The following is a 57671-nucleotide window of genomic DNA, read 5'->3' on the forward strand; positions in this document are numbered from 1 at the left end:
CGCTGCACGAAGAAGAACTGGCCGGGATCCGAGCTTCTGACGTTCTGCTTGCAAAGGATAAAGACTGCCTGAACTGGATCTGCAAGTACCGCGAGCCAGCCCCAGAAGGTCAGGCTGGCGCACGTGGCGAGCGTCGCAGCAGACGCAGACGGGCCTGATAGATTTATCACTGGAAACAGCATCTGATAACCACATACAATAAAGGCCCCGCAATATGCGGGGCCTTTATAAATTTGATCACATCAAAGTTGAAATCACTTTCACCTTACTTTTGAGCCGTAATACGTCCGGAAACAGTTCCCTCAACCGGGCTGTTCGCCGTGATATAGTCAGCAAGGGCATCTTCCAGACTTGGGCCAAAATCATAGGCATCGATAGCGTGCTTTGCCAAAACGCTATAGCCATCACCACCGTTACGAACATAGTTATTCGTTACCATGCTATAGATTTTGTTCTCATCAAGAGCGACAAAACCGTCTTTTTCGTTGCCGACCTCAACAGAGACAACACGCGATCCCGGCTCGGCCTTTGGATCCCAAGTATAACGTGCCCCGGCAAGCTGTGGGAAACGACCAGCACCTTCTTCAACTTTTGACAGACCGTTTTCAAGCGCTTCGATAAAGTGCGCACCTTTTAGTTTGAAAGTCGCAATTGAGTTCTGGAACGGAAGAACTGTCAGCACTTCGCCCATGGTCACTGGCCCCGCATCGATAGAAGCGCGAACACCGCCACCATTCTGAAGCGCAATCACAGCATCGCCACCTGTAGAATTCACACGGGCAAGCATTGCATCAGCAACCATATTGCCCATGGCACATTCACCAGAACGACATACAGAACGTGAACCATCAATGGTACTAGAGGCTGATCCCACTTCACGCTTTTGAATTTCAGCCAATGGCTTGTTCAATTCCGCAACACGTGCCTTGATCTTTGCATCTTCGGGATAGGACTGATCCAACAGAACGGTATCCCCGCTCCAGCTCTTTAGATTGCCTTCATCATCAAATGTCAGGTTCAGCTCACCCATAAACTTGGAATAGGCATAGGCCTGAACAATCGGAACCTGCTTGCCGTCCGGAGCCGTTTCAACAACAGGGTAAGGGCCTTCGGCACGATCATTGGAATTTGAAAGCAGAGTATGACTATGACCACCAACAATTACATCAACACCGGTCAACTGTTTGGCAACCTCTTTATCACGCGGCACACCCAGGTGACTTAGCAAGATAATTTTGTTAACGCCCTGTGCCTGCATCTGATCAACGATTGGCTGAACGGCATTTACAGTATCAAAGAATGTAATGCTATCGCCCGGGCTTGACGTTTCATCCGTATCCTCGGCCAGAGCGCCGATAACACCGATTTTTTCGCCACCACGTTCCAAAACGATAGAGGTACCGTACTTACCACGAAGCGCTGATCCGGGTGCCGCAATGGTATTGGCACCAACGATAGGAAAGTTAGCTTTTTCAATAAACTGCAAAAAGACTTCGGGTCCATCATCAAATTCATGATTACCAATGGTCATGACATCAAAGCCGGTCATGTTCATCAGCTCAACAGCCGCCTGGCCTTTATAATTTGTATAAAACAATGACCCTTGGAACTGATCCCCGGCATCCAGAACCAATACATTACCGCCTTTTGCTTCCAGAGCGGCCCGGCGATCGTTCAATGCCTTTGAAACACGCGCAAAACCGCCAAAACATTTACCTTCGGCAAGGTCTTCGTCGCCACAGGTAGAATCATACTTGTTCACCGGCAAAATACGTGAATGTAAATCATTAATATGCAAAATGTTTAAGGAATAATCAGCCTGCACAGGTGCTGTCATCAAACATAACCCGGTTGCAATGGCTGCCACTCCGGAGAGGTGCTTTAACATCATGAACTCCCAAAAAGTTATTCTTGTTATAAGCGAGAAAGAGTAAAAGTCTTTTCAGGAACAGTCCACTGATAATTGAGAAAAAACAGTAGGAACCCAGCCTTACAAACCTTTTACAAGATCATAGGCCCGCAGAAATTTATTCAATCAAACTTTGAAACAATTCCAACTTTCCATTTGCAGACCGTTCCAGTTTTTTGTGTGAAACCACCCGCACTGTTCCAGAAAAAGGCAAAGACTTCTTGGCCCACATGGAAAGTGCTTTGGTCTGATCATCGGTTAGCTCTTCTTCCAAGGCGACATTCAGGGTTAATTCATCCAATGAAACCTGAACGATCTGGTATTCGCGAACAGGGGCAATCGTCAACATCTCGCCATAGGCCTTCGCCGATAAAGCAATCCAGCGATGTTCACCATCGGGCTGTCGCAACCTGTTTCTTTCCCGCCCCAGGATTGATTTCAGAACAGGCAAACCACGCCCACAGGAACAAGGCGTCCCCATGACACCGAAATCCCCAACAGCATAACGAATAAGCGGCATGGCAAAGTTATGCAAAGGCGTCACAACAATTTTCCCCGGTACACCAACAGGACAGGCGCGTCCATCTTCATCAACGACTTCCAGATAAACCCCTTCACTTTGAATATGATAATGATCATTCTCGGGACACTGTAACCCTAGATACCCAAGTTCACGCGTAGAATAAAGATCCGTAATCCTTACTCCAAAGGCCTGATCAACAAGATGACGCACTTTATCTGTCAGAACCTCTGAAATCGTTTCAATCTGTTTCAGGTTTTTCGGGCGTATTCCCTGTTGCAAACAATATTCGGCCAACCTTTGGATAACGCTTGGATAGGTAATCAGGAAATCCGGTTCATTTCGTAAAAGCCATTCGGCTTGTTCTTCGAGTTTTGCATTGATGTTAAGTCCAGCAATGGGCCCTGTTTCAATTAAGGCATCTTTGCCTTTTAATGCCCCCCATCCCTTACCCAAAGTTCCGGGGTATTCGGCAACACCTGTTTTGGCAATGCGAATATGTCCCAGTTTCCACGACGGATCCCTGCCGTGCCAAATGTGATCTCGGGTCGTAAAGGCACGCCAGAATACTCGACTTAACTGTGTGTTTTTGACTGCTATCGGCTGGCCTGTTGATCCAGATGTGTATTGAGTATTGATCTTACCGTGACTTTTTGGGGGATACTTCGAGAGAAGGTCACTTCCTTCCCCAGTGATATTACCCCGCTCAAGAACAGGAAGAGTATGCCAGGAATGTTGTAATTCCTGTGGTGTTCTTGGAACGGGAAAGTCTTTGTAATAGGGAACCGATTTAATGGCGTATTTAACAAGTTGAAAAAGCTGCGCAAACTGTGCTTTCTCTATTTTCTCTGCATCCCACCATTGACTGTTTTCCATTTGGGTCAGGGCTACAGTAATGGCCATGTTCATCGAATTTCCCAGCTTTGGGAATTCCAAATGAGGCACGGCACTGGTTATTTGATATGCATCCAGCCAGTTAAAATTCGGCAAATCCGCCCCCGACAACGCTCAAATATGATCAGAACAAGAAATTAAATCCGATTATGATTGGAGAATATCATACAGCAAAATGCATTTCAGGCATACAAGCATTCAAAAACACTGCTTTTCTGGCTACTTACTTTCCGAAATTATTTTGTTTTTAAGGAGCGAAATTATTTTTTGATGGTTCTTTGCTTTGGGGTACACCCTAGGACGAGACAAGATTAAAGGAAAACATGGCGACAGACAAAAACGACGCTAAACAAAAAAAACAGGCCATCCGAATTTCGAATGACCTGTTCTGAAAATATCTGATCTTTAAACAACTTTGCCCGAAAACAAACAACAGAATCAGGATATGCTTACCAAACAACATTATTTAATGGCATCAACCACAGCATGGGTCCAAGCGCCTTCTGGCTTTTTGGTAATCACAGGATCTGATCCACCGCTCAAAAGAGTATCAACAGTGCGTTCATAATCAGCAGGATCAAGTTTACCATCAGAACCAGCCGTCAGCTTGTTGATTTCGCCCATCATGCGGACCTGATGCTTTTCAGTCTGTGCACCAGTTGCATCATTTTCCAAAACAATTTCAGCTGCTTCTTGCGGGTTTTCACGTGCATAGTCCCAGCCTTTCATGCTGGCCGCAACAAATCGAGCCATTTTGTCAACAAAAGCAGGGTCTTTCAGATTTTCTTCAAGCACATAAAGACCATCTTCCTGTGTTGCGACACCCTGTTCTTCATACTTGAAAACGACCAGTTCTGATTCAGGAATTCCCGCATCAATAATCTGCCAATATTCATTATAAGTCATTGTCGAAACACAATCAGCCTGCTTTTGCAGAAGTGGATCAACGTTGAAACCCTGCTTTAAAACGGAAACACCTTCAGCCCCACCACTGGTCGGTATTTGCAGTTTAGACATCCAGCTCAGGAAGGGATATTCATTTCCGAAGAACCATACGCCAAGTGTCCTGCCCTTGAAATCATCAGGGGATGTAATGCCTGTTTCCTTGCGGCATGTCAGCATCATCCCCGATGTTTTAAAAGGTTGCGCGATATTAACCAATGGCACGCCCTTTTCGCGGGAAGCAAGCGCAGATGGCATCCAATCAACAATCACGTCTGCCCCGCCACCGGCGATAACCTGTGGTGGTGCAATATCAGGACCGCCTGGCTTGATATTTACATCCAGATCAGCTTCGTCATAGAAACCCTTGTCCTTGGCAACATAATAGCCCGCGAACTGTGCTTGTGTTACCCATTTAAGCTGTAAGTTCACAGTATCAGCAGCCTGTGCGACACCGCCAGCAACCCCAAAAGCCAACGCTGCAGCACCCAATAACAGTTTATTCATTATTATCTCCCTGTTGTGGTTCCATCTTAAAACAGAGTTAATCCGACGAATTAACGACTGCTTCGAAAAGATGGATGCCAAAATGTACATGCCCGTTCGATAACGACCATGATTCCATAAAAAGCAGTACCGGCAATCGCAGCTACTGCAATCTCAGCCCAGACCATATCGACGTTCATACGGCCCACTTCGGTTGAAATACGAAACCCCATACCAACAATCGGTGTACCGAAAAATTCGGCAACAATGGCCCCAATCATGGCAAGGGTAGAGTTAATTTTCAAGGCATTGAAAATAAATGGCAATGCCGACGGCAGACGAAGCTTGATCAAACTTTGCCAATAGCTCGCCGCATAGGTTTTCATCATATCCTTTTCAATGGACGAGGTAATGGATAACCCAGCCACCGTATTCACCAGCATTGGAAAAAAAGTCATGATGATGACAACAGCGGCCTTGGAATGCCAATCAAAGCCGAACCACATAACCATTATCGGGGCCACCCCGATAATCGGCAGAGCACTAACCAGATTTCCAATCGGCAGTAACCCGCGTTGTAAAAAAGGACTTCGGTCAATCAGAATGGCAGTTATAAATGCACTTCCACACCCAAGAACATATCCAATTAGAACAGCCTTCAGGAATGTTTGTTGGAAATCAGCCCAAAGGATATCAGTCGATGCCACAAACCGTGCCCCAATCATACTTGGAGGAGGCAAAAGCACCGTCGGTATTTCTAACCCGCGAACAACGAGTTCCCAAAGCAAGAGTAACCAAACACCAAATAATACAGGAACAACAATACTGTAGAAGCGCTTTGTGGCGGGTGTATTTGATTTCTTTGCCGAAAGCTGATCAACCAAAATCCAGGCCATCAACCATGCAGATACCACCAGACACCAGAAACCAGCTGTCAGATGTTGATCGGCAATATCAAGGCGGGCCAATAGCATCCATGCCCCGGCATGGGGCAGGATCACGAGCACCAGATCAGCAATCCACCCACTTAACCGATTGAGAATAATTGCGACCGACGCCAAAATGGAAACTAAAGCAAATGCCCCAAGACCACTGTCAGACCACAGTGAAACGGCTTCATTGTTAATCTCTGCCAAAGGTAAGATAACAGCCAGAAGTGAGAATAATGTGCTCAGAATGGCAAGTGATTGTCTGAAGCTAATCATTGTGCCATCCCCATCTTCTTTAGAACAATTTTATTGGATATACCAACCAGAGAAACCAGCCCGGCAGCCAACAAGGCCGCCGCAATCAATGCCGACCAGATTTGCACTGTTTGACCGTAATAGGACCCGGCAAGCAATCTTGCCCCTAACCCTTCGACGGCACCTGTGGGTAGCTCCCCAACGATCGCGCCAACCAAACTGGTCGCGATGGCAACTTTCATGCCTGTAAAGAGATACGGTACCGATGACGGCCAGCGCAGTTTCCAGAAAAGATCCCAGTTTGATGCGTTGTAGGTCCGCATCAGGTCGAGATGAATAACCTCTGGCGAACGCAAACCCTTAACAATTCCGACAGTAATGGGAAAGAAGCTGAGATAGGTCGCAATAAAAGCTTTGGGTAAAATTCCCTGAATTCCGATCGCATTCAGAACCACAATAATCATCGGGGCAATTGCCAGAATTGGTATGGTTTGGGATGAAATAATCCACGGCATCAGGCTTTTGTCCAAGCTGCGATTATGGACAATGCCTACAGCGAGTAAAATTCCCAGAACCGTCCCGATAACAAAACCCAGCAAAGTTGTCGAAAGCGTTATCCAGCTGTGGTAAACAAGTGACCGTTTCGATGTAATTTTCTTTAGAACTGTCGTCTTGTACAATTCTACCAACACCTGATGCGGCGCGGGCAGAACAGGGCGTTCTTGTTCCAGCGTATCACTGATAAGCTGGCTTGTTGTCCATTCAATATTATTCCGTTTGTATATTTCTTCCTGAAAAGGGCTGTTCAACATAACAGCAGAAAAATACCAAATAGCGATGATTGCCATGACAATCACCATTACAGGGCCTGTTTTCCCGGACATTAACCGAGACCAAAGTCCCTGCCCCCTGACGACGCCAGGAGAAATCAGAGCATCAGTCGTCATAGCTATGCCCTTCCTTCAGACCTTCACGTACGCGATGGGCAATTTCCAGAAATTCCGGTGTTTCGCGAATATCCAACCCGCGATCCCGAGGTAAATCACAATCAATTACATCGTAAATACGCCCGGGTCTTGGGGACATAACCACAATTTTCGAGGAAAGAAACACAGCTTCGGGTATAGAGTGTGTCACAAACAAAACTGTTTTGTCCGTTTTATCCCACAGACGCAAAAGCTGTTCATTCAAATGGTCACGGACAATTTCATCCAAAGCACCAAATGGTTCGTCCATTAACAGAAGTTCCGGATCAAAAGAAAGTGCACGTGCGATGGAAGCCCGCTGTTGCATGCCCCCGGAAAGTTGCCACGGATATTTCTTATCAAACCCGGCAAGATTGACGAGCTCCAGATTACGGGAAATCCGGTCCTGTCTTTCAGATTTAGGAATTCCCATTACTTCCAATGGCAGAGATATATTACCCGCAATGGTTCGCCAAGGGTACAGTGCCGGAGCTTGAAATACATATCCATAATCCCGGTTTAATCTGGCTTCACGCGCACTGACACCATTCACCAAAAGCTCACCACCCGTGGGCTGTTCCAGATCTGCGACCGCCCTGAGCAAGGTCGTTTTACCGCATCCGGAAGGCCCGATAAAAGATACAAAATCACCCTGATTGATGGTGAGATCAATATCAGACAGTGCATGAACAGGCCCGTCATTTGTCTCAAAAGTAAGCGACAATCCATTGATATTTATGACAGAATTCACACCCTGATCTTGTTGGATTGGAACTGTTTCAGCATTTATAGTCTCTGGGTTCATACTGTTTGTATCCATCTTTTTTGCCTGTTCGGCCGTCTCTTGTTTTGAACGTCCGCCGGCGCCAGTTGCATTGCCAGTTGTATTTGTGGCAGTCGATTGCAGCATGGCATAACTCCCTGTTTATAGAACTCTGTCTTTAGTGACAGTTATCGTTCTTGTTTTGAAGTGGCACAAAATTGGATTGTGCCACTCCTTTTTTCTTGCTGAAATCAATTCAGCTTGTACTTTTCACGCATAAAACAGCGGGCAAATCTATACGCCAGCAGGCATATTTTCAGCTTTGCGTTCTACTTTACGCGGTGCGGTGATTTCTTTCCACTTGGAAAGTGCTTTATTGACAGCCGGATATGAATCCCGCGCAACAAACTCACCATGCCCAGGCTCTGCCTTAACAGTGCTTTCTTCGACAGAAACCTTGCCCCGCGTCAGTGTAAAGCGAGGCAATCCCGTAACTTCCTTGCCTTCAAACACATTGTATTCAATGACAGACTGCTGGCTCTTTGCCGTAATTGTTTTTGAACGGTTCGGATCCCAAACCACCAAATCAGCATCCGCACCAACCATGACGGCACCCTTTTTAGGATACATATTCAAAATCTTGGCGATGTTTGTTGATGTTACAGCCACAAATTCATTCATGGTCAGACGTCCGGTACGAACGCCATGGGTCCACAGCATCGGCATCCGGTCTTCCAGCCCACCTGTACCGTTAGGAATTTTTGTAAAATCACCAATGCCAAAACGTTTTTGTTCAGCCGTAAAGGCACAGTGATCTGTCGCAACAACCTGAAGTGAACCAGATTGCAGACCAGCCCAGAGGCTGTCCTGATGCTGTTTGTTGCGGAAAGGCGGGGACATTACCCGTTGCGCAGAATGATCCCAATCGGGGTGCGCATATTCGCTATCATCCAAGGTCAGATGTTGAATAAGCGGTTCCCCAAAAACACGCATTCCCTTTTGACGTGCGCGGCGAATGGCTTCATGCGCCTGCTCACAGGACGTATGGACAATATAAAGCGGTACACCCGCCATATCGGCAATCATGATGGCACGGTTAGCGGCTTCGCCCTCGACCTCTGGCGGTCTGGAGTAGGAATGAGCTTCGGGGCCATTGTTTCCTTCGGCAAGTAATCGTTGTTGAAGGGTCGCAACGACGTCTCCGTTTTCCGCATGAACCAAGGGCATTGCCCCCAAAGCAGAACAACGCTGAAAAGATGCAAACATCTCATCATCATCAACCATCAAGGCCCCTTTATAGGCCATAAAGTGCTTGAAAGTATTGATCCCGCGGCCAACAACCTCTTCCATTTCATTGAAGACCTGTTCACCCCACCATGTTACCGCCATGTGGTATGAATAGTCTGCACAGGCAGCACCTGATTTCTGTTGCCAGATGGCCAGTGCTTCCATGAGGGACTGTCCCGGCGCAGGCAGACAGAAATCAACCACCATGGTTGTCCCCCCGGCCAAGCCAGCCCGCGTACCGCTTTCGAAATTGTCTGCAGAATGCGTTCCCATGAAGGGCATTTCAAGATGAACGTGAGGGTCAATCCCACCTGGCATGATGTAACACCCCGTGGCATCCAGGGTTTCATTGCCCGAGAGGTTTTGTCCGATTTCGGTGATTTTCCCACCTTCGACCAAAACATCTGCTTCGTAAGATAAATCTGCGGTAACAACAGTACCGCCTTTGATAACTGTGCTCATGATTTCACCCTTTCTTTATTCTACGATTTCAGCGGTTTCGACGACAGCATGGAATAAAACATCAGCCCCTGCACCTGCCCATTCAGGCGAAATTTCTTCGTCTTCATTATGGCTAAGCCCGTCAACACATGGACACATAACCATGGCCGTTGGTGCAACGCGATTGATCCAACAGGCATCATGTCCGGCACCGGACACAATATCACGGTGGGAATAGCCAAGGCGTACCGCAGCATTACGAACAGCAGAGACACAACCCTCGTCAAAGGTAACGGGGTCAAAGGCACCAGCCTGTTCAATTTCCATTGTCAGGCCGATTTCTTCAACAATCTCGCGCCCTTCAAATCGCAGAGCCTGTTCCATTGCAGTGATCACATCCTTGTTCGGATGTCGGAAATCAATGGTAAAGACCGCTTTACCCGGGATGATATTACGTGAATTTGGATAGATATCCATATGTCCAACAGCCCCCACCGCATGCGGGGCATATCGCAAGGCAATATCGTTCACCAATTCGGTAATACGTGCCGCGCCCAGACCCGCATTTACACGCTTTGGCATCGGTGTTGAACCTGTATGGCTCTCCTTACCCGTTAGCGTTACCTGTAACCAGTTCAAACCCTGACCATGGGTCACGACACCAATATCGACATTCTCGTCTTCAAGGATTGGTCCCTGCTCAATGTGGAGTTCAAACATTGCGTGGAGCTTTCTCTGCCCCACAGGTTCATCCCCGACAAAGCCAATGCGTTTTAGTTCATCGCCAAATTTCAACCCTTCGGCATCTTCGCGGTCATAAGCCCAGTCCTGGGTATGAACCCCGGCAAAAACGCCGGATGCCAACATCGCAGGGGCAAAACGCGTCCCCTCTTCGTTGGTCCAGTTCACAACCTCAATCGCTCGCTTGGTCTTGATGCCCATATCATTCAGGGTACGAACAATCTCAAGTCCTGCAAGAACCCCGAGAACACCGTCATACTTTCCACCCGTCGGCTGTGTGTCCAGGTGAGAGCCGACCATCACAGGTAACAAACTCGGGTCCGTTCCTTCATGACGGGCAAACATATTCCCCATGCTGTCAATACCGACGGTCATGCCTGCCTCTTCACACCAACGTCTAAACAGGTGGCGTCCCTCGGCATCTTCATCGGTTAGGGTCTGGCGATTATTTCCTCCGCGAACACCGGGACCAATCTTTGCCATCTCCATCAATGAATCCCATAATCTGGGGGAATTGATATGCATATTATCGGCTGGTTTGCTCATGATAAGCTCCCTGAAAAAATATTTTCTTTTAATTCGTTGTCTCTATTGAAAAAGGCACCGGAACCAAGCTGTTCGCCGTTCCCGATGCCTTTTATCTTAATCCATATTCGGGAAGGTAAAGACCGCGCCTTCCTTGATGCCTGCGGGCCAACGCGTCGTCACCGTTTTCAACCTGGTATAGAAACGTACACCTTCGGGGCCATAGATTGAATGATCCCCAAAAAGAGACCGCTTCCATCCACCAAAGGAATGATAGGCAACCGGCACAGGAATTGGCACATTCACACCAACCATGCCGACCTCGATATCATCGGCAAATGACCGGGCCGCATCCCCGTCACGAGTGAAGATTGCCGTGCCATTTCCATATTCATGTTTGTTAATTAAATCAACAGCATGATCGTAATCTTTGGCGCGGAGGACGGATAGAACCGGGCCGAAAATTTCTTCTTTGTAGATCGTCATATCATCGGTGACACGGTCAAAAAGTGTCCCGCCGACAAAGTACCCCTCTTCATAACCCTGTAGCTTGAAATCACGCCCATCAACGACAAGATCAGCCCCCTGTGCTACGCCTTGATCAATATAGCCAAGAACCTTTTCCTGATGCGCTTTGGTAATGACTGGCCCCATATCCGCATCGGCATCTGTACTTGGGCCAATGCGCATGCTTTCAACCCGGGGCTTGAGAATTTCAACCAGCTTGTCAGCCGTCTCGTCACCAACAGGAACAGCAACCGAAATCGCCATACAGCGTTCCCCTGCAGAACCGTATCCGGCCCCCATCAAAGCATCAGCGGCTTTATCCATATCCGCATCCGGCATAATGATCATATGGTTTTTGGCACCACCAAGGGCCTGAACACGTTTGCCTTTTGCTGTTCCACGAGAATAAACATATTCCGCAATCGGTGTTGACCCGACAAAAGATATTGCCTTCACATCCGGATGATCCAAAAGCGTATCAACGGCTTCTTTATCACCATGAACAACGTTCAACACACCATCGGGGAAACCTGCTTTTTTAAAGAGATCCCATACCAGCATCGGGGCAGACGGGTCACGCTCTGACGGTTTGAGAACAAAGGTATTCCCCGCAGCAATTGCGATTGGATACATCCAAAGCGGCACCATCGCAGGGAAATTAAAAGGCGTAATACCAGCAACAACCCCCAAAGGTTGTCGATCTGAATAGCTATCCACCTGAGGGCCAACATTACGGCTGAACTCGCCTTTTAGAAGCTGTGGAATACCACAAGCAAATTCAACAACCTCGATACCACGCGCCACTTCACCCAAGGCATCATCATGCGTTTTGCCGTGTTCACGGCTAATCTCGCGCGCGATGTCATCCGCATGCGCATCCAGTAATTCCTTGAAACGGAACATATAACGAGCACGTTTTAGCGGCGGCGTTGCGCCCCACTCTTTTGCAACGGCTTTGGCAGAAGCAACCGCCTGGTTGACTTCATCAACCGTCGAAAGAGGAAGCTCTGCAATTTGTTCGCCCGTCGCCGGGTTAAAAACCTGAGAACTTCGCGTACTGGAAGAAAGGCGTCTTTCGCCCGCAATGGCATTACTGATCCGTTCCATTTTCACCACCCATAAATTAATCAAGCGCTAAAACGCTTTTACATTTCAATTTATCGCATCCTGTTTGCACATACATTTCGCAAACAGAAAGCAACCTATGACGAATGGCCGTAGGACAACGGGGGTGAAGGAAAAGATAATGTTTTACGCCAACAACAGATATCTGTTGTTGCGTCATAAAAAGGTAAGCAGCCAAAACAACATAAATCGTTACTCTATACTTTCACGGTTTTTGTTGTTTAGATTTAAAAGATAACTCAACGAACAAGATATCTTTGGCATGAAGTTCGATCAGATCAGTTGTTGCCACCTATTTTACGCATGTACCTATACTCCCTGTACTACCGGTGTCTTAAGTCCCCGGCCTTGTTTTTATTTTGGCAGTTGTTTAACCTGCCTTGATAATTATTTACTTTATGGTCAATATTTAAGATCATTTTCTTAAATTCCTGACCATTTGGTCAAATTAACGCTACTAAATCCTGACCATCTGGTCAACACTAAAAACACATGCCGGATCCCGCCGGGACAACACGGCAGGAAACAAAATGATAAAAACGGAAAGAGCAATAAAATCAAACTCTAAGGCAAAGGTTCGGCAAGAAAAAGAAAAGATAATTCTCAAGGCTGCCGAGAGTGTTTTTGCCGAGTATGGTTTTCAAGGAGCAACCACCAGTATGATTGCTGAAAGGGCAAAAATCCCCAAAGCTAATCTGCACTACTACTTTCCTACCAAACAAGCCCTTTATCGCCAGGTTGTTGACAACATTTTTAACATATGGCTACAGGCTGCTGATTCATTTGATGACTGTGACGACCCTGTCGAAGCTCTGACCCGATATATTGAAAAGAAAATGGATATATCTCGTGAAAATCCCATGGGGTCAAAAGTCTGGGCTAATGAAATTATTCGTCGCGCCCCCGTTATTCAGGACTATCTGGAAACAACGTTAAAGGATTGGACAGAATCAAGAGTGTCAATCATTCAACGATGGATAGATCAGGGGCGAATTAACCCTGTTGACCCTCAATATTTGCTCTACATGATCTGGTCAACAACACAACACTATGCCGATTTCAATCACCAGATCGAAACCTTGAACGGTGGTAAGCCCCTAAGTGATAAGCAGTATCAAACAGCAAAAGACAATGCTATAGAGATTGTTCTCAAGGGTATCGGAGCCCGATAGGTCAATCCTTTAAGAGGAAAAAAATTAGTGGTCATGAACCCAAGAGCCGGTCAAACAAAAAAACGTACACGCATACAGGCAAAAAACGAGGCAAAAATACTGGAAGCAGCCCTTGATATTTTTGCCACTTTTGGTTTCCGTGGCACAACCATTGACCAGATTGCGCAGAAGGCAGAAATGTCAAAGCCGAACCTGTTATATTATTTCCGGCGCAAAGAAGATATTTATATCTCGGTACTTGAACGAACTCTGGATGAATGGTTAACCCCACTAACAGAACTTGACCCGGACGGCGACCCCATCGAAGAAATTGGTAAATACACCAGCCTGAAACTAAAGATGTCCCAAAACGACCCAACCGCGTCACGCCTGTTTGCCAATGAAATCCTTCATGGCGCACCGATGATTGAGCACGTTCTAAAGGGATCACTCAAGGATCTGGTTGATGAAAAAGCAGGTGTCATTCACCACTGGGTAAAGACTGGAAAATTGGCCAAGGTTGACCCTTATCACCTTATTTTCATGATATGGGCTACAACACAGCACTATGCAGATTTCAAAATTCAGATGCGCGCCATATTAGGTGATGCGGTCGATCAACCGGATTACTATGAAAAGGCGGGACAGACCATCAGCACAGTCTTTTTTGAAGGCATCAAACCAAGGTAAGACCTTTTAGGTCTGTCCACTTATCAATCATTCCGAGATTGATCCGCACTTCTTTGCAAGAAAATCATAGCTGAGGCCGTAATGATCACACCGATAATCAGTTTCATATCGGGTACAGAACCAGAAATGATACTTTGAATAACAAGGACAATCGCAGGGGTCAGAAAAGTATAGGCCATCACCTTTGCTGCGGGCAGTCGAAAGCTTGCAAACTTCAGCAGATAAAAAGTCAAAGCTGTATTGCACAGGGCAAGATATACAATCGCAGCATAAATTGACCAATCAAGCTGTCCCCACGGACTTGTTCGAATATCATCAAACCCATAGATACCCAGCAAAATCATACCAGCGACAAGGGTCCAGAACGTTAGAACCAACAGGTTTTCACCACCATGGTATTTGCGGACAAACGGCGAATAGGCACTGTAACTAAAACAACCAACCAAGAATATCAGCTCTCCCTTACCAAGGGAAAAGTTGAGTAAATTTTCTATACTGCCGCCAAAAACAATCCAGATTGCCCCAAGAGCCGCGATAATAAGGCCAACCCACAAACGAAGAGTTGCTCGCTGTCCTAACAAAAAGAAGGCAATAACAGCTGTCATCATTGGAATAAGGGTAAAGACGGCCCCCAAGTTAACCGCACTGCCCCAACGAAGGCCTTCGAACATTGTGATAAAAAAGACGACGAGCAAAAAGCCAAGCCAGAAATATTTAAGAAGCAAAAGGGGGCCAGGCCCCGATCCCTGCCACGGCCATTGTTTTTTTACCAACAACAGCAGCCCAAACGCGCCAGAGGCAATAACAAAGCGGAGGAATGTCAAAGCACTGGGGTCAAGTGCATGCGTTATCGCTGAACCAACAGGAAAAGACGTACTCACAAAAAAGATGAACAGCAACATGGCACCATGCGCTGTTCGATTATTTGATGTCTGATTATCAGAGTTTGGGGATAGCGTTGACGCTTCCGGATTAGATCTGACTGACACGCTATCTTCCTTTAATGGCTCGATAATTCTTTTCAAGCCCGAAAAAAATCAGGCCGCGAAAGATAACGCGTCAGATAAAAATTACCAGATCAATATTAACACCCCTATTCTGCAGCTTTCGCAGCAGAAGGATTATTTGGATGCGTTGTCCAGTTTGCATAATCATGATCGATAGGCTTGTTTGTCCGCGGATCACTGCCTTCGGTCATCTGCTCCATGGTAATACAGTTTTCCACGGGACAAACACTGACACAGAGGTTACAGCCAACGCATTCCTCGTCAATCACCTCAAACTTACGAACGCCATCAACCATTGAGGTAATCGCCTGATGTGACGTATCTTCGCAAGCAATATGACAACGACCACACTTGATACAGGCATCCTGATCAATTTTCGCCTTGGCAATGTAGTTCAGGTTCAAATACTGCCAATCGGTTACGTTCGGTACAGCACGACCCACAAAATCATCCAGTTTGTCATAGCCCTGCTCGTCCATCCAGTTGGACAGTCCCGCATTCAGTTCTTCAATGATTTTAAAGCCATAGGTCATTGCAGCCGTACAGACCTGCACAGAACCGGACCCCAGCGCCATAAACTCGGCGGCATCTTTCCAGGTTGTGATCCCGCCAATACCGGAAATCGGCAAACCATGGGTTTCCGGGTCACGGGCAATTTCAGCAACCATATTCAGCGCAATAGGCTTCACGGCCGGACCACAATACCCACCGTGTGTTCCCTTGCCATCAACCGTTGGGTTTGGTGCCATTAAATCCAGATCAACAGACACAATAGAATTAATCGTGTTAATCAGGGAAACCGCATCTGCACCACCGCGGTGCGCCGCCCGTGCAGACTGACGCACATCGGAAATGTTTGGTGTCAACTTTACGATCACAGGCATATCAGTATGGGTTTTGCACCAACGGGTGACCATCTCGACATATTCAGGCACCTGGCCAACAGCCGCACCCATGCCACGTTCAGACATACCGTGTGGGCAACCGAAGTTCAGCTCGACCCCGTCACAACCTGTGTCTTCGACACGTTTGAGGATATCAATCCAGTTTTGCTCTTCGCAAGGAACCATCAGGGAAACAATCAAGGCACGATCCGGCCAGTTCTTTTTTACCCGCGTGATTTCTTCCAGATTGATTTCAAGTGAACGATCTGTAATCAGCTCTATATTATTAAGCCCCAACAAACGGCGGTCCGGGCCATGGATTGCCCCGTAACGCGGGCCATTTACATTAACAACATGCGGGTTTTCACCCAATGTCTTCCAGACCACGCCGCCCCAGCCAGCTTCGAAGGCACGCACAACGTTATATTCTTTATCTGTTGGTGGTGCAGACGCCAACCAATAGGGGTTCGGGGATTTAATACCGAGGAAATTGCAACTAATATCAGCCATAATCGTATTCCTTAAATAAGGAGTGTCGTAAGAGCGGGAATATTCTGAAAATTAATAATATTCCCAAAGTGATAAGCAGTAGCCAGCGACTGTTTCTAAGCGCTCAGCACGTCATTGATTGCTTCGGCAGCAACCTTTCCGTCCTCTACCGCTGCGACGGTGAGATCTTCACCACCCGCGATGCAATCCCCCCCGGCCCAGACATTACCCAGGCTGGTGCGGCGATTTTCATCTACCTTGATACGACCACTATCCAGTTCAATTGCTTCGGCAGATCCGTTCAACGGGGCCGCGACAAAGTTCTGACCAATTGCCTTGAACACCATATCAGCATCCAGGGTCAGGGTTTCCCCCGTGCCCGTCAAAGAACCGTTTTTATTTTCGGTATATTCACATTCAATGGCGACAACCTTGCCATTTTCACCGATCAGTTTGTTTGGCTTGATCCAGTGACGGATTGTGACACCGTTGGTTTGTGCCAGTTCCTGTTCATATTCACTGGCGTTCATCTGCTCCTTGCCGCGGCGGTAAAGAATTGTCACTTCTTCTGCGCCCAGCAACTTGGTCTGAACTGCGACATCGATCGCGGTCATACCGCCCCCGATGACAACTACTTTACGGCCAACAGCTATTTTCGACAGGTCCTTTGCCTGACGAAGATCGGCAATGTAGGAAACCGCATCCAATACGCCATCCAGATCTTCACCTTCGGCACGCAAGGCATTAATACCGGCAAGACCCATCCCCAGGAAAACCGCATCAAAATTCTGTCTAAGATCTGCAAGGGAAATCGTCTCGCCAAGGCGATTGCCATTTTCGATGGTAATACCACCAATAGAAAGCAGGAATTCTACTTCCTTCTGGGCAAAATTGTTTACGGACTTATAGGCCGCAATACCGTATTCATTCAGGCCGCCAGCTTTTTCACGGGCATCATAAACAACCACATCATGACCGTGCATCGCCAGACGGTGTGCACAGGAAAGTCCGGCTGGCCCGGCACCGACCACAGCAACACGCTTGCCTGTCAAAGCCGCGCGTTTAAAAACCTTATCCCCATCCTCAAGAAGGTGATCTGTCGCAAAGCGTTGAAGCAGACCGATCTTAACGGGCTTGCCCTCTGCTTCTTCACGCACACACGCTTGCTCACACAGCGTTTCTGTTGGGCAGACACGGGCACACATGCCACCAAGGATATTCTGTTCAAAAATCGTCTTGGCAGATCCTTTGGGATTATCCGCAGCAATCTGGCGAATGAACATCGGAATATCAATTGATGTCGGGCATGCAACGGTACATGGTGCGTCATAACAGAAATAACAACGATCTGCTTCGACAAAGGCCTCGTGCTTACTAAGTGGCGGATGGATATCGCTAAAATTCTTGCTATAGTCTTCATCTTCAAGACGGCTAGACTGGATATCGGGTCGACTACCGGCGTTGGTACTCATCCAAAATCTCCCTGACGTATATATAATTATTATACTTTTGACGTTAGATCCGCCCTCTTGTGGGGTGGTATCTATCCCTGTTTGGTATAATTCTAAAGTGAAATGGCAAGGCTAGTCAATTTTTTTTATCATTTGATAAATTTTTTACATACACACGAGAAGTTTTATTATTATTTTCAATTAAGTAACCACGAAACTTAGAAACAACATTTTGTGCGTTTATTGATAATAAATTACATTATTCGACGATTAACATTTGTTTGCTATACTTACAGGGCTTGCTGACAGCCTAAGGTAAAATAAATGTTAGTGACAAAAAAACGATACCGAACATTATGCGTCTTATCCGTTTTACTTACTCCTTTGCTGTTATTAAAACCAGTAATTGCTAACGAGATAATCAGGTACGGGTTTTCTCATTGGCCGCCCTATGGGATGACGGAACAACCTCAGATTTATGGTATCAATTATGATATCGGTCTAGAGCTTGAAAAACGTTTGGGTATCACATTACAGCCCAGGGTTTGCCCTTTCAAACGGTGCCTGCTGGAATTGGAAAATGGCTCTCTGGATCTGTTTTCCGGGGTGGCAAAAAATGAAGATCGTGAGAAATATTTAGCCTATTCCACGCCGCCTTATTCCGCAGTATCAGTTGTATTTTATGTCAGAAAGGGCGAAGCAAATATCCTTGCTAACTATAACGATCTTTATAAATTAAGGGTGGGATACGTATCCAAATCTCATTACTTTGACCCCTTTAATAAAGATACAGCTATTTCCAAAGTTGACGTCGCAAAAGAACAAATGCTGTTGCCCATGCTCAGTTCAAACCGAATTGATACCTATGTCGGCACAGACCCAAATGCATCGTATGAAGTCCTATCCAAAGGCTTTAAAGGACGACTGGAAAAAGCAGACTACAATCCCGATGTCGAAGTACCGCTTTATTTTGCCATGTCCCGCAAATCTAAACATCTGGCTTTGCTCGATAAAATTGGCCGAGCCATTCAGGACATGCACGATGATGGCACCATGAAACGAATACACGATAAGTATCAATAGTCAAAAAGATCAGCAATCTGAAGGTCCGATGACATTAAAGCGTGCTTTAAAGGTTATCGGCCACAGGATATCCGCGCCAGGGTCTGACCGTTCGCAGGGTAAAGTTAGATTGCATGTGTGCCACGCCCGGCAATCGGGACAAGGCAGATCGGTGAATACGTTCATAGTCCGCAACGTTCTTCGCCACGATCCGCATTAGATAATCAGCCTGTCCGGCCATGAAATAACATTCAGAGATTTCAGGCGTTGCCTTCACGGCGGTCTCAAACTTGTCAAAAGCCTCTTCACTCTGGGATGTCAGGGTTATTTCCATAAAAATCTCGATGGAATAGCCCAGAGCCTTGGGATCCAGCCTCGCCACATAGCCTGCGATCTGACCATCAGATTCTAAAATCTTCACACGGCGATGACAGGCCGAAGGGGACAAGCCAACCTGATCCGCCAAGGTTGCGATTGGTATTCTGCAATCCTTTTGAATAGCTGTAAGAATTTTCGCATCTATCTTGTCCATCGAATATTTTCCTGTATCTTGACTGTATTTTAGAAATTTATTTCAAAAATAAAATCATAGATACTAAAATTTAGGAAACATTTCGAGGTCAATCTTGTCATAATATTCGCAAAATTGACCAAAACTGGTCCAAACTGGCCCAAACTGGTAAGACTATACAAAATAGTTTCCAGAGACGACCTGCCAGAAACCAAACTGACTGTCATCACCCGACAGTACATAAGAACACAACCTTGCATCCCAAAAGAGATGCAATGCGGGAGTAACAAGTATGAGCATTAAAACACCTTATCTTCTTTTCCTCGGCAACGCGGCTGATCCCCTTGCTGCCAAGGTCGCCCAAGGTATTAAAGACTGGCGTCCGGAAAACTGTGTCGGGCAGCTTCGTCTGGATGGCTGTAACGCAGATCTGGGCTTGACCGACATGACACCCGCCGAAGCCGTTTCCAAGGGCGCCAAAAGCATGGTTGTCGGTGTTGCCAACCGCGGTGGTGTTATTGATGCAACCTGGGTAAAGGCCCTGATCGAAGCTATGGAAGCGGGCCTTGATCTGGCCGCAGGTCTTCACAACAAGCTTGCCGATGTTCCCGAACTGGCAGAAGCCGCAAAACGTTTGGGCCGTGAAATCCACGATGTACGCCACCCATCCCGCAGCTATCCGGTGGCCGCAGGCACAAAACGTCCGGGCAAACGCTTGCTGGCCGTGGGAACAGATTGCTCTTGCGGAAAAATGTATTCCACCCTTGCCATTGAAAAAGAACTGCGCGCCCGTGGGGTCAAGGCTGACTTCCGCGCAACAGGCCAAACCGGCATCCTGATTACCGGGGACGGTGTTTCCGTTGATGCCGTGGCTGCTGATTTTATTTCCGGTTCCATAGAAACCCACGCCCCCGCCAATGATGACGACCACTGGGATATCATCGAAGGTCAGGGATCGTTGTTCCATGCCTCTTTCGCTGGCGTAACACTCGGCCTGATCCACGGGTCACAGCCCGATGCTCTGGTCCTTTGTCACGAGCCAACACGCACACACATGCGGGGTCTTCCAGACTTTGGGCTGCCATCCATCAAGGAATGTATGGAAGCCAATCTTGCAGCGGCTAAACTGACCAACAAGGACGCAAAATTTGTTGGTATCGCAATCAACACGTCAAAGCTGAGCGACGAAGAGGCCAAAGCCTATTTGGCAAAAACAGAAGAAGAATTCGGTTTGCCAACGGTTGATCCTGTACGCACAGGCGTTGCCGCAATCGTGGATAATCTGTCATGAGCCGCAAAGTAACAATCTCTTCTACCCCTTGGCCAATCCGCGGGTCCTTTACCATTTCCCGTGGGTCCAAAACCGAAGCTGTCGTGCTCAACGTTTATATCGAAGAAGACGGCATCAAGGCACAGGGCGAGTGCGTTCCCTATCCTCGCTATGGTGAGTCCGTAGAATCTGTTACTGCACAGATCAATGAAATCCTGCCCACGCTCGAAGCTGGCATGACCCGTACTGAACTGCAAACCGCCATGCCCGCAGGTGCCGGACGCTTTGCCGTTGATGCCGCACTTTGGGATCTGGAGGCCAAAAAGGCTGGCAAACGAGCGTGGGAAATCGCTGATATCGCGATGAAACCCGCCACAACGGTTTACACCCTGTCGCTGTCCGATCCGGAAACCATGGAACAGGATGCCCGTGACAATCAAGACAAGCCGCTTCTAAAGCTCAAGCTGGGCGGCGAAGGTGATCTGGCCCGTGTTGCAGCGGTGCGCAAAGGCCACCCAACAGCGCGTATCGTGGTTGATGCCAACGAAGCCTGGACCAAAGAGGTATACGACGCCATCGTACCCGAACTGGTCAAGCTGGGCGTGGAAATGATTGAACAGCCTTTCCCCGCAGGTGATGACGATCTGCTCAGGGAGCTGGATCGTCCGATTACAATTTGCGCTGATGAGTCCTGTCACGATCGTGCCTCCCTACCCAAGCTTGTTGGCAAGTACGACATGATCAACATCAAGCTGGATAAAACCGGTGGCTTGACCGAAGCCCTCGCCATGAAACAGGAAGCTGAAAAGCTCGGCTTTGAAATCATGACGGGCTGTATGCTGGGATCTTCCCTTGCCATGGCCCCGGCCATGGTTGTTGCCCAGGGCAGCAAGGTTGTGGATCTGGATGCGCCGTTGCTGTTGGCAGAAGATTGTGAACCCGGTCTGGTTTTCACGGGTGTTGAAATTGCCCCGCCTGAAAAAGCACTCTGGGGTTAAGACCCTATAGGGTCATAAGGAATAAGAGATATGAGCAGAACAGTTTATGTAAACGGGTCTTACCTGCCCGAAGAAGACGCCAAGGTTTCCGTTTTTGATCGCGGATTTCTTTTTGCCGATGGCGTTTACGAGGTTTCCACCGTGTTGGAAGGCCGTTTGATCGACAATCAGGCGCATCTTGTCCGCCTGCAACGCTCGCTGGATGAGCTGCAGATGACCAGCCCGGTTTCCATGGATGACATCGTGACCATTCAAAACGAGTTGATCAAACAAAACGGCCTGAAAGAAGGCGGGCTTTATCTGCAAATCACCCGGGGTGCCGCAGATCGTGACTTTGCTTTCCCGAAAGATGCCACCCCGTCACTGGTTATGTTCACACAGGAAAAGAACCTGCTGAACAGCCCCGCTGCGGAACGCGGCCTGTCCGTAATCTCTGTTCCAGATATTCGCTGGCAACGTCGGGATATCAAGACCGTTGGCCTTCTGGCTCCGGCCCTCGCCAAACAGGCCGCCGTGGTTGCGGGCGCAGACGATGCGTGGATGTACGAAGATGGTTTTGTGACCGAAGGCAGTTCGAACAACGCCTATATCATCAGCAAGGAAGGCAAGATCATCACCCGCCATCTGGGCAATGAAATCCTGCACGGCATCACCCGCCGCGCTGTGCTTTCCCTTGCCAATGAAGCCGATATGGAAGTTGAGGAACGTCCCTTTACCCTCGACGAAGTGCGCAATGCTGCCGAGGCTTTTGTGACCTCTGCCACGACCTTTGTGACGCCCGTTGTCTCCTTTGATGGCGAGAAAATTGGCGATGGCAAACCGGGTGCTTTGACCAAGCGTTTGCGTCAGCTCTATATCGAGCAGGCACTTAACAGCTAAAAGCACAAAAACAAGTTAATAACTTAATTATAGGGGCTGCACTGAAATGTTGCAGCCCCTATACTCTTCCCAAGTCACTTTTCCTCTGGGCATAAATAACAACATACAGAAAGCTCTGCATGGACCATGAAGATAAGTTAAGTGGGAAGATTATATAAATAGAGCCAGCAGCATGACCAAGCCCCAGTCACACTCGAAGTCCCAGCCCCAAAGCACATCTGATTTTTCAGGCACCAGCCCCCGGTTAACCGTTGATCTCGGCGCTGTAGTCTCAAACTTCAAAACCCTGCGTGATACAGTAGGTCAGAGTGGCAGCAGCTGTGCCGGGGTGCTCAAAGCCAATTCCTATGGCATGGGCGCAGAGCGCGTGGCCGAGGCACTTTGGGCAGAAGGCTGTAAAACCTTCTTTGCTGCGCTGGTCGGTGAAGGCGTAAAACTGCGCGCCCTCTTCCCCGAGGCGACAATCTATGTGCTCTCCCCCTATCTCAGTCTTGATGCAGCCTTATTGAGGGAACATCACCTTATCCCCTGCCTCTATGACCTCGAAGGTATTGACCTCTGGATTGCCGCAAACAATACCGCTGCCCCTGCCGCCCTGCACTTTGAAACCGGGATCAATCGCCTTGGACTATCAACGCAGGATCTGGAACAACTGCTTGGCAACAGATCACGGCTTAACAGGCTGGATCTCAAGCTGGTCATGAGCCACCTTTCCAGCGCAGATGAACAGCAGTCTGAGCATAATCAACAACAGTTAGAAGCCTTCAAACGCATCCGCGCCGAATTCCCGAACGCCCCAGCCAGCCTGGCCAACACCGCCGGAATTTTTCTGGGGCCGGACTATCACTTTGACCTCGTACGTCCCGGCATTGGTCTCTATGGGCATGACCCGCACTATTACGAAAATCGGGGATCACGCCTGAAACCCGTCGCCACCTTTGCCGCACCATTGGCACAGGTCAAAAACCTCAAGGCAGGTGAAGCCGTGGGCTATGGCGCAACAGAACTGGACCGGGACAGCACCATTGGCGTGATTCTATGCGGCTATGCAGACGGCGTTATGCGCGCCCTGTTTAAACCGGACAGCAAAGAGGGCCACCAGGTCAGCATCAACGGCCACAAAGCGCCAATTCTGGGCCGCGTATCCATGGACATGATCACCATCGATCTAACAGCCGTTCCCAAAGAAGCCCGGGAAATCGGCTCCATGGTCGAAATATTCGGCAACCACAGCCCCGTCGAAAACGCCGCCGCCATGGCCGGAACCTCAGCTTATGAATTGTTTACACGCGTGAGTGGTCGGGCGGTTCGGAAGTATGTTTGACGTATATTTTATCGCCACTATTCAATCTAAATATCAGAAGGTAACGCAAACAAAGTGAGGCAATATGAAAATACTTTTATTCGTTTTTCCAATAGCCCTAACTTTTAGTTCGTCAGTTGGTGCAGAAATTTTTCAGATAAATCAAAGAGAAATAAACATTACAATACCTGAAGGATATTGTTCCATTAATTCAAACCAATACCCAGACAAAAATATTTTTGATCAATACAAGCGCGGCACCAAATATCCAGAAAATTCGATATCTTTATTATTAAACTGCGAGGTAATAGAAGCCTACAGGAAAGATATGGGATCTTTTTGGAAAAAACATTTCACTTCTTTACCAAAAGTTAGGCAATATTTTAAAATTAACCTCCTCCCAAATACAAGGAACAAAGATCTCAGTGGGCAAGAGCAATTAATTAAAGAAGTAGTTTGCCCTAAATTTGAGACGCAAAAGGCATCAATTGACTATGTTAATTTAGAAAATAAAGAAAATGAACGCAATTTTCTATCGGCTTTAGAAGTAGGTAATCCATCCTTGATAGGAGTTGTGAAAGTTGACAAAAACACTTGTTATTTAGCCCATATTGAAAAATTTTTAAATGAAGAGAACACCGTATCTTTCCAATTAAGTATTATATCTCCAAATATTCAAAACAGTTTTGCAGTGATAAACATGTTTTCTACGCCATATACAAATTATGACTCAATTGAAAAAGCCGCAAATACATTACAAGAATTTAACAGATTACAATAAACGTTGGTTTTAAAGAACTAGCGATAACGATCCAGCCCCATACAACCTAGCTATATGAACTAAAAATGAGTAAGAGGTAACAATCTCACTCATTTTTACTTGAACAACATTTAGAAGTATATCAAACCTCTGCTTTCAACTCCAACCGCTTCGCATGCAAGATTGGCTCGGTATAGCCAGACGGTTGTACAGCACCTTTCAGGACGAGATCACAGGCGGCCTTGAAGGCGATTGAATTATCGAAATCATCGGCCATTGGCTTGTAGGCCGGGTCATCTGCATTCTGTGCGTCCACGATGCTTGCCATGCGTTTAATGGTTTCCATGACCTGGGTTTCGGTGCAGATGCCGTGGTGGAGCCAGTTGGCGATGTGTTGGGAGGAAATGCGCAGGGTGGCGCGGTCTTCCATAAGGCCGACGTTGTTGATATCCGGGACTTTGGAACAGCCCACGCCGTGATCGACCCAGCGGACAACGTAGCCCAGAATGCCTTGGGCATTGTTATCGAGTTCGTGCTGCACCTCGTCCGGTGACCAGTTGGTGTCACTGGCAACGGGGACAGAGATCAAGTCGTTAAGGGACGCGCGTTCTCTTTGCGCCAGTTCCTTTTGACGGTCAAAGACATTGATGGCGTGATAGTGAGTGGCGTGGAGCGTTGCCGCCGTTGGAGACGGCACCCAGGCCGTGTTTGCGCCCGCTTGCGGGTGGCCAGACTTTTGATCCAGCATATTGGCCATCAGATCCGGCATGGCCCACATGCCTTTGCCGATCTGCGCCCGACCACTGAGGCCACAAGCAAGACCAATATCCACATTCCAGTCTTCATAGGCCTTGATCCACGCGGCGTTTTTCATATCGCCCTTGCGGATCATGGGGCCAGCTTCCATGGCGGTGTGAATTTCATCGCCTGTTCGATCAAGGAAGCCCGTATTGATAAAGAAAACACGGTTCTTGGCTGCACGAATAGCTTCTTTGAGATTGAGCGTCGTCCGGCGTTCTTCATCCATAATGCCGATTTTTAGGGTGTGACGTTTCAACCCCAAGAGATCTTCGACCTTTGTGAAAATCTTGTCGGCAAAAGCCACTTCGTCAGGCCCGTGCATTTTGGGTTTTACGATATAGACAGATCCCGTGCGGCTGTTACGCAATGAAGCTTCATCAGGATCAGAAGATTTCAGCAGGTCGTGTTTGGCAATAACCGCCGTGATCATGGCATCCATCAAACCTTCGGGAACTTCGCGCGCATCATCCCCGACCAGAATGGCCGGGTTGGTCATGAGATGACCGACATTGCGCACCAGCATCAGGCTCCGCCCCTGCAAGGTGAGACTTTCGCCCGTGTTCGCCCGATAAACCCGATCAGACTTTAATCGGCGGGTAATGGTCTTGCCGCCCTTTTTCAGATCGGTAGAGAGATCCCCGCGCATCAGGCCAAGCCAGTTGCGATAGACAGCGACCTTTTCCTCTGCATCAACCGCAGCGACGGAATCTTCGCAGTCCATAATGGTTGAAAGCGCGGCCTCGACAATAACGTCTGCCACACCCGCCGGATCGGTCTTGCCGATGGGATGGGCACGATCAATGGATATTTCCACATGCAATCCATTGTGACGGATCAAAAGGCCAAAGGCGCTATTGAGATCACCGCGATAGCCTCTGTATTCAGCCGTATCTGACAGGGCTGTGCGCTGTCCGTTTTCCAGCGTCGCAACCAGCTTGCCGTCGTCAACCTGATAACAGACAACATCCTTGTGTGATCCGCCCTTGAGCGGCGCAGCTTGATCCAGAAAATTTCTGGCCCAGGCAATGACCTTTTGCCCGCGCACCGGGTTAAACGCAGCCTGTTTCTCTGCGCCGTCTGTTTCCGGAATTGCATCGGTACCATAGAGCGCATCGTACAGACTGCCCCAACGGGCATTGGCTGCATTGAGGGCATAACGCGCATTCATCACCGGCACCACAAGCTGCGGTCCGGCTACAGAGGTTATTTCTTCATCCACATTAGCGGTTTCAACGGAAAAGTCTGGTCCTTCGGGCACAAGATAGCCGATTTCCTCCAAAAAGGATTTATAGGCTGCGTGATCTGTAATCGGGCCAGGGTGGGTTTTATGCCAGTCATTCAACTGGCCTTGCAGCTCTGTTCGCCGTGCAAGCAGCTGTGCATTTTCCGGCATCAGATCTTGCAACAGATCGTTCATCCCCGCCCAGAAATTATCCGGGGCAACACCTGTTCCCGGCAGGGCATCATTATTCACAAAGTTATATAGCGTTTTATCAATTTGCAGCGCGCCGACCTTAATTCGATCAGTCATTGTTATCTGTTCCAGTCTTATTAATTAATCTAGATCGTAAAAACTATTTTATTCAGCCCAGTATAAGGCAACTTTATCTCGTGGGTATTAAGGAATTTTTAGAACAGCACCTGTGCCTTCAAACCAATATTCTTCCAAGTTTGCCGTTCCTTCATCTGCCGGGCCTTTGCGGTCCACGATAAGGAAATCCTGTGTCGGTTCCAGCACCAGCAACGGATGATGCCAGATATTCTTGGCGTATTGAACACCTTGACTGCCCGACGCAAGAAAAGCACGACAGCCCGCGGGCGTTGGTACCTCGTCTTCACAAACCACGATCAACCATGATGCGGGTTGCATGGGGACAAAGGCCTGTGACCCCAAGGGATGGCGTTCCATCATGGTAATGGCGATCGGTAAAGGTCTGGGCGTGCCACGAAAGATAGAAAGGATCGCTTCGCCCTCACCGTCTTTTACATCTGCCTGTGCCAGATCATGAAAGCGACGGGTTGTTCCCTCGTTGATCAGATAGCTTTTGTCATGGTCCGCTTCGATAACCTGACCAAAGGGGGCAAAGGCCTCGGCAGTAAGGGGTACAGGGCGAAGTTCGACAAGGTCTGACGTCATAAAATTTTCCACTTTGTTATCGTTGTTCATCTTAACTTTTTCTCCCCAGTATTTCATGGGTTGTGTGATCGTTCATGTAGTAAATAACTACATTTCTCTCGTCACGCATTGAGCTAAAATCAATTTGAACAGCCAGGAAATCTTTGGTTGTTAACAATATCAAAATCCCGTGGCAGGATGGTTTTTAATCCAGTGATTGGCGATATCAATACGACGGGCGCACCAGACATGATCGTGTGATTGAATATAATCAACAAACTTTTTCAGCCCGGCAAAACGCCCCGGACGCCCGATCAGGCGACAATGCAACCCGATGGACATCATTTTTGGTTCTTCCGCGCCCTCTTCATAGAGCGTATCGAACGCATCTTTGAGATAGGTGAAGAAGTGATCACCCGTATTAAATCCCTGTGCAGAGGCAAAGCGCATATCATTACTGTCCAGCGTATAGGGAACCACCAAATGCGGTCTATCCATCACCCGCGACCAAAACGGCAGATCGTCGGAATAGTCATCGGCGTCATAGATAAAGCCGCCCTCTTCCGCGACCAGTTCTCGCGTGTGTTCGGATGTCCGTCCTGTGTACCAGCCCAGCGGGCGTTCGCCCGTAATACGCTTTTGGATCTCTATCGCCTTGTGCATGTGTTCACGTTCTTCTTCGCGCGACATGCCGTGATAATTGATCCAGCGATAGCCATGACTACAGATTTCATGGCCATCTTTCATGGCGGCTTCGATCACGGCGGAGTGGCGTTCCATCGCCATGGCAACGGCAAAGAGTGTGATCGGGATATTGCGTTCCCTGAACAGTTTCAGGATGCGCCAGACACCCGCACGAGACCCATATTCATAGATTGATTCCATGGACATGTGCCGGGCACCTTCAAAGGCAGCGGCCCCGATAATTTCCGACAAAAAGGTTTCCGACGCGGGATCACCGTGCAACACACAGTTCTCACCGCCCTCTTCGTAATTAAGAACAAACTGTACCGCCACACGGGCTTTCCCCGGCCAGACAACGGTTGGTCGGTCATTACCATAACCAACGAGGTCACGGGGATAGTCCTTTAGGTCATAGTCAGAACTGCTCATCCTACTCTGTCCTCTAGCCGAAAGCGTATAATACGTGCAATCTGTTGCAGGGCGGTTTCAAACTCTTTGGCCTGATCATTTTCCAGACGCTCAACAAAGGCATCCAGTATCATAAACTTCGTTGCCCCCTTGACCGCAAAGATGAAGGGAAAACCAAAACGATCAAGATAGCGTTTGTTCAGATCAGTAAAGCGTTCGAATTCATCTTCGCTCAACTGATCAAGCCCGACGCCCGCCTGTTCATTTTTGGAATCTTCCGTTAGCTCCCCGGATAAAGCAGCCTTTCCAGCCAGATCAGGATGTGCACGGATCAGGGCCAGTTGGGTTTCGTCATCGGCGTTTTGCATAACCTCTGCAAAGCGGTTGATCATTTCCTCCCGGCTTTGGAAAGGACGGTGACTTGCCGCCCCCTCCGCAACCCAGGGAGAATGCTCGGCAATATCCCCAAAGTTTTCAACGAAACCTTGTGCCGACATGGCGTTTACGGTTTCCAGTGAATAGCTATCTGTCATTTAACATTCTCATATATTCTGCTTTATCAGCTTTCACTCTTTATTTTGGGTAATCCATGCCCCCAACGTCGTGCGCTCGTCCTCTGTCATGCCTGTTTCATTGCCAAGCGGCATGGCATCGCTATCAACAGATTGCGCCTTGATACGATCAAGGTAACGCTTGATATCCGCAATACTTTCCAGCTTTACCCCCTGAGGTGCTTCGTCAACCCAATCAACGCTTGGGTTAGTTGCATGACAGGTCGTGCAATGAGTTTGGACAATATCCATAACCACTGTATCAGTCACCCGGTCAGATCCATAATCACGTTCCACGGGGGCGGTCATAATCATGGCAACGATTACACCGACACCTGCAACGGGGAAGGTCCACGCAAGCTGTTTGAAACTATCCCCGGCCTCGTGACGGTTCAGCAAATGACGGACAGCACCACCGATAATCAGGATCAGGGCAACCAGCAGCCAACTGTGCGGATGGCCGGTCAGCATCGGATAGTGATTACTGACCATCATCAAAAGTACAGGCAAGGTCAAATAATTATTATGCACAGACCGCTGCTTGCCCATGATGCCAAAACGGGCTTCGGGTTCTTCCCCGCGCATGAGGGCTGCGGCAACCTTCTTTTGGTTGGGGATAATAATCCCGAATACATTCACCGCCATGATCGTGCCAACAAAGGCACCAACATGGATCAAGGCTCCCCGGCCAGAAAAAACATGGCTGAAAAGAATGCTCGCCGCCATAATCAGAATAAAGAGGCAGACAGCCAGAACGCTTGTATTTTTTCCAAGGGGAGAACGGCAAATACCATCATAGATCAACCACCCGCCAATCAAGCTGGCGACGGAGATAGAAATTGCCTGCCAAGGTTCCAGCGCCATCACATTTGGATCAATCAGGTATGAACTGGCGTTGTAATAGTATTGAACAACCAAAAGGGCAAAACCAGTCACCCACGTCAGGTAAGCTTCCCATTTGAACCAGACCAGATCATCCGGCAGTTTTTTCGGTGCGACGAGATATTTTTCAACGTTATAAAAACCACCGCCATGTACCTGCCACGCGGAACCGTAAACATCCTTGTCCAAGCCTTCACGTTTGCGAAGAGACAGATCCAACCCTATGAAATAAAAGGATGTTCCGATCCAGCCAACACCTGCGATCAAGTGAGCCCAGCGAAAAAGCAGGTTCAGCCAATCTGCTGCAAATGATTCCATGATAGTTCATCCTTCCTGAACATATTTCACGCGCTATATCGCGCTTTCATTCTTGTCTTTTGCCTAATTTATGACGCGGTCTATTACGCTTTGTTCGCCAGATCCACGGCAATGTTTCTGTGTTTTTGTAAAAGAGGCTGCATATCAAGCCGGGTGATTTTCCCCTCCTTGACCAGTAACTCGCCGCCAACAGCGGTATAGTTTGCATTGGCTGGCGTGCAGAGCATCAGCCCTGCAACCGGGTCCAGTTCAGCCCCGGAATGGTAAAGCGGGTCTAGCTTGAACGCTGCAAAATCAGCCTGATAACCCGGCGCCAGAATACCGACATCGTTCCGGCTAAGAACACGTGCGCCGCCAACAGTCGCGACCTCTATGGCTTCACGAATTTTCATCCCGCGTGCACCGTGCTTTACACGCTGTAACAACATCGCCTGTCTTGCTTCTGCCAACAGATGCCCACTGTCGTTTGAGGCTGATCCATCAACACCAAGGCCAACTTTCACACCGGCATCATACATTTCCCGAACCGGTGCGATGCCAGACCCCAAGCGCATGTTCGAACAAGGGCAATGGGCAACACCCGTTCCACTTCGGGCAAAAAGAGAAATCTCGTCCGGATTTAGCTGAACACAGTGTGCGTGCCAGACATCATCACCAATCCATCCCAGTTCCTGGGCATACTCACCCGGCGTCAGGCCAAATTTTTCCTTGCTGAACGCAATATCTTCGACATTTTCAGCCAAGTGTGTGTGAAGTCCCACCCCCATGGAACGGGCAAGCACAGCTGATTCACGCATCAAATCCTGAGAAACAGAGAAAGGTGAACAAGGTGCCAGGGCAATGCGAAGACGCGATCCTTCGGATGCATCGTGATAGGTTTCAATAAGACGCTGACTGTCTTTTAAAATTGCGGCCTCGTTTTCCACAAGGCTATCAGGTGGCAAACCGCCGTCACCTTCCCCCACAGACATTGATCCGCGCGTGGCATGAAAACGAATGCCCATTTCCATTGCCCCCTCGATAGAATCATCAAGACGACTGCCGTTGGGGAAAAGATAGAGATGATCGCTGGTGGTCGTACAGCCAGATAACAAAAGTTCTGCAATTCCGACCTGTGCCGAAACCTTGATGGCCTCTGGCGTCAGATGTGACCAGACGGGATAGAGCGACTGTAACCACGGGAACAGCGGCTCATCCTGTGCAAAGGTTCTGGTCAGGGATTGATAGAGGTGGTGGTGTGTATTCACCAGTCCGGGCAGAACGATATGATCCCTGAGATCAAGCATGGTGTCAGCATCTTGGGGAAGTTCATCAGCAGGCCCCACAGCCTTGATAACACCGTCCACGGCATAGAGTGCCCCATCTTTGAGCTCTCTACGGTTTTCGTCCATGGTGACGAGAACACGTGCATTTTTGATTAACAGAGATTTCATATCGTTCTATTCGTCCAGCGTTCTTATACTTCGTCCGAAGCGTCTTTTGGTAAAATCAGGTTCAGGACAATTGCCAGAAAAGCCGCAGGCACCAAACCTGATGTTAAAAGTATCTTCGCCGTTTCAGGCATTGCGGCCACCGCTTCGGGTACTGATTTAAGCCCCAGACCAATTCCCAAGGAAACCGCAATAATAACCATGTCACGGCGTGTTAAAGCGGTCATGGACAACAGCTTGAGCCCTGCCCCGGCAATCATCCCAAACATGATAATGGACGCACCGCCAAGCACCGCGTTTGGCATTACCGAAATAACCGCACCAATTTTCGGGAACAGACCCGCGACAATCAGGAAAATCGCCCCGCATGTTACCACATGTCGGCTCATCACGCCTGTCAGGGCAACCAAGCCGACGTTTTGGCTATAGGATGTATTGGGCATTGCCCCAAAAAGTGCGCCAACAGCCGTACCCAGACCATCAGCCATCGTCCCGCCTGAAAGCTCTTTATCCGTCGCTTCGCGGCCTGCGCCCCCTGTGGTGATCCCGGAAATATCCCCAACGGTTTCAATGGCACTGACTACTGAGACCAACAACATTCCCAAAACTGCCGCTGTATTAATTTCAAATCCATATTGCAACAGAGAAGGAAGGGAGAACCAGCCAGCAGAAGCAACCCGACCAAAATCAACCATGCCCATGGGGATGGCGACGAGATAGCCAACGATCAGGCCAATCAATACCGCCGAAGCTGAGAGAAAACCTTTGGTCATAAACTTTACGCCAAGGGTTACAACCATCACCAGAACGGCAAGAAAGATATGATACCAGGCACCGAAATCTGGTACTTTACCAGCCCCGCCTGCGGCATATTTAATTCCCACTGGAATAAGCGCCAAACCAATTGAAAGCACCACTATGCCCGTTACCAACGGGGGTAGAATACCGCGAATACGACCAATAAAAGTCCCGAGAATAAAATGAAAAACACCCCCGATAGCCGCCGAGGCAAAAAGCGCCCCCAGACCCGCTGTTTTTACAATCGGGATCATGATAGGAATAAAGGCAAAACTTGTGCCCTGAACAATCGGAAGCCGCGCCCCAATAGGACCAATACCGATGGTTTGCATAAGCGTTGCGATCCCCGCAACAAACATCGCCGTCTGGATAAGGAATATTTTGTCCCCACCGGACAAACCAGCCACACCCGCAATAATAATTGGTACAGTCACATTCCCCGCAAACATTGCCAAAACATGTTGCAAGCCAAGCGGTACAGCTTCTTTAAGGGGCGGACAGTAATCCGGGTCTTTTAAAGTTTCGACGCTTGCCGTTCCCGCACCATCCTTTGAATCAGTTACTTCGGTCATTTCAGGTTTCCCCCTGTTGGTTAAACCAGCCGGTTATTATTTTTATAGCCGTTTAACTTAACTCTTTCTCATCGTTGTTTCATCGTTCGTGTAGGTTATCTACACTTCTCTCTTCACGCCTTGAGCAAAAATTAAGTTAACCAACTATTTTATCCCGGCTTTTTATGGGATGTAACGCTTTGATATTTAAACAATAAAAGCAACACCCCGATGACTATCACAAAAGTCGGCCTTTAAGCTAACTCCCGCGATAGGTTGAATAGCCATAAGGCGATAGCAACAGGGGAACGTGATAGTGCTGATCTTCTTCAGCAATACCAAAACGAATGACAATCACATCAAGAAAAGCCGGATCAGGAAGATCCACATCTTTGCTTTTCAAATAATCGCCAGCATGAAAGTGGAGTTCGTAACGACCTTTGGAAAACGCATCCTTGTCAAGAATAGGGCCATCAACACGCCCGTCTTCATTTGTAGTTACATCCTTCAACGGAACGACCTCACCTACACGGAAAAGCTCTATTCGCAATCCCGATGCAGCGACACCGGATGCTGTATCCAGTACGTGCGTTGTTAAATACCCCATATGCCTCACCCTGAAGAGCTTTTTCATTATTATGTGAGGCAGTATGTCGCAGTCCATATGAACGCAAAAGAAGTCTTTTTAGATCACATTGATGCTATTAAGTGATCAATTAAGAGAAATATAATCGCGCAATGCCTTCTCGGCATGCCTGGCGAAAATAGAAGGCGCTTGGGAAAGCTGGCGCGTCGCGTTGGTTAAAACCACAAGCCGATCGCAGGGAATATCCCTATCTACAAGTTCGATGTGCGCCAGTAATCCCGCCTTTCTTTCTGCCTCAATCCCAAGGATCGTCTGAAAGGTTACATAGTCTGATTTTCGCGCCATAGATCGCATAAAACGAAGAGAGTTCGCCTTGATAAAGGACTTTGGCTTTGATTTTAATTTGCTCAGCGGCACATCAATAATTCGCGCCAGCGAAAGATTTCCCGCAGGCAAAGCCAGGGGATACTTCAGACAATCCTGAAAGGTGCATCTATCTTTTCGGGCAAGAGGATGTTCAGGTGCAACAACTGCCCCAACCTTGAGTTCCCACCCCACCATTTCCCGAAGGCTGTCATGATCTGGCGGATTAAAGGTAAAGCCGATATGGGCTTCGGCAGAGGAAATCATACGACTTACTTTTTCAGAACTGGTTATCGTAACTTCCAGTGTGATACCGGGATAGCTTTCGTGAAAGCTCTGCGTCAAATCCGGCAAGACAGCATCCGCCACAGATTCAACCGATGCAATTCGGACAATACCCTGTTTGATGCCCCTTAAATCATCCAGCTGTTCACTAACAGCTTCAAAATCAGACAAAACAGTTCGCGCATGCTCAAGCAACAGCTCTCCCGCTTCGGAAATACGCAAGCCACGCCCGACACGTTCAAAAACCTGAACACCAAATTCTTCTTCAAGACTGAGAATCTGTCTATTTACGGCTGATGAGGCAATGTTTAACTGGCGTGCTGCTTCGCGAATAGATCCATATTCAGCAACCGCCACAAAATACCGCAACGCAGGAGAATACAATGTATGAGCACGCTCAATTTTCAACAATCCTTCTCCTTAAAAATAAGAGCTATCCGGAATATATCTGAGATCCACACCAGACATAATCCAAACCCAATAATGAACAATTTCAGACAATCAGTTTGAAAAGATGATCTTTTCTTATAGCCTAAGACAAGATGATCACAACAAGAACCGTCAAAGAATGCAATCTCGTCATAAAAACTGTCGGATCGTTTCATGCGCATAGATAATGCTTTTGTTTCTACGGCCTTTCGCTATTTCGCAGCCACTGCCGAAGCAGGTTCAATCCGTGCCGCAGCACGAGAGCTAAACATTGCCTCATCCGCAGTAAACAGACAGATTTTGATGCTGGAAGAAGCACTCGGCATGCCGCTTTTTGAAAGAACGGGACGAACAATGGTTTTGACAGAGGCCGGACAGGTCCTTCTTAACCAGACAAAAATATCATTGCGGGATTACGAAGATGCGCTTGGCGTAATAGACGAACTTCGTGGACTGCAACGCGGTCGGGTTCGAATAGCAACGGCAGAATCTGTCTCAGTTAACCTACTACCCAAAATACTGGCCAATTTTTCCGAACACTATCCCTCGATTGAGACATTTCTAACCGTTACGGTGGCAGATAGAGTAACCGAAATGGTACATTCGCGGGATGCTGACCTTGGATTTACCTATAACCCCTCTACCCTGGATGGGTTAGAAATCGGATTTGAAAAAAGCATAGCGGTTGGTGCAATAGCAGCATCAGATCACCCACTGGCACAACAAAAAACAGTCTGCCTTGCCGATTGTTTTAATTATCCCTATGCCTTCCCTGCCCAAGGCCTAAGCCTTCGTCATGCACTCGACACGGCAATGGAGGACAGTTCTGACATCAAGGATAAAATAAAAAAGCCAATTCTTGAGGCCAATTCCCTAAGGGTCATGGCTGCCATGGCACAAGAAGGTCGCTGCATCGCCTTTCAAACCCGCGTTGGAATAGAACATCATCTGAAATCGGGTGCATTAACATTTCTTCCCCTCACCGATCGTAACTTGCCAATGGATCGCTTGATGCTCATACGACAATCAAGCAAAGCCCCGTCACCCGCCACACAGATGTTTGAAAAATTCGCTGTCGACTACCTCAAGAAACACCCTATAAACTGATGCTTTTTTTAGATCCCTGATATCTAAACATTGTTCTTTTTAGATCAGAATAACGCTGTCATACTCTATGGAAAATAACAAACAACTGTTTGCATTGTTACCCAATAGAAACAAAAGCAAACCAATAAATTCACTCTAGTGATCGTTTCACAAGTGATCTTTTCAGGGGAGTAAAGTCGCATGGGGCGACTAACCACACACGTATTGGATACCGCACGCGGTAAACCAGCCAAAGACCTGACCATTGAGCTTTGGAAGCACGATGGCGAAAACGTTAACTTTGTAAAACGCGTACAAACCAATGATGATGGTCGTGCAAACAGTCCTCTGTTAGAAGATACAGAATTTACAATCGGCCAATACGAGCTGAGATTTATGGCTGGTGATTACCTGAAATCTCAAGACCATAACCTTCCCGACCCTTTGTTCCTTGATATCATTCCCATCCGTTTCGGGATTGCGGATAAAGACGCCCATTATCATGTGCCTCTTCTCATTTCGCCTTTTGGCTATTCTACCTATCGCGGGAGCTAACAGTCATGCGGCAAAGTGTTAAATTCCTTCGCGACGGAGAAGTGGTCGAACTTGATAATGTCGATCCCAATGAAACCCTGCTTGACTATTTGCGATTGAGAGAGGGATCATGCGGCACCAAAGAAGGATGTGGCGAAGGGGATTGCGGCGCCTGTAGCGTTGCGATTGGTTCATTGAAAGACGGCAAGCTGGAATACCAGGCCGTTAACAGCTGTATTCAGTTACTAGGGATGATGGACGGTAAAGAGATTATTACCGTTGATGACCTTTCTGATAGCTCTCAAGCCAGAAGATCGGGGGAACTTCACCCAGTTCAGGATGCAATGCTGCGCCACCACGGATCTCAATGTGGGTTTTGTACACCGGGTATTGTCATGTCGCTCTTTACGCTTTATCACGCGGAAATAGAAGCAGACAGGAATACAATCAACGATCAACTCGCCGGTAATCTCTGCCGTTGCACAGGTTATCGCCCGATCATTGATGCCGCACTGGAAAGCTGCACCGGAAAAGCCGAAGATCGCTTTCGTGAAGACGCAAAGGCCAGAACAACAAAACTCAACGAGCTGGATGACAAAGAGGACTTGTTTATCGGAAATGAGGCAAAATTCTTTGCTGCTCCTGCATCGACAGAAACACTTGCTTCACTCTATGAAAAACATCCCGATGCGGTGATCGTAGCTGGCGCAACCGATGTTGGTCTGTGGATCACCAAACAGTTGCGCGATCTTCCCAAAATCATTCATATCGGACGGGTTACAGAACTTCAGAATATCATCGATAATAAGGGCGAAATCATTATAGGTGCAGGTGTCACCTATGCCCATGCAAAGGAAACCCTTGCCACGATTGACCCCGACGTTGCTGAAATTATCCGCAGGATCGGATCAACACAGGTTCGCGCATCAGGCACTATCGGCGGTAACATTGCAAACGGTTCACCCATTGGGGATAGCCCGCCGTTGCTTATAGCCCTTAATGCCCGGTTGACGTTACAAAAAGGAACACAATCCAGAGAAATTGATCTGGAAAACTTCTTCATCGACTATGGCAAACAGGATCGAAAAGAAGGTGAATTTGTCAGCAAGATCCGTGTGCCCAAGTTGGCTGAAAATGAAGTTTTCCGCAGTTATAAAATAAGCAAACGCTTTGATCAGGATATTTCAGCCCTGTTGGCTGCGTTCAGGCTAACCCTTGATAACAGCAAGATTACACAAGCCCGGATTGCCTATGGTGGCATGGCTGGCACCCCAAAACGTGCAGAACTTACTCAGAAAGCCCTAATAGGTATTGACCTGAATGCCCCCGAAACATGGGAAAACGCGGTTCAAACCCTGGAACAGGATTTCACGCCACTTTCTGACATGCGTGCCTCTGCCGATTATCGAATGGAAGCTGCAAAAGGTTTGTTGATTAAAGCACTCCATGAAATTTCAAACGGAAAAGTTGATCAGCAAGGCAAGCAAACAAGAGTTATCGGTGCCAGAGCAAATGATGTAAGGGAGGCTGTGTAATAAAATGCTTCACAAATCCCCCGTAACAAGCACCTCAACAGCCACCGTAGGTAAAGACAATAAACACGACAGTGCTGAACGTCATATCAAAGGCACCGCGCTCTATATTGATGACATTCGCGAACCACAGGGTACGCTTCACCTTGCCCCCGGCTATGCGCAGGCCACTTGCGGGAAAATCAAAAATCTCGATCTAAGTGCCGTAAGATCAGCCCCGGGTGTGGTTGCTGTCCTCACCGCCAAAGACATTCCGGGTGTTAACGACTGTAGCCCGGCAATGGGCGATGACATGATCCTTGCGGATGGGCATATCCTCTTTCATGGGCAGGTTGTCTTCGCCGTTGTGGCTACAAGCCATCTGGAAGCCAGAAAAGCCGCAAGACTTGCAAAAATAGAGATCGAAGAAACACCGCCAATGGTGACGGTAGAAGATGGCCTTGAAAAAGATGCATCTGTCCTGCCACCCTATGAATTTTTAACGGGTTCACCGGATGAAATAATCAAGAGTTCTCCCAACCAGATTGTGGATAGTTTCCATATTGGCGGACAAGAACATTTCTATCTGGAAGGCCAGATCGCCATGGCCATCCCCGGGGATGATGGCGAGATGCTGGTGCATTCTTCTACCCAACACCCAACAGAAGTCCAACACACCATCGCCAAGATGCTTGGTATTCAGGATGCCGCGGTTGTTTGTGAATGCCGCCGCATGGGCGGTGCCTTTGGGGGTAAGGAATCACAGGCAGCGCAATGGGCTGCGCTATCGGCTTTAGCCGCCTATGTGACTGGACGCCCGGCAAAAATGCGTCTGGATCGCGATGACGATATGATCATGACGGGTAAGCGCCATGATCAGGCCTGTCACTGGCAAGCCGGATACGATGATCAGGGAAAGCTGACTGCGGTCAACGTAGAGTTCAATTCACGCTGCGGCTGTTCTGCTGATCTTTCCCTCGGTGTGAATGATCGAACGATGTTCCATGCGGATAATTCTTACTACTATCCGGCATCCCGTATCCTTTCCCGACGCGTCATGACCAACACGGTTTCCAATACCGCCTTTCGGGGTTTTGGTGGTCCGCAGGGAATGGTCTTTTCAGAACGCATGATGGACGCCATTGCAATCAAGCTGGGCATGGACCCCCTGGATGTGCGCAAGATCAACTTCTATGGCGACGAAGGCCGGGATGTCACCCCATTCGGCATGAAGGTTCAGGATAATATCCTCGATGAACTTGTCTCTAAACTGGAAAACACCAGCGACTATCGCAATCGGCGCAAAGAAATAGACGCCTTTAACAAAAAAAGCCCTTTTCTCAAAAAAGGCCTCGCCCTCAACCCGGTAAAGTTCGGGATATCCTTTACCCTGAAGCATCTCAATCAGGCTGGTGCACTTGTTCATGTCTATACCGATGGCTCCGTACAGGTTAACCACGGCGGCACTGAAATGGGGCAAGGTCTCTACACCAAAGTTGCACAGGTTGTTGCTGAAGAGTTTGGTATTGATCTGGACCATGTTCGAATAACAGCAACAAAAACCGATAAGGTTCCCAATACAGCCCCCACAGCGGCATCATCAGGTTCCGACATGAACGGCATGGCCGCAAAACGGGCCGCCGAAACCATCAAAGAACGGTTGATAGAACTCGCAAGCAAGCTATATCAGGTTGATAAAGAGGCCATCAGCTTTGCCCATAACAAAGTAAAAGTTGGTGAACAGGAAATTGCCTTTGCAGAACTGACGCAACAGGCTTTTCTGGAACGCGTCTCGCTTTCTTCAACCGGATACTATGCAACACCGCATATTACGTGGGACCGAGAAACAAAAGACGGCCGACCGTTCCTCTATTTTGCCTATGGTGCCTGTTGCGCAGAAGTTACCATCGATACCCTGACCGGTGAGATGAAAGTGGATCGCGTTGATATCCTGCACGATGTTGGAAAGTCACTGAACCCCGCCATTGACATTGGACAGATCGAAGGTGGTTTTGTTCAGGGTATGGGCTGGTTGACCACAGAAGAACTGGTCTATGATGATCAGGGACGTTTACGGACCCATGCGCCCTCTACCTACAAAATTCCAACAGCTTCGGATATACCTGAAGATTTCCGTGTAAAGCTTTGGAAATCAAACGGAAACAGAGAAGATACGATCTATAGATCAAAGGCCGTTGGCGAACCGCCAGTCATGCTGGCAACTGCGATTTTCTCCGCTGTGACAAATGCCATCGCCTCGCTGTCCCCCGGTCAGGTACCACAGATTAATACACCAGCTACACCTGAAAACATTCTTCGCTCGGTTCAGGATATGAAGAAGCGAGACAGAAAGGCAGGAGCATAGTCATGAAAGTCTGGTCACTTATCGCCAAACATCTGGAAAATGCAGGTTGTTGCGCCATGGTGACCATGACAGAAGTTTTGGGTTCTGCCCCACGAGAAGCCGGAACACGCATGATTATTCGCCCTGATGGTGGTTTTCACGGAACGATTGGCGGCGGCACACTTGAATGGCATGTTCAGGCAAAGGCCCAGAAACTCATGCGCAACCAAAAAGCATTGCTGAATTTTAGCCAGCACGCACTTGGGCCAGAGTTGGGACAGTGTTGTGGCGGTGCAGTAAAGTTGCTCATCGAAGTTTTTACCAAAGAGCAATTGGATGACGTAAAAGAATTAGCAATTATGGAAGAAACTGGCCCCTTTTCTACACAGGGCCTTTTTAGAGAAGATCGTGTTATCAGAAAGATAACAGAAGAGGCTCACCAGAAGCTGAGGTTTGATCCTAACGGGGATATTCTGGAAAGCTTTGGTGAAAAGAAGCGTCAGGTTTATCTTTATGGTGCGGGGCATATTGGACGTGCCCTGATGCTCAATATGGCGGCGCTGCCCTTTGATCTTGTGTGGATTGATTCCCGTCATAATGCCTTACCATCGGTTACCCCCGGCAATGTTGAAAAGATTTACACGCCTACGCCTGTGGAAACCTTGGCTTCAGCACCAGATGGTTCCTTTATCGTGATCATGACCCATAGCCACGCACTTGATCTTGATTTGGTCAATGCCGCCCTTGCAGCAGAACGCTTTGCCTATGTCGGGGTCATTGGTTCGGACACAAAAAAGGCACGTTTCAAAAGCCGCCTGAAATCATTTGGCATGAACGCTGATAACATCGACAAGCTAATCTGCCCCATTGGGATTGACGGTATAGCGTCCAAACATCCAGCGGCAATCGCCGCATCTGTTACGGCAGAACTACTGATTAAAGATGAAGAAATATCCAAACGGGAAACCCTTTTGGATTCCAATACTATGACAAACTTGAATAGAGTTGAAAAAACCGCAAAGTTTGTCCAATAAGACAAAAAAATGAATTAAAACTAGTAAGTTAAAAACCGGAGAGTTAAAAACTTACTGAAAAAGTACTGAACTGGGAAAATAGGCTTATTGGGAGGGCCAGCAATTGGGGGATCATGTATCCACAAAAGGCGGCACAGCTACGACGACAGAGTATCTGTTGGAAGCACGCGGCATCACCAAGATGTTCGGGGATCTGGCAGCTAATGACGATGTTACGCTCAAGCTTGCCCCGGGTGAAATTCACGCCCTTCTTGGTGAAAACGGCGCGGGAAAATCAACCCTTGTCAAAATTATCTACGGATCTTTGCAACCCACCAAAGGATCTTTGCATTGGCTGGGAAAAGAAGTATCCATAGCGAACCCTGCTGCGGCACGCACCCTGGGTATCGGTATGGTTTTCCAACACTTTTCCCTGTTCGAAGCCCTCAGTGTTGTTGAAAATATTGCCCTCGCCCTGCCAAAAGATACAGATATCAAAAGCCTTTCCCAAAAAATATCGGATGTGTCCAAAGAATATGGTCTTCCGTTAGAACCAACAGCTCTGGTTGCTGATCTATCCGTCGGGGAACGACAGCGTATTGAAATTGTCCGCTGCCTGTTACAAGAACCACGCCTGTTGATCATGGATGAGCCAACAGCTGTTCTGACACCTCAGGAAGCTGATCAGCTGTTCTTGACCCTGGAACGGCTGGCCAAAGAAGGCTGTGCGGTTCTCTATATCTCTCACCGCCTGGACGAAGTTAAACGGCTTTGCCACGATTCAACAATCCTGCGTATGGGAAAAGTTGTCGGACAGGTTGATCCACAGGAAGAAACAGCCGCCAGTCTTGCCAGATTGATGGTTGGTGCAGATGTCCACGCGATTAATGCCAACAGAGAATACAATCCTGGTGAAACACTGCTAAAGCTCAATAAGCTATCCCAGGCCGCAGACGGTCCCTTTGGCGTTTCCCTTGTCGATATAAATCTGGACGTCAAAGCAGGTGAAGTCGTTGCCATCGCAGGTGTTGCCGGGAACGGACAATCAGAACTCTTTGATGCCATTTCAGGGGAACGCATCGCGGATACAGCTGGAACCATTCAAATCGACGGGCGTGATAGCGGTTTGGACACCATAACAGAACGCCGCCGCAACGGGGCGGGTTTTGTTCCCGAAGAACGCCTTGGCCACGGGGCTGTCCCGGGGCTTTCCCTGTCGGAAAACATTGTTCTTACCCGCCATTCCGATGATGCGGGTTTATCAAAATCCGGTTTTATTGATCGCGAGAATGCTATTGCGATCAACGAACGGATCACCCGCGATTATGACGTTCGCAAAGGTAAACCAGACCCCGAAGCCAGATCACTGTCTGGCGGAAACTTGCAAAAATTTGTTGTAGGTCGAGAGCTGGATCGCAAACCCAAGGTTCTTGTGATCAACCAACCGACATGGGGCGTTGATGCCGGGGCTGCAGCCCTGATCCGGCAAGTTATGATTGATCTGGCCTTGGCGGGATCTGCGGTTCTGGTCATATCCCAGGACCTAGACGAAATTTTCGAAATCGCAGACCGAATTGCGGTCATCTCGCGCGGCCAGCTTTCCGAAGCTTTCCCGGCTGGTGATCTTACGCTAGAGAAAATCGGCTTGCTAATGGCTGGTGCTCACGAGAAGAAAAACCAAAACGCAACAGGGAAAAATGAGAAGGTAAGCGCATGAAACTCGTGTTGGAAAAACGTTCCGAACACTCGGAATTCATGACCCTTATGTCACCGCTATTGGCCATTGCCCTGACGGTTTTCACTGGTGCCATCATTTTTGCCGTTCAGGGGTTGAACCCCTTTGAAGCACTTTATGTTTATTTTATTGAACCTGTAACATCGGTGTGGTCACTGGAAGAGGTCTTCGTCAAGGCGGCCCCCCTTATTCTAATCGGTGCCGGGCTGTCCGTTTGCTATATGGCAAATGTCTGGAATATTGGCGCAGAGGGTCAGTTGACCATGGGCGCAATCGTCGGATCAATTGTTCCTATTGTTTTCACATCATGGCAATCCCCCCTTGCCCTTGTTACCATGATCACACTTGGTGCTTTGGGGGGTGCACTCTATGCTGCGATCCCTGCCTTTTTAAAGAACAGGTTCAACGCGAATGAAATCCTGACATCCCTGATGATGGTTTATATTGCACAGCTCTTTTTAGACTGGGTTGTTCGTGGCCCCTGGAAAGATCCAAAAGGCTTTAACTTTCCACAATCCATCGCCTTTGAAGGTTGGCAGTTGCTGCCAACTCTGGGGGATGGACGGGTTCACATCGGGATTATCCTTGCAATAATCGTTGTTGTAATCCTAACCGTTCTTATGAGCAGAACATTAAAGGGTTTTGAGATACTGGTTATCGGAAATTCCCCGCGTGCAGGACGTTTCGCAGGTTTTTCCAGAAAGAAAATCGTTTGGTTCTGTCTATTGCTTTCCGGCGGTCTGGCGGGAATTGCCGGCATCGGTGAAGTTGCCGGACCAAGTGGCCAGTTACAGCCAACCATTTCACCCGGCTATGGTTTTACGGCTATCATCGTCGCCTTTCTTGGTCGATTAAACCCAATCGGCGTTCTTTTTGCCGGGGTTATGCTCGCTATTACCTATATCGGCGGCGAGGCCGCGCAAATTGATCTGGGTGTGTCCGATAAAACGGCACAGGTCTTTCAGGGCATTTTACTCTTTTACATTTTGGCCTGTGACACGCTGATCCTCTATCGGATAAAGATGCTGGGTTCAACAAAACAACAATCAGTAGCGGCGGAGTAAAACCAATGGATGCAACACAAGCTGTCATCTTGACAATTATCACCGCCTCTACCCCTTTGTTGCTTGCGGCGATTGGGGAACTGGTTACCGAAAGGTCCGGAGTTCTCAATCTGGGTGTCGAAGGCATGATGGTAATGGGCGCTGTCTGTGGTTTTGCCGCAGCCTATACCACTGGCAACCCCTATATCGGTATTCTGGCCGGAGTTCTGGGGGGCGTCGCCCTCGCCTTCTTCTTTGCCATTCTGACCCAAACATTGGCAACCAATCAGGTTGCGACCGGATTGGCCCTTACCCTTTTGGGACTTGGATTATCAGGACTGATCGGGGAATCTTTTGTTGGACTTCCCGGTGTGAAGCTGCAACAGCTTTCCATCCCGTTCCTCAGCTCTATTCCCTTTATTGGTCCCATTATTTTTGGACAGGATATTCTGGTCTATGCTTCTGTTGCGCTCATTTTTGGAACGACTTATGTTTTATTCAAGACCCGAATAGGCCTAATTATCCGATCAGTCGGCGACAACCATAATTCAGCCCATGCACTGGGGTACAATGTGATCGCCGTCCGCTATGCCTGTATAATGTTCGGGGGCGCTTGTTCCGGACTGGCCGGGGCTTACCTGTCGCTTGCCTATACGCCACAATGGATCGAGAACATGACTGCGGGGCGCGGCTGGGTCGCGTTGGCTTTGGTGGTTTTTTCAACCTGGCTTCCCAAACGACTTGCGATCGGGGCCTATCTGTTCGGGGCCGTCTGGATCATGGGCCTCTATGTACAGGCACTTGGTTTTGGTATCCCTTCGCAGTTTCTGTCATCACTGCCATATGTCGTCACCATCATTGCATTGGTCATTATTTCTGGCAACAAAACGCTAACTCGTGTAAATACTCCTGCATGTATCGGTCAAACCTTTGTTCCTGATCGGTAATATGTCTTTTTCTGTTGGACGAAACACCCCGGGCTCTACGCCAAGCAAACCAACAGGGAAATGCAAACAAGAACGTAAAAAACGAATACAGACGTTATCGCTTATATCGGCCAGCGCTAACGTCAAAAGAATGAAACGGCCGCGAAGAGTTCTCTTGCCGAAGAGAATTCACTAATCAGGGAAGGATAACCCAAATGAAGAAAATCTTGGGATTTGCCGCCGCCATCGCACTATCCCTAGCGATAGTCCCGGCATCTGCTGCAGATAAGCTGAAAGTTGGTTTTATATACGTCGGCCCCGTAGGTGACCATGGTTGGAGCTATCAACATGATCAGGGCCGAAAAGCTCTCGAAGAAAAGTTTGGTGACCAGATCGAAACAACCTATGTTGAAAAAGTTGCCGAAGGTCCGGATGCCGAACGTGCGATTGAACGTCTTGCCCGCAAAGGGTCCAAACTGATTTTCACAACGTCCTTTGGTTTCATGGAACCAACCCTGAAAGTTGCCAAACGCTTCCCGGATGTAAAGTTTGAACACGCCACGGGTTACAAACGTTCCGATAACGTTTCGACCTATTCTTCACGTTTTTACGAAGGCCGCTACATCATCGGTCAGATTGCTGCTAAACAGTCCAAGACAGGTGTCGCAGGTTACATTGGTTCTTTCCCAATTCCAGAAGTTGTTCGCGGTATCAATGCCTTTATGCTGGGCGCACAGTCTGTAAACCCGGACTTCAAACTGAAAATTGTCTGGGTAAACTCATGGTTTGACCCGGGCAAAGAAGCAGACGCAGCCAAAGTTCTGATTGGTCAAGGCGCTGATATCATTACCCAGCACACTGATTCAACTGCGCCGCTTCAAATTGCACAGGAACAGGGTGTTCACGGTTTTGGTCAGGCTTCCGACATGTATGCCTTCGCTGAAAAAGCACAGCTAACAGCCATTATCGATGACTGGGCATCCTATTATATCAACCGTACACAGGCTGTATTGGATGGCACATGGAAGTCAGAAGACACCTGGGGTGGTCTGAACGAAAAGATGGTTGTCATGGCTGATTACACCAACCTTCCTGACGACGTGAAAAAAATGGCCCAGGAAACTGAAGCCAAAATCACATCTGGTGAAATGCACCCATTCCAGGGCCCAATCACCAAACAGGACGGTTCAGTTGCCGTTAAAGAAGGTGAAACAGTTGCTGTTGGTGAGCTTCTTGGCATGAACTGGTACGTTCAAGGTATCGACGACCAACTACCACAATAAATTATTCAGGAATATCAGGCTAACTGATTATTCTGAAAAAAGATTTGGGGTTAAAGCCAGCCCTTTAAAAACGAAGGGCTGGCACCCAGCGAAGCTAAAAAAGCTGAAATAGAAAACAATCAGTACGGCGCGGGAAAAATCCCCCGGCTGATGACATAAATTTTAAAGCAAAGTACTGGTCCGTATCTGGTGGGTAAACCCGCAAGGATCGTTATGCTTGCCTGAAAAATCCGGCAGGATCTTTGTCCTGTCTGACGTCATTGGTAAGCGACTGTCACAATGAAATGAAACAGCCCGGTCTTCCGGCAGCAATACCTAAGGTCATATTATGGCAAATACAGATCAACCCGCCGTCAAGCTTCTTCGTGGTGCCACCGTAAACTTTACTGACAATCCCCGTATCAAGGGAGACGAAAACTCGGTTCAATACGAGGCCAAGGGCGCTATTGTCATCAGCGAAAGCGGACGCATTCTCTGGCAAGGCGCTTTTGCTGACCTGCCCGATGCGTTTAAGGGGCTGCCATGCGATGATTATGACGATAAAATCATTATGGCTGGTTTTATTGATCCGCATATTCACTTTCCGCAATACCGTATTCTCGCAGCCCCCGGCAAAGACTTACTCGACTGGCTCAATCGCTTTACCTTCCCCGAAGAAGGGCGCTACAGCTCAGAAGAATATGCCGCCAAAGCAGCAGAGATTTTCCTCGATCGCCTTTTTGCCAATGGAACAACCTCTGCCCTCGCCTTTTGTTCTGTGCACAAGACCTGTGCCGATACGCTGTTCGCCGCCGCTCAAAAGCGCGGTATGTCTATGATCACGGGAAAGACCATGATGGACAGGCTTGCACCCGATGCAGTACTGGACACCCCCGAAACAGCGGCAAGGGATTCACAGGAGTTGATCAACAAGTGGGATAACAAAGGCCGCTTGAAATATGCCATCACACCACGCTTTGCTGTTACCTCAACCGATGCACAGTTACAGGTCACAGGTGATCTCTACAAAGATAATCCAGATTGCCTGATGCAAACCCACCTGTCGGAAAGTCCCGGCGAGATTGCCACAGTGCAAAAGCAATTCCCGTGGTCTAAAGACTATACTGACGTTTACGATCATTTTAACCTGTTGGGCGAAAATTCCTTCTTTGCCCACGGTATCCACCTGTCAGAACGGGAATGCCAGCGCCTTGCCGAAAGCGGTTCCACCGTGGTGCATTGCCCCACATCCAACAATTTTCTGGGATCTGGCCTGTTTGATATCGACCATCTATCCAAACCAGAACGCCCCGTGGGTGTCGGCGTTGCCACAGACGTCGGTGGTGGCACCAGCTATTCCATGCTGCAAACCCTGGGCGAAGCCTACAAAGTTGCCATGCTCAAGGGCCGGAAAATAACCGCTCACGACGCCTTTTATCTGGCGACCCTAGGCAATGCCAAACAGATCAAGCAGGATAATGAGACTGGAAATCTAGAGGCCGGAAAGTACGCCGATATCGTGGTGCTGGACCCCAAAGCTACGCCCGTACTTGAAAGCCGTCAGGAAGTTTCAGAAAACCTCGAAGACATCCTTTTCTCGCTCATGATCCTTGGTGATGATCGCGCAATTTCAGCCACCTATGTGGCGGGGGAACGGGTATATAAGCGATAAATATTCATCTTCATCCATTGGGACGGCTATCAGCCAACTCACAGTCGTCCCAGTCAACTCTGTCATAGCCATTGGACAGATATTTCCAACTGGTCTTAAAAGCTGTGTAATCCAGTGCTAAGTCGTTATAGAGGCCCAATTCTCTAAGTTTTCTTTCAAATTCTTTCCGGGATTTGTAAAAGAGGGCTTCTTCTGTCTCTGTAGAGAGAATGAAATAATTTTCCTCATTACGGATGCGAATTTTATATCCGTTACGTCCTCCATCACATTCCAGATATTCCGCAGGAAGCTGTAAACCAACGTAATATCCAGGCATAATATCATGGTCGACGATTGTCGCCGGAATAATAACGTCACCATCTCTACGAATGGTGTAATTATCCGGCCGGGTAGAATTGTGGTAATAATATTCTTTATCAGAGTTGAATGCCTGAAAAACGAGATAAAGCATTCCCCAACCAAGCATGACACCGAAATATATAAGATATCTTTTGATCTTACTCAAAATATTTGTCCTCATAACGATATACGATTTTAAAAGGAGTTCCCTTCCCATGCTCTTCAATCGCACGTTCATTTAAAAAATTTCTGGACGTGATTCTGACTTTATCCACAATATCTGCGTCTTGGGGCATAGCCATTACTTTGGGTTCAAAATCATATCCTGCATCATATATTCGACCATTCGCCGGATTGGTGGACACATGACCATGAACTTTAAGATCATCAAGAGGTATAGGGGCTGCTATCTGACTATTATTACTGGTTCTCCACACTGTTAACTCCCTGCCGTCAACGACAAGCGGTTTTCCACCCGCATTTCGCCACCACCACTTCGCCTGTTCATAAGTTAGCTTGTTCCCCTTACCAGCATGACCATCAACAAACATTTTGAACATCTTGTCGTCTAGCTGTTCCCTTTTCTCTTCTTCTTGTTCCTTGTCATTACCGTATAGAATTCCTGCATAATCCATTGCAATAACTTCCCTTATCAAATGATTAGAGATAAGGATTAATCCAGAACCCTATTAATACAATTCATCTCAATTGTTTACGTAAAACTCTACAATCACTTGAACAACCAAACCCCAACCAAATACGCCACTTCTTGATACTTTTTCAAACTGCTCGGATAAATAATATCATGTTTTTTCTCCATGGCGGCCAAGGCTTGTGGCGTCACCAATTCTACTTCCAGATCTGGAATAACCTGTATTAAGGCTTCCATTTTAAAGGTATCGGGGCCACCTGCGAATTTGCCTTTTTTGGCGCGTTTTTTAATGGCGGCTTTAGAGATATTGTTGCTGACAAAAAAGGTCGCTATTTCATCTTGAAAGCGAATAACATCGACAGCGTTATCACTCTCGCCCAATGCTATTTTCCGTGTTGGTAAATCAATGTATTTTGGTCCCTTTTCACTAATTTCCAAAACAACCAAAACGGCATCGTTTCCTTTAAGCTCAATCCCACAAAGTTTCATCAGAGTTCCATCATAAAGGAGTAAGAGATTTATAATTCTATTTATTCTTAAAGCAGTTAACGCAATCTGCAAAGATTTGAATAATGCCCTCGCTAATTAAATAAAAGTAAATTGAACCTTATGTTTCCTAAACCCGACCTATTGGGTATCTCGCGGAAATCCGGCAACCATACCTGAAATGGAAAAGGCTCAGTTTTCCGCCCTGATTTTAAACAGGAGTAGGAAAAATGAGTAATATTTCAAAAATCAAAAGCCTTTGCGCCATCACTTCCGGTCTGTTTGCCGTGAATTACCTGACAATCACAACAGCGCCCGCTATGGCAGAATGTGCAACTCAGGTGACAGGGCAAACTTCGGCGCAAAACAATTGCAGTCGGAATGCGTCGAGTACAGCGACATCGCAACGGACCGCCACAGCAAAGTCATTGTCTGGGACAAGGACACAATACAAAGTTGTTGTACCGCCCCGTCCCACGGCACCCAGAACGATTGTACAAAAAAGAAAGAATGTCGCCCCCATCAGACCAATAAACAAACGAAGTAATGGTCCCGTTTACGGTCTGCCCAATGGCACGCCTGATCTTGTGGTATTACCTGCGTCAGGGGGAACGAACGGCATGCCAAATACTGGATATTGCGGCAGTTGGAATGGCGGGAATCAGTCCATTCGCTGGATCATCAGAAATGTCGGCACAGGAATGGCCCCGGCAAGCGTTGTGAGTGTCGGGTTTGACGTTCCCCTGGGCCAGCCTTGGAATGATACCTACCCAACGCAACAGAGCCTGAATGTGCCGCCCCTGGCCCCCGGGCAACAATTTATGATGTCACACCCAATTGATCCGGTATCCTGGTCACCAACCGCACACCCATTGGTAAGCTTTGGTTTCTTTGCAGACTATCATGCAAACATTGATGAAATTTCCGAAGCAAACAACCATGTGGAATACGCCCGCTGCTTGGGACCAGCTACATAAATTTTGCCCCAAAATAAGTTTGCCTACGTCTTTGTAAATATGACTATGGGTATATTCCATGGTCATATTTACACCTTAAAGTTACCTTTTCTTGCCTTGTTCCTCTCCCTTTTACACCACAATAATCCCACAACCTAAAAACCTATTCTCACAAAAAGATAGGAACAGTCTGATGAAAAAATCAGCACGCGGATTAATGACAGGGCTTTTGGCATCAACAGCACTTTATGGATTATCTTCCCCCCTATTGGCATCAACGGCATCTGCCGACAATCAACAGGGGCAACCACGCATCGAGGTGGCTTTTGTTCTGGATACCACCGGGTCCATGGCCGATCTGATTGACGGGGCAAAGCGCAAAATCTGGTCCATCGCCAATACTATTGTGGATATTCACCCCAATGCCGATATTGAAATGGCGCTAATCGGATATCGTGACATTGGTGACGATTACGTTATCAAATCTTATGACATGAGCCCGGATATACAGGGGCTATACGGCAATCTAATACACTTTCAGGCCAATGGTGGCGGTGACACCCCCGAGGCCGTGAACGAAGCACTGGATGCGTCTGTTCGTCAACTGGACTGGACAAAGGGCCAAGACACTCAGCGTATTGTCTTTCTGGTCGGTGATGCCCCGCCCCATATGGATTATGACAACGCCCCGAAATACCCCGATGTTATCAAGAGAGCCAGAAAAGACGGTATTATTGTCAATGCTGTTCAGGCCGGTGGAGATCCCGATACCAAGAAAATCTGGAAAGAAATCGCCCAGCTTGGCAATGGACGTTACATCCCCATTCCACAGGACGGCGGTCAGATCAAAATTATCGAAACGCCTTTTGACGGGGATATCATTATCCTGCAAAAGCGTATTGATGAAACGGTTATCCCCTATGGCTCTGAAGAAGAACAATCCGCCGTTCAGGATAAAATGGAGCTAAAAGAAGCCGCGCCAAGTTCGGTACAGGTGGAAAATTCCAAGTTTTATGCCAAGCGTTCTTCGGTCAAAGAGGTGATCACAGGCGGCGGTGACTTGGTTGCCGATATCAAAAACGGCGCTGTATCACTTGATGAAATCAAGGACGGCGACCTGCCAAAGACACTACAAGGCAAGTCCGACGATGAAAAACAGGCCTATATCAATGCCAAGCTCGAGGAACGCGAACAACTTGAAAAAGCCATGAGTAAACTGATCACAAAACATGATGCCTATGTTGCGGAAAAAGCAAAAGAACAGGGCAAAACGGACTCATTTGATCAGGCTGTTCAGGAAACCCTTAAGAAGCAACTCTATTAAACTATCCGTGATTGGGGGTGATAGAGCTGAATTCATCCCCATATGCTATAATGGGCAAATTAGAACAATCGAAGGTCAAGAAAAAATAAAACGGATCAACAGCATCGGTGATTTTATATGAAGAAATTCAGCGCGGGATTACAGGAACTCACCATTCTCGAAACCGGGAAAATTCGTGTCACTCGCTATTCTGAATTTCTTCTTCTCTATCTGGAAAACCTGGCCTTTTCACAACAACGCATTTGCGATTTTGGCTGTGGCACCGGGGTGCTTGGCATCTATGCTGCAAAACGCGGGGCGCACTCTGTTACCGGATTTGATATTGATCCCGATGCGATCACTTTAAGCAAAGAAAACATAAGCTTAAATGATTTTTCTAATTTCCAACCTTATCTGATTAAGGATCACGTTAATCGTGAAAGCTATGACTTTATTATCTCTAACCCCGCGTCTTTGCCAACCGTAAAAGCATCGGGGAAAGAGTTTTTCAGCGGCGGGGTCTATGGCATTGATATGATCCGTGATCTTTTTGATTTTAGCGCCCGGCACCTCGAAAAAGACGGACGCATATTCTTTCTGCAAACCAGCCTGTCGTCGATCAACAAAGCCGCAAACTACGCCCACAACAAAGGCTTCAACTATAAAATTATCGGGGTCTTTCAGACCGAAATCAGAGATCACTATCAGGAATTCTGGCACCGCGTCGAACAAAACCAGCGCACAGGCGATGCCCACTTCGTCGAAATCAACGGCACCCATTCCGAAATCGTGTATCTGGTAGAGGCAAAGTATCGCGACCAGCTTTAAACCCAAAAGGCCTGGAATGTTATCATCAACATCCCAAACCTTTTCTCTTTCTGAACTTAAACAGACAGTCTTTTATGTCACTTCGGCTTAAGTCCGCGTTCTTCGCCTTTGTCCCGTTGGCTTACGGCGTGCAGGTTTTCCCCCCGGCTTTGCTTTGCCATGTGCGGTGGCACCGCGGGCTGGCCCGTCTGTATTCCCGGAAGCTGACGGCCCCTTGTCGTGAGCACGGCGGCGTCCCTGTCCAGCGTGGGTTGTAAAAAAAGGTTTGCCGCCTTTACTGCCGTCTTTCTTTTTTGCGTAGCCTCTGGCACCCGGCTTGTTATCGCCTGTGCCGATCGGCTGATGCGCAGGAACCAGATGTTTTTTGCCCGGACCAATAAGGTCGGCACGCCCCAGATTTCTAAGCGCTTCACGCAAAATCGGCCAATTATCAGGATCGTGATAGCGCAAGAAAGCCTTGTGCAAGCGACGCTGTTTCATACCCTTTGCCGTTTGTACAATTTCACCACTACTACGACGGATCGGGCGTAAGGGATTACGCTCGCTGTGGTACATGGCCGTTGAAAGTGCCATCGGCGACGGGATAAAGTTCTGAACCTGATCCGCCCGGAAGCCATTTTGCTTTAGCCAGATCGCGAGGTTCATCATGTCTTCGTCTTCACAGCCGGGATGTGCCGCGATAAAATAAGGGATAAGGTATAGTTCTTTCCCCGCTTTTTTCGCCGCTGCATCAAACATGGACTTGAAGCGATCATAGGTGCCAATGCCCGGCTTCATCATCTTGGACAATGCACGTTCTTCGGTATGCTCTGGCGCAATCTTCAAATAGCCGCCGACATGATGGGTCACCAGTTCCTTGATATAGGTTGGGCTTTTAACCGCAATGTCATAACGAAGACCGGACTGAATAGAGATCTTTTTGATACCCTTGATATCACGGGCCTTGCGATAAAGCTGGATCAGGCTTTCATGACTGGTGTCCAGATTTTTACAGATATCAGGATAGACACAGGACAGACGACGACAAACCTTTTGGATTTTGTCATCCTTACAGGCCATGCGATACATATTGGCGGTCGGACCACCCATATCGGTAATCTGCCCGGTAAAGCCATCAACCTTGTCGCGAATGTCTTCGATTTCTTTTAGAATTGATTCTTCGGAACGGCTTTGAATGACACGGCCTTCGTGTTCGGTAATGGAACAGAAAGAACAGCCGCCAAAACATCCGCGCATGATATTCACGGAAAAACGGATCATATCCCACGCAGCCAGCTTGGCATCGCCATAAACCGGATGCGGTGCACGGGCATAGGTCAGATCAAACACACCATCCATTTCCGGTGTGGTCAGCGGGATCGGCGGCTGGTTAATCCAGATATCGCGATCACCATGCTTTTGCACCATAACACGGGCATTCCCAGCGTTACTTTCCAGATGCACAACCCGCGATGCCTGGGCATAGAGAGCCTTGTCCGCAATCACCTCTTCATAGGACGGCAGGCGCACAGCGGTTTTATCTTTGTCGGCGGCTCTTAGTTTTTTACGGGCCTCGGCACGATCGGGAATGTGATGAAGGTCATTGTCGTCATCAATGTCCGTCATATCGGCAACGGTCCAGCCCTCGGGGATTTCCTTGCGCACAATCACCGTGCCACGGATATCATCAATATCCTTTGGGGCTTCCCCTGCGGCAACACGGTGGGTCAGATCAACAATCGCGCGCTCTGCATTTCCATAAAGCAGAATGTCCGCCTTACTATCAATCAAGACGGAACGGCGCACCTTGTCCGACCAATAGTCATAATGAGCCGTACGGCGCAGGGATGCCTCGATACCGCCGATGACAATCGGCACGTCTTTATAAGCTTCGCGGCAACGTTGTGAATAGACAATGACCGAACGGTCCGGGCGTTTGCCCCCCTCGTCGTTTGGTGTGTAACTGTCATTGTGACGAACCCGACGATCAGCCGTATAGCGGTTGATCATTGAGTCCATGTTACCGCCGGTTACACCGTAATAGAGGTTTGGTTTGCCCAGCGCCTTGAAAGCTTCTGCATTTTCCCATTCAGGTTGGGCAATGATGCCAACGCGAAAGCCCTGCGCCTCGAGTAATCGCCCCATAATAGCCATGCCGAAGCTGGGGTGATCCACATAAGCATCTCCCGTGACAATAATAACGTCACAACTGTCCCAGCCCAGCAGATCCATTTCTTCCCGGGACATGGGAAGGAACGGTGCAATGCCAAAACGCTGTGCCCAGTATTTACGATAGGAAAAGATGTTCTTGGCTTCGCTGCCAGCTTCTTTTTCCCCTTTTTTGCGGACCTCATTTTTCAAAGCGCTTTGGGGAACATTGCTGGCTGCGTTTCCGGCAATGTTTTTGGCAATACTACAGGCTTGGGACATTACTTTGCCTTCGCTAATTTCTCTCTGACGATCAATCGCGGTCTTTGCCGCATGGCTACTATAGCATGATCTTTTGCATTCATGATCATGACCCGGCCAAAATCTGTTGCCCCCTTTTAACTACTTGAGCGATTAGGTCAAGTATTCCTGTTTATTTTCCCCCGCAGAGCAGCCATCTGTTTTGGGAAGATCTGGAAACTAAAATGCTGATATTATTGACACATTAAAGTTATGACTATAAGTAATTCGCACCTAGACCAAGTACAGAGCACAAAATTCACAAAGATTTCCCCCTGTTTTATTTGACCAAGTGATAAAATAAATTTAGCATTTGGTGCACAGTTAAAAGAGGCGGAACAATCTGTCCTGACTGTAGAAGTAAAGAGCTCTGTACAAGTCGATTAACAGGAACCACAGTTCCTGAAAGCAAATAAACAACGACTAACGGTGAGATACCGATCTTGTATTTGGGCGCTTTCAGAGCTGTTTTACATCTATCCAGGGAGGGATTACATGACAGGTTTATCCAGAAGAACCGTTCTTGCGCTTGCTGCCGCAGGTTTGGCCAGTGCAACCCTTGGCGCAACGGGCGCTTTTGCAAAAACCATCAAGGTCGCGGGTATCTATACGCAGCCTATTCAACAAAAGTGGGATGCACGCCTTCACGAAGCCTTGGTTGCCGCACAGGAAGCGGGTGAAATCGAATATGTCTATTCCGAAAAAGTGGCCAATACCGACTATGTTCGTGTGCTAAGGGAATATTCTGAAAGCAAGGTTGATCTGATTGTCGGGGAAGCCTTTGGTATCAGCCGTGAAGCCCGCAAAGTCGCAGACGATTACAAAGATGTTGCCTATTTGATGGGGGACCCCTTCAAGCCCCATGGCGATAACTTCTCGGTTTTTGATAACTATATTCACGAACCCTGTTACCTCATGGGTATTCTGGCCGGAAGCATGAGTAAATCAGGCAAGATCGGCATGGTCGGGGGATACCCGATTGGTGAAGTCAATCGCCTGTTCCATGCCTTTATGGCTGGTGCACGATCCGTTAACCCGGACGCACAGTTCAAGGTGAACTTCATCGGTTCCTGGTATGACCCACCAAAAGCAAAAGAAGCTGCTTTCGCCCAGATCGAAGCAGGTGTTGATGTTCTCTATGCAGAACGCGCAGGTGTTGTTGATGCGGCACGCGACAAAGGTATTATTGCCTTTGGTAACGTGAATGACATGAACAAGGAAGAAAATGGCAAGGACGTTGTTGTGACATCTGCCCTTTGGCATATGGAATCAGCAATCGGCCATGCCATTAGCCTAGTCAAAGCAGGTACCTATTCTGCCGAGGATTATAAAGAATGGACCATGATGCAAAAAGGGGGTGCTTCTCTGGCCCCTTATTATGAGTTCGAAGATAAAATTCCAGCAGATGCAAAGGCTAAGGTCGAACAAGTAAAAGCAGATATCCTCTCGGGTAAATTTGTTGTTGAGATCAACGACGAAGAGCCCAAATCGACTTACTAGCCGCCTTCCATCCCCGGTCTTGTTCTTTCCTCTAACTGTTATTAGAGGGAGACCGGGGATTTTTTTGGAGGGAGAATTGCTGAATGCCCTGTAAAATGCCTTGTAAAACGCGTGCGGTAGCATCAAACGCATAAAGGCGAACCAAAAAAGATGTAACGGCTATTGATACTTAAGCTATATTTAAGTAATCACTCACTCGTCATCCAGCTTCTTCTCTGTCCAGCTATTCCAAGACAGTTCTGTTCTTGCATTTCTTGAGGCATAACATGGCTTTGCTTGCCTTTCATAACATTACCAAGCGCTTTGGCTCTCTTACCGCCAATGACGATATATCCTTTTCGCTTGATAAGGGCGAAGTCATTGCCTTGCTCGGCGAGAATGGCGCGGGTAAAACCACCCTGATGAATATTCTCTACGGCCACTATACGGCTGATGAGGGATACATCGAAGTTGAGGGACAGAAACTTCCCGCCGGACAGACCGATGCCGCGATCAATGCCGGAATTGGTATGGTTCACCAGCACTTTACCCTGGCTGAAAACCTGACTGTCCTGGAAAACATCATGCTGGGGACTGAAAGTCTGTGGTCTTTGGGGCAAAAACGCGCCCCCGCCAAAGCAAAGCTGGCGCAGATGTCCAAAGATTATGGTTTAAAAGTTGACCCGGATGCCCGTGTTGCCGATCTATCGGTCGGTGAAAGACAACGGGTGGAAATCCTGAAAGCCCTCTATCGCGACGCCCGGGTTCTGATACTGGATGAACCCACAGCCGTCTTGACACCACAGGAAGCCGACAGCCTGTTCAAAACCTTGAAAAGTCTGACCAAGGAAGGCTTTGCTATTATCTTTATCTCTCACAAGCTCCACGAAATTCTAGCCATCAGCACACGGGTAGAGGTACTCCGTCGGGGAAAGATTGTTGGCAGTATTGAAACAGAAAAAGCCGATAGAAAACTATTGGCGGAAATGATGGTTGGCCGCACCGTTGAACGCCCGGTTCTGGAACAGATGACAATTGGAAAGCCTGTTGTCGAACTTGATGATGTCAGCATCGAAGACAACAGCAAAGATGCCAGCGGCGTTCCAAAGCTCAATCAAGTCAATCTTAC

49 protein-coding genes (1 of these 49 running past the window's edge) are annotated in these 57671 nt (G+C 48.1%); 23 read left to right on the top strand and 26 right to left on the bottom strand.

Going from position 1 to position 57671, the window contains the following annotated elements:
* Positions 1-265: 265 nt before the first annotated feature.
* The 9 genes from WH95_RS00005 to WH95_RS00045 all read right to left on the bottom strand — a co-directional run bounded on the left by WH95_RS00005 (position 266) and on the right by WH95_RS00045 (position 12271).
* Positions 266-1891, bottom strand: a complete 1626-nt coding sequence (locus WH95_RS00005) for a bifunctional metallophosphatase/5'-nucleotidase (protein ID WP_245622919.1) — start codon at positions 1889-1891, stop codon at positions 266-268.
* A gap of 136 nt (positions 1892-2027) precedes the next feature.
* Positions 2028-3419 (bottom strand): phenylacetate--CoA ligase family protein, encoded by a 1392-nt coding sequence (locus WH95_RS00010; RefSeq protein WP_052741647.1) that lies wholly within the window; start codon positions 3417-3419, stop codon positions 2028-2030.
* A 366-nt stretch (positions 3420-3785) separates the two neighbouring features.
* Complete coding sequence (locus WH95_RS00015) at positions 3786-4772, bottom strand: ABC transporter substrate-binding protein (protein WP_046501410.1); 987 nt, start codon at positions 4770-4772, stop codon at positions 3786-3788.
* A 50-nt stretch (positions 4773-4822) separates the two neighbouring features.
* A complete protein-coding gene (locus WH95_RS00020) occupies positions 4823-5956 on the bottom strand; it encodes an ABC transporter permease (protein WP_046501412.1) in 1134 nt (377 codons plus the stop codon).
* Positions 5953-6882: an ABC transporter permease gene (locus tag WH95_RS00025; RefSeq protein ID WP_046501413.1), complete on the bottom strand. Its 930-nt coding sequence runs from the start codon at positions 6880-6882 to the stop codon at positions 5953-5955. Before WH95_RS00025 ends, WH95_RS00020 begins: the two co-directional genes overlap by 4 nt.
* Entirely contained in the window at positions 6872-7810 is a 939-nt protein-coding gene (locus tag WH95_RS00030; protein ID WP_407060145.1) for an ABC transporter ATP-binding protein, read from the bottom strand. Before WH95_RS00030 ends, WH95_RS00025 begins: the two co-directional genes overlap by 11 nt.
* A 147-nt stretch (positions 7811-7957) precedes the next feature.
* Positions 7958-9412 (bottom strand): dihydropyrimidinase, encoded by a 1455-nt coding sequence (hydA, locus tag WH95_RS00035; RefSeq protein WP_046501415.1) that lies wholly within the window; start codon positions 9410-9412, stop codon positions 7958-7960.
* 15 nt (positions 9413-9427) lie between these two features.
* Positions 9428-10678, bottom strand: coding sequence for a Zn-dependent hydrolase (locus WH95_RS00040; protein ID WP_046501418.1), 1251 nt, complete (start codon positions 10676-10678; stop codon positions 9428-9430).
* Positions 10679-10774: 96 nt separating this feature from the next.
* Entirely contained in the window at positions 10775-12271 is a 1497-nt protein-coding gene (locus WH95_RS00045) for a CoA-acylating methylmalonate-semialdehyde dehydrogenase (protein WP_046501419.1), read from the bottom strand.
* Between the two features lie 548 nt (positions 12272-12819).
* Here WH95_RS00045 and WH95_RS00050 point away from each other — a divergent pair.
* Positions 12820-13461 (top strand): TetR/AcrR family transcriptional regulator, encoded by a 642-nt coding sequence (locus WH95_RS00050; RefSeq protein WP_113771964.1) that lies wholly within the window; start codon positions 12820-12822, stop codon positions 13459-13461.
* Positions 13462-13494: 33 nt separating this feature from the next.
* Positions 13495-14130, top strand: coding sequence for a TetR family transcriptional regulator C-terminal domain-containing protein (locus WH95_RS00055; RefSeq protein ID WP_046501422.1), 636 nt, complete (start codon positions 13495-13497; stop codon positions 14128-14130).
* A 23-nt stretch (positions 14131-14153) separates the two neighbouring features.
* Here WH95_RS00055 and WH95_RS00060 read toward each other — a convergent pair whose 3' ends face one another.
* The 3 genes from WH95_RS00060 to WH95_RS00070 all read right to left on the bottom strand — a co-directional run bounded on the left by WH95_RS00060 (position 14154) and on the right by WH95_RS00070 (position 17982).
* Positions 14154-15119, bottom strand: a complete 966-nt coding sequence (locus WH95_RS00060; RefSeq protein ID WP_046501424.1) for a DMT family transporter — start codon at positions 15117-15119, stop codon at positions 14154-14156.
* A 104-nt stretch (positions 15120-15223) separates the two neighbouring features.
* Entirely contained in the window at positions 15224-16531 is a 1308-nt protein-coding gene (gene preA / locus WH95_RS00065) for an NAD-dependent dihydropyrimidine dehydrogenase subunit PreA (protein WP_046501426.1), read from the bottom strand.
* 95 nt (positions 16532-16626) lie between these two features.
* Entirely contained in the window at positions 16627-17982 is a 1356-nt protein-coding gene (locus WH95_RS00070; protein WP_046501428.1) for an NAD(P)-dependent oxidoreductase, read from the bottom strand.
* Positions 17983-18285: 303 nt separating this feature from the next.
* On the opposite strand from WH95_RS00070, the gene WH95_RS00075 reads away from it, so the two are divergent.
* The gene (locus WH95_RS00075; protein WP_082113910.1) at positions 18286-19044 is read left to right on the top strand and encodes a substrate-binding periplasmic protein; all 759 of its coding nucleotides are present in this window, start codon (positions 18286-18288) and stop codon (positions 19042-19044) included.
* Positions 19045-19090: 46 nt separating this feature from the next.
* On the opposite strand, the gene WH95_RS00080 is transcribed toward WH95_RS00075, so the two are convergent.
* Positions 19091-19555, bottom strand: coding sequence for an Lrp/AsnC family transcriptional regulator (locus WH95_RS00080; RefSeq protein ID WP_046501430.1), 465 nt, complete (start codon positions 19553-19555; stop codon positions 19091-19093).
* A 271-nt stretch (positions 19556-19826) separates the two neighbouring features.
* Here WH95_RS00080 and dgcN point away from each other — a divergent pair, with 271 nt between their 5' ends.
* From dgcN to WH95_RS00105, 5 genes are all read left to right on the top strand, one after another.
* The gene (gene dgcN, locus WH95_RS00085; RefSeq protein ID WP_046501432.1) at positions 19827-20825 is read left to right on the top strand and encodes an N-acetyltransferase DgcN; all 999 of its coding nucleotides are present in this window, start codon (positions 19827-19829) and stop codon (positions 20823-20825) included.
* Positions 20822-21802, top strand: coding sequence for an N-acetyl-D-Glu racemase DgcA (gene dgcA / locus WH95_RS00090; RefSeq protein WP_046501435.1), 981 nt, complete (start codon positions 20822-20824; stop codon positions 21800-21802). The genes dgcN and dgcA overlap by 4 nt, the downstream gene beginning before the upstream one ends.
* Positions 21803-21832: 30 nt before the next feature.
* Positions 21833-22681, top strand: a complete 849-nt coding sequence (locus WH95_RS00095; protein ID WP_046501437.1) for a D-amino-acid transaminase — start codon at positions 21833-21835, stop codon at positions 22679-22681.
* A gap of 172 nt (positions 22682-22853) precedes the next feature.
* On the top strand, positions 22854-24005 hold the full coding sequence (gene alr, locus WH95_RS00100; protein ID WP_046501440.1) for an alanine racemase: 1152 nt from the start codon (positions 22854-22856) through the stop codon (positions 24003-24005).
* 64 nt (positions 24006-24069) lie between these two features.
* Positions 24070-24765: a hypothetical protein gene (locus tag WH95_RS00105; RefSeq protein WP_046501443.1), complete on the top strand. Its 696-nt coding sequence runs from the start codon at positions 24070-24072 to the stop codon at positions 24763-24765.
* 121 nt (positions 24766-24886) lie between these two features.
* Here the strand turns inward: WH95_RS00105 and WH95_RS00110 are convergent, their stop codons facing one another.
* The 9 genes from WH95_RS00110 to WH95_RS00150 form a co-directional block, all read right to left on the bottom strand.
* A complete protein-coding gene (locus tag WH95_RS00110) occupies positions 24887-27076 on the bottom strand; it encodes a malate synthase G (RefSeq protein WP_046501445.1) in 2190 nt (729 codons plus the stop codon).
* Between the two features lie 87 nt (positions 27077-27163).
* On the bottom strand, positions 27164-27712 hold the full coding sequence (locus tag WH95_RS00115) for an ureidoglycolate lyase (protein WP_245622920.1): 549 nt from the start codon (positions 27710-27712) through the stop codon (positions 27164-27166).
* A gap of 129 nt (positions 27713-27841) precedes the next feature.
* Positions 27842-28774: an allantoinase PuuE gene (gene puuE, locus WH95_RS00120; RefSeq protein WP_046501447.1), complete on the bottom strand. Its 933-nt coding sequence runs from the start codon at positions 28772-28774 to the stop codon at positions 27842-27844.
* Positions 28771-29286, bottom strand: coding sequence for a 2-oxo-4-hydroxy-4-carboxy-5-ureidoimidazoline decarboxylase (uraD, locus tag WH95_RS00125; protein ID WP_046501450.1), 516 nt, complete (start codon positions 29284-29286; stop codon positions 28771-28773). Before uraD ends, puuE begins: the two co-directional genes overlap by 4 nt.
* Positions 29287-29319: 33 nt before the next feature.
* Positions 29320-30504, bottom strand: a complete 1185-nt coding sequence (locus WH95_RS00130; RefSeq protein WP_046501451.1) for a urate hydroxylase PuuD — start codon at positions 30502-30504, stop codon at positions 29320-29322.
* Positions 30505-30587: 83 nt separating this feature from the next.
* Positions 30588-31937 (bottom strand): 8-oxoguanine deaminase, encoded by a 1350-nt coding sequence (locus tag WH95_RS00135; RefSeq protein ID WP_046501453.1) that lies wholly within the window; start codon positions 31935-31937, stop codon positions 30588-30590.
* 23 nt (positions 31938-31960) lie between these two features.
* The gene (locus WH95_RS00140) at positions 31961-33304 is read right to left on the bottom strand and encodes a uracil-xanthine permease family protein (protein ID WP_046501455.1); all 1344 of its coding nucleotides are present in this window, start codon (positions 33302-33304) and stop codon (positions 31961-31963) included.
* Between the two features lie 238 nt (positions 33305-33542).
* Complete coding sequence (gene uraH / locus WH95_RS00145; protein WP_046501457.1) at positions 33543-33890, bottom strand: hydroxyisourate hydrolase; 348 nt, start codon at positions 33888-33890, stop codon at positions 33543-33545.
* Positions 33891-33995: 105 nt separating this feature from the next.
* Positions 33996-34925, bottom strand: coding sequence for a LysR family transcriptional regulator (locus WH95_RS00150; RefSeq protein WP_204247630.1), 930 nt, complete (start codon positions 34923-34925; stop codon positions 33996-33998).
* A 195-nt stretch (positions 34926-35120) separates the two neighbouring features.
* Here WH95_RS00150 and WH95_RS00160 point away from each other — a divergent pair, with 195 nt between their 5' ends.
* The 10 genes from WH95_RS00160 to guaD all read left to right on the top strand — a co-directional run bounded on the left by WH95_RS00160 (position 35121) and on the right by guaD (position 48072).
* Complete coding sequence (locus WH95_RS00160; RefSeq protein ID WP_046501462.1) at positions 35121-36053, top strand: LysR family transcriptional regulator; 933 nt, start codon at positions 35121-35123, stop codon at positions 36051-36053.
* A gap of 180 nt (positions 36054-36233) precedes the next feature.
* On the top strand, positions 36234-36587 hold the full coding sequence (gene uraH, locus WH95_RS00165) for a hydroxyisourate hydrolase (RefSeq protein ID WP_046501464.1): 354 nt from the start codon (positions 36234-36236) through the stop codon (positions 36585-36587).
* Between the two features lie 5 nt (positions 36588-36592).
* Complete coding sequence (gene xdhA / locus WH95_RS00170; protein ID WP_046501467.1) at positions 36593-38101, top strand: xanthine dehydrogenase small subunit; 1509 nt, start codon at positions 36593-36595, stop codon at positions 38099-38101.
* A 4-nt stretch (positions 38102-38105) separates the two neighbouring features.
* Positions 38106-40442 carry a xanthine dehydrogenase molybdopterin binding subunit gene (gene xdhB / locus WH95_RS00175; RefSeq protein ID WP_046501469.1) on the top strand — a complete coding sequence of 779 codons (2337 nt, stop codon included), beginning with the start codon at positions 38106-38108 and terminating at the stop codon, positions 40440-40442.
* Positions 40443-40444: 2 nt separating this feature from the next.
* Positions 40445-41455 carry a xanthine dehydrogenase accessory protein XdhC gene (gene xdhC / locus WH95_RS00180; protein WP_046501472.1) on the top strand — a complete coding sequence of 337 codons (1011 nt, stop codon included), beginning with the start codon at positions 40445-40447 and terminating at the stop codon, positions 41453-41455.
* Positions 41456-41558: 103 nt separating this feature from the next.
* Positions 41559-43151, top strand: a complete 1593-nt coding sequence (locus tag WH95_RS00185; RefSeq protein ID WP_245622921.1) for an ABC transporter ATP-binding protein — start codon at positions 41559-41561, stop codon at positions 43149-43151.
* Complete coding sequence (locus WH95_RS00190) at positions 43148-44233, top strand: ABC transporter permease (protein WP_046501473.1); 1086 nt, start codon at positions 43148-43150, stop codon at positions 44231-44233. Before WH95_RS00185 ends, WH95_RS00190 begins: the two co-directional genes overlap by 4 nt.
* A 5-nt stretch (positions 44234-44238) precedes the next feature.
* Positions 44239-45159: an ABC transporter permease gene (locus tag WH95_RS00195; protein ID WP_046501476.1), complete on the top strand. Its 921-nt coding sequence runs from the start codon at positions 44239-44241 to the stop codon at positions 45157-45159.
* 194 nt (positions 45160-45353) lie between these two features.
* Positions 45354-46421, top strand: a complete 1068-nt coding sequence (locus WH95_RS00200) for a BMP family ABC transporter substrate-binding protein (RefSeq protein WP_046501477.1) — start codon at positions 45354-45356, stop codon at positions 46419-46421.
* Positions 46422-46749: 328 nt separating this feature from the next.
* Entirely contained in the window at positions 46750-48072 is a 1323-nt protein-coding gene (guaD, locus tag WH95_RS00205) for a guanine deaminase (protein WP_046501480.1), read from the top strand.
* 10 nt (positions 48073-48082) lie between these two features.
* Here the strand turns inward: guaD and WH95_RS00210 are convergent, their stop codons facing one another.
* The 3 genes from WH95_RS00210 to WH95_RS00220 all read right to left on the bottom strand — a co-directional run bounded on the left by WH95_RS00210 (position 48083) and on the right by WH95_RS00220 (position 49552).
* A complete protein-coding gene (locus WH95_RS00210) occupies positions 48083-48577 on the bottom strand; it encodes a hypothetical protein (protein WP_046501482.1) in 495 nt (164 codons plus the stop codon).
* Positions 48570-49046 carry a hypothetical protein gene (locus WH95_RS00215; protein ID WP_046501485.1) on the bottom strand — a complete coding sequence of 159 codons (477 nt, stop codon included), beginning with the start codon at positions 49044-49046 and terminating at the stop codon, positions 48570-48572. The genes WH95_RS00210 and WH95_RS00215 overlap by 8 nt, the downstream gene beginning before the upstream one ends.
* Positions 49047-49141: 95 nt before the next feature.
* Positions 49142-49552 carry a DUF3010 family protein gene (locus WH95_RS00220; RefSeq protein WP_046501487.1) on the bottom strand — a complete coding sequence of 137 codons (411 nt, stop codon included), beginning with the start codon at positions 49550-49552 and terminating at the stop codon, positions 49142-49144.
* Positions 49553-49779: 227 nt separating this feature from the next.
* Between WH95_RS00220 and WH95_RS00225 the strand changes: the two genes are divergently transcribed.
* From WH95_RS00225 to WH95_RS00235, 3 genes are all read left to right on the top strand, one after another.
* Positions 49780-50526 (top strand): hypothetical protein, encoded by a 747-nt coding sequence (locus tag WH95_RS00225; protein WP_046501489.1) that lies wholly within the window; start codon positions 49780-49782, stop codon positions 50524-50526.
* Between the two features lie 172 nt (positions 50527-50698).
* Positions 50699-51829 (top strand): vWA domain-containing protein, encoded by a 1131-nt coding sequence (locus tag WH95_RS00230; RefSeq protein ID WP_046501491.1) that lies wholly within the window; start codon positions 50699-50701, stop codon positions 51827-51829.
* Positions 51830-51946: 117 nt separating this feature from the next.
* Positions 51947-52636, top strand: coding sequence for a 50S ribosomal protein L11 methyltransferase (locus tag WH95_RS00235; protein ID WP_046501493.1), 690 nt, complete (start codon positions 51947-51949; stop codon positions 52634-52636).
* An 87-nt stretch (positions 52637-52723) separates the two neighbouring features.
* On the opposite strand, the gene WH95_RS00240 is transcribed toward WH95_RS00235, so the two are convergent.
* Positions 52724-54862 (bottom strand): YgiQ family radical SAM protein, encoded by a 2139-nt coding sequence (locus WH95_RS00240; protein ID WP_218044421.1) that lies wholly within the window; start codon positions 54860-54862, stop codon positions 52724-52726.
* A 696-nt stretch (positions 54863-55558) separates the two neighbouring features.
* On the opposite strand from WH95_RS00240, the gene WH95_RS00245 reads away from it, so the two are divergent.
* Together WH95_RS00245 and WH95_RS00250 are read left to right on the top strand one after the other, a co-directional pair.
* Entirely contained in the window at positions 55559-56563 is a 1005-nt protein-coding gene (locus tag WH95_RS00245) for a BMP family protein (protein ID WP_052741649.1), read from the top strand.
* A 266-nt stretch (positions 56564-56829) separates the two neighbouring features.
* Positions 56830-57671, top strand: partial view of an ABC transporter ATP-binding protein gene (locus WH95_RS00250; protein ID WP_046501496.1) — the 5' portion only. The gene runs 754 nt beyond the window's last position; 842 of the gene's 1596 nt are visible here — the first part of the coding sequence; it begins with the start codon at positions 56830-56832; its stop codon lies beyond the right edge, outside the window.

The organism is Kiloniella litopenaei (genome assembly GCF_000982415.1).
GTDB lineage: Bacteria > Pseudomonadota > Alphaproteobacteria > Kiloniellales > Kiloniellaceae > Kiloniella > Kiloniella litopenaei.

Bases quoted from the DNA above. Each gene is read 5' to 3' on its own strand.
- WH95_RS00005 (WP_245622919.1), bottom strand. From the start codon at position 1,891: ATGATGTTAAAGCACCTCTCCGGAGTGGCAGCCATTGCAACCGGGTTA.
- WH95_RS00015 (WP_046501410.1), bottom strand. From the start codon at position 4,772: ATGAATAAACTGTTATTGGGTGCTGCAGCGTTGGCTTTTGGGGTTGCT.
- WH95_RS00020 (WP_046501412.1), bottom strand. From the start codon at position 5,956: ATGATTAGCTTCAGACAATCACTTGCCATTCTGAGCACATTATTCTCA.
- WH95_RS00025 (WP_046501413.1), bottom strand. From the start codon at position 6,882: ATGACGACTGATGCTCTGATTTCTCCTGGCGTCGTCAGGGGGCAGGGA.
- WH95_RS00030 (WP_407060145.1), bottom strand. From the start codon at position 7,810: ATGCTGCAATCGACTGCCACAAATACAACTGGCAATGCAACTGGCGCC.
- hydA (WP_046501415.1), bottom strand. From the start codon at position 9,412: ATGAGCACAGTTATCAAAGGCGGTACTGTTGTTACCGCAGATTTATCT.
- WH95_RS00040 (WP_046501418.1), bottom strand. From the start codon at position 10,678: ATGAGCAAACCAGCCGATAATATGCATATCAATTCCCCCAGATTATGG.
- WH95_RS00045 (WP_046501419.1), bottom strand. From the start codon at position 12,271: ATGGAACGGATCAGTAATGCCATTGCGGGCGAAAGACGCCTTTCTTCC.
- WH95_RS00050 (WP_113771964.1), top strand. From the start codon at position 12,820: ATGATAAAAACGGAAAGAGCAATAAAATCAAACTCTAAGGCAAAGGTT.
- WH95_RS00055 (WP_046501422.1), top strand. From the start codon at position 13,495: ATGAACCCAAGAGCCGGTCAAACAAAAAAACGTACACGCATACAGGCA.
- preA (WP_046501426.1), bottom strand. From the start codon at position 16,531: ATGGCTGATATTAGTTGCAATTTCCTCGGTATTAAATCCCCGAACCCC.
- WH95_RS00070 (WP_046501428.1), bottom strand. From the start codon at position 17,982: ATGAGTACCAACGCCGGTAGTCGACCCGATATCCAGTCTAGCCGTCTT.
- WH95_RS00075 (WP_082113910.1), top strand. From the start codon at position 18,286: ATGTTAGTGACAAAAAAACGATACCGAACATTATGCGTCTTATCCGTT.
- WH95_RS00080 (WP_046501430.1), bottom strand. From the start codon at position 19,555: ATGGACAAGATAGATGCGAAAATTCTTACAGCTATTCAAAAGGATTGC.
- dgcN (WP_046501432.1), top strand. From the start codon at position 19,827: ATGAGCATTAAAACACCTTATCTTCTTTTCCTCGGCAACGCGGCTGAT.
- dgcA (WP_046501435.1), top strand. From the start codon at position 20,822: ATGAGCCGCAAAGTAACAATCTCTTCTACCCCTTGGCCAATCCGCGGG.
- WH95_RS00095 (WP_046501437.1), top strand. From the start codon at position 21,833: ATGAGCAGAACAGTTTATGTAAACGGGTCTTACCTGCCCGAAGAAGAC.
- alr (WP_046501440.1), top strand. From the start codon at position 22,854: ATGACCAAGCCCCAGTCACACTCGAAGTCCCAGCCCCAAAGCACATCT.
- WH95_RS00105 (WP_046501443.1), top strand. From the start codon at position 24,070: ATGAAAATACTTTTATTCGTTTTTCCAATAGCCCTAACTTTTAGTTCG.
- WH95_RS00110 (WP_046501445.1), bottom strand. From the start codon at position 27,076: ATGACTGATCGAATTAAGGTCGGCGCGCTGCAAATTGATAAAACGCTA.
- WH95_RS00115 (WP_245622920.1), bottom strand. From the start codon at position 27,712: ATGAACAACGATAACAAAGTGGAAAATTTTATGACGTCAGACCTTGTC.
- puuE (WP_046501447.1), bottom strand. From the start codon at position 28,774: ATGAGCAGTTCTGACTATGACCTAAAGGACTATCCCCGTGACCTCGTT.
- uraD (WP_046501450.1), bottom strand. From the start codon at position 29,286: ATGACAGATAGCTATTCACTGGAAACCGTAAACGCCATGTCGGCACAA.
- WH95_RS00130 (WP_046501451.1), bottom strand. From the start codon at position 30,504: ATGGAATCATTTGCAGCAGATTGGCTGAACCTGCTTTTTCGCTGGGCT.
- WH95_RS00135 (WP_046501453.1), bottom strand. From the start codon at position 31,937: ATGAAATCTCTGTTAATCAAAAATGCACGTGTTCTCGTCACCATGGAC.
- WH95_RS00140 (WP_046501455.1), bottom strand. From the start codon at position 33,304: ATGACCGAAGTAACTGATTCAAAGGATGGTGCGGGAACGGCAAGCGTC.
- uraH (WP_046501457.1), bottom strand. From the start codon at position 33,890: ATGGGGTATTTAACAACGCACGTACTGGATACAGCATCCGGTGTCGCT.
- WH95_RS00160 (WP_046501462.1), top strand. From the start codon at position 35,121: ATGCGCATAGATAATGCTTTTGTTTCTACGGCCTTTCGCTATTTCGCA.
- uraH (WP_046501464.1), top strand. From the start codon at position 36,234: ATGGGGCGACTAACCACACACGTATTGGATACCGCACGCGGTAAACCA.
- xdhA (WP_046501467.1), top strand. From the start codon at position 36,593: ATGCGGCAAAGTGTTAAATTCCTTCGCGACGGAGAAGTGGTCGAACTT.
- xdhB (WP_046501469.1), top strand. From the start codon at position 38,106: ATGCTTCACAAATCCCCCGTAACAAGCACCTCAACAGCCACCGTAGGT.
- xdhC (WP_046501472.1), top strand. From the start codon at position 40,445: ATGAAAGTCTGGTCACTTATCGCCAAACATCTGGAAAATGCAGGTTGT.
- WH95_RS00190 (WP_046501473.1), top strand. From the start codon at position 43,148: ATGAAACTCGTGTTGGAAAAACGTTCCGAACACTCGGAATTCATGACC.
- WH95_RS00195 (WP_046501476.1), top strand. From the start codon at position 44,239: ATGGATGCAACACAAGCTGTCATCTTGACAATTATCACCGCCTCTACC.
- WH95_RS00200 (WP_046501477.1), top strand. From the start codon at position 45,354: ATGAAGAAAATCTTGGGATTTGCCGCCGCCATCGCACTATCCCTAGCG.
- guaD (WP_046501480.1), top strand. From the start codon at position 46,750: ATGGCAAATACAGATCAACCCGCCGTCAAGCTTCTTCGTGGTGCCACC.
- WH95_RS00215 (WP_046501485.1), bottom strand. From the start codon at position 49,046: ATGGATTATGCAGGAATTCTATACGGTAATGACAAGGAACAAGAAGAA.
- WH95_RS00220 (WP_046501487.1), bottom strand. From the start codon at position 49,552: ATGAAACTTTGTGGGATTGAGCTTAAAGGAAACGATGCCGTTTTGGTT.
- WH95_RS00225 (WP_046501489.1), top strand. From the start codon at position 49,780: ATGAGTAATATTTCAAAAATCAAAAGCCTTTGCGCCATCACTTCCGGT.
- WH95_RS00230 (WP_046501491.1), top strand. From the start codon at position 50,699: ATGAAAAAATCAGCACGCGGATTAATGACAGGGCTTTTGGCATCAACA.
- WH95_RS00235 (WP_046501493.1), top strand. From the start codon at position 51,947: ATGAAGAAATTCAGCGCGGGATTACAGGAACTCACCATTCTCGAAACC.
- WH95_RS00240 (WP_218044421.1), bottom strand. From the start codon at position 54,862: ATGTCCCGGGAAGAAATGGATCTGCTGGGCTGGGACAGTTGTGACGTT.
- WH95_RS00245 (WP_052741649.1), top strand. From the start codon at position 55,559: ATGACAGGTTTATCCAGAAGAACCGTTCTTGCGCTTGCTGCCGCAGGT.